The sequence below is a fragment of the Acetobacter cerevisiae genome (assembly GCF_001580535.1).
In the GTDB taxonomy this organism is placed as follows: Bacteria; Pseudomonadota; Alphaproteobacteria; order Acetobacterales; family Acetobacteraceae; genus Acetobacter; species Acetobacter cerevisiae.
This window is the reverse complement of record NZ_LHZA01000141.1, coordinates 1-51,728: the sequence shown is the minus strand read 5'-3', so window position 1 is coordinate 51,728 and position 51,728 is coordinate 1. Positions and strand designations below refer to the sequence as shown.

The window sequence follows — 51,728 nt, the reverse complement described above, 5'->3', positions numbered from 1 at the left end:
TCTCGTCCGGTGAAGCGGTTTCTAAGGGATTGAGCCGACCCTGTCAACACGCTTTGAAATTTTATTCAAAATGGCGGGAAACCGGGGCTGAATCGGTTTTTACCCCACCGGGAAGACCCCTTATGGGGCCCCTTTTAATCATTAAAGAAAATCCATCTTAAGGATTCAGGCGTTTATCGTGAGCTTCTCATAGGTGCGGAACCAGGAGACAAAGCGCTGCACGCCTTCTTCCAGCACGGTTGTAGGGTGCCAGCCGGTTAAAGACTGAATGGCATCAATGGACGCCCACGTCTTCTCCACATCTGCCTGCGGGCGCGGCAACAGGCGCAGGTTTGCTTTCCGGCCCAGTTCCGTTTCCAGCAGAGAGACAAGGTAGCGCACGGATTCCGGCCTGTGGTTGCCGATATTCAGCACCCGCGCCTCCCCTGCGGCTGGCGGTTTTTCAAACACCGCCAGAACGCCTGCCACCACGTCCGCTATATAAGTGAAGTCCCGCGCCAGCCCCTCACCCTCATAGAGCGTGACATCTTCCCCCCGCGCAATGGCACGGGCAAAGCTGTAATAGGCCATATCCGGACGCCCCCACGGCCCATAGACCGTAAAGAAGCGCAGTCCGGTTTGCGGCAGGCCATACAGATGACTGTAAGTGGAAGAGGCCAGCTCTCCAGCCCGTTTGGTCACAGCATAGAAGGAGCCGGGCTCATCCACCCGGTCTGTCTCCTTAAACGGCATACTGGTGTTTCGCCCATAGACGGATGACGACGATGCGTAGACCAGATGGTCCAGCCGCTTCAGTTTGCGGGCAAATTCCAGCACGGCCACATGGCCCAGCACATTACTGTCCGCAAACACATACGGGTCCCGCATGGAATAGCGCACGCCAGCCTGTGCCGCGAAATGGAAGATCCCCCGAATATCGGGCTCCTGCGCGGCCAGGGTATCCAGCGCGTCAGGCTGTGTCAGATCAAGCTGATGAAATACGAATCCCGGCGCCTGCCCAAGCCGCCCGAGACGAGCCTGCTTGAGAGCGGGGCTATAATATGAGTTGAGGTTATCGATGCCGATAACCCGCTCCCCTCTTTCCAGAAGCGCCTGGCTGACATGGTAGCCAACAAACCCGGCTGCTCCGGTTACTAAAAACGTCACGTTACTGCCCCGTTACACCCAAGCTGCCGGGGCTGTGCGCACCCCCCGGACAGAACGCTCTGCGTCAGGATTTTTTCTCCAGAGACGGTGCTTCCACCTTATCGCCCACAGTAATACCCAGTTTGGCGGTCACCCCGCCTGCCAGTTCCAGCGTTGCACCCACCGGACCGTGGCTGCTGATATGGGCCAGACTGCGCGGCACAGCATTTTCCGCAATGGCCTGAATCCGGTGGTCCGTCCCGATAAAGACGATATCCAGCGGGACCAGCGTATTTTCCATCCACATGTCGCTCTGCTGCGGGGTTGCCCACAGGAACAGCATGCCGTTATCCGCAGGCAGAGTGGTGCGGAACATTTCCCCCACCTGCTGCTGGCGCGGCGTTTTGGCCAGTTCTACCGAAAAGACGTGACGACCATTCGCCGAGGCGATTGTGAGGTTTTCTTTCGGCAGCGTTGCCTGAGCCTGGGTCGGCTCCCCCATATCTTCCGCCCTGACCGGACTGGCCCCTAAGAGCACACCCGCTGTCAGGCAGGCGGTCAGAATACCGCAAATACCCTGTTTCACTCACAAACTCCTGTTAGCCAGCACGGAGGAACGGATTGTTCACGCGTTCCTCTCCCAACGAGGTTGAGCCACCGTGCCCGGGCATAATGACGATATCGTCTCCAAGTGGAAGTAATTTCTCCTTTAGGTTGCATATTAAGAGGGAACTATTTCCATAAGGGAAGTCCGTGCGACCAATTGTACCACGAAACAAGGTATCTCCCGCAAAAGCAAAACGGGCTTTTTCATCAACAAACACCACATGGCCGGGGGTGTGACCGGGAATATGGCGGACTAAAAAAGTGCGACCCAGCAGCTCCAGACGGTCTCCGTCCTGCGTGTACTGGTCCACTGTTGCGTTTTCCAGACCGGGCAGGCCGAAATGGCGCGCCTGATCCACAATAGAAGACAACAGGAATTCATCCTGCTTGTCCGGCCCAATGACTGTTGGTGCTTTGCCCTGCTCTTTTGCCAAGGCGCGGCACAGGGGGGCGACACCACCCGCATGATCCAGATGGCCGTGGGTGATGAGAATCGCATCCACCGTCAGCCCCCGCTTGCGGATGACCTCCATCAGGAAGTCCGCATCCCCTCCGGGGTCCACCACCAGCGCGTGGCGGGTATTTTCGTCCCACAACAGAGAACAGTTCTGGCGGAATGGGGTGACAGGCAGAACCTGCAATTGCATGTCGGGATACACTAGATGCAAGACGTCAGGCTCCTTCCTGTAAATATGCGCCTACGCGGGGACCGTGACCGGTTTGCACGCAGCCTCTCCCCTTACTTTAAGATGGTTTTTCCATAAAAAAACTGCCGCATGCAGAGCATGGGCAGTTTTTTCAGACCTTAATCCTGACTTAAGAAATCAGGACGGCAGGACCCAACCCGTTGCCGGGATATCAAAATGCTTGCGCAGATCATGTGCCGGAATGTTGGTGAAGTCCTTATCAAAGGTCTTGATCAGCTTGGCTGCAGCGGGCTTGCTCAGATGCTGGCGGATTTCATGCAGCACCGGGGCCGGAGCGGCCAGCACGAAGCCATCAATTTTTTCACCGCTGTTGACCAGCGCGTTCAGACGGTCAGCCACAACGCGGGCAAAGCCGTCTTTGGCTGCATCTTTCGGCGTGGCACCCGTGGGCATTTTGCCCGGAGTGGCTTCATGCTTTTCGCTGTCGAAGTCCTGCACATCGTGCATTTTGCCTTCGCCATCATGCAGGAAACGGACTTTCCTGCCATCAGCCACAACGTAAATGACGCGTCCGTCTCTTGATTCAATCATGAAATCACTCCTCAGTCTCTTAATAGCACTCATGTTATGACATGGGCGTTCCTCATCTGCCTATCAAGACCCCGCCCCCACGGAAACCTGCCACAAAGACAGGCCTGACCCCACGTTCCTTCCGTGGGCACAGCCTGCAAGGGCTGGTATAGACTGGATTTTATGACTGTCCCTCTTTCCGCCCCCCAGCCACTCACCCCACTGGACCACGCTCTTTTATGGGCACGGGAAGGCCATGCTGTGGCCCTCGCCACCGTGGTGGGCACATGGGGCAGTTCCCCACGCCCGGCAGGCAGCCTGATGGCCATTAGTGACACAGGCCGGGTGGAAGGCTCCGTGAGCGGCGGCTGCGTGGAAACCGACGTAATTACAGCAGCACAGGCCATTATGACCGGGGCACCGCCGGAAGTTCTGTCCTACGGCGTAAGCAGTGACCGCGCGTGGGAGGTCGGGCTGGCCTGTGGCGGTAAGCTGGATGTGCTGGTGGAAGCTGTGCTCTCCCCCGCCTGTCCCTCCGGCACGCTGCCTGAAGCATTGCTGGCCGAAGCCTGTGCCAAACAGACCACCCGAACCGGTGCGCTGCTGACCCGCACGCTGGACGGTGTAAAACATCTTTTAATCTCTGATCTAACCACAGAATCCACGCCCCCCGGCTTTCCGGCGGAGCTGATTCCCGCTGCTCTGGCGTGTCTCAACTCTGGCCGGTGCAGAAATGAGCCGGATGCACAGGGGATGGACTGGTTTTTGCAACCGCTGACCCCGCCGCCGCGCCTGCTGATTGTGGGCGCTGTGCATATTGCCCAGCACCTCGCCCTTATGGCCCGGATGACAGGCTTTTCCCCCGTGGTCATTGACCCGCGCACAGCTCTGGCCACCCCGGAACGCTTCCCCGGCTTTATTCTGGGGGAAACGCTACTGACGGAATGGCCGGATGACGCGTTGGGAGAACTTGGCGTGGACAACATGACCGCCATTGTCACCCTGACGCATGACGCCAAGCTAGATGACCCAACGCTGGAAGTCGCTCTGCGGAGTCCTGCTTTTTATGTTGGAGCACTGGGTTCCCGCACGACACAGGCCAGCCGGGTTGAGCGTTTGCGAGAAATCGGGTTTTCCGAGCAGGAAATCAGCCGAATCCACGGCCCCGTCGGGCTGGCCATCGGCGCGATTGGGGCTGAGGAAATCGCGCTGTCCATTCTGGCCCAGATTGTCGCGGTGCGGCGCAAGGCTGCCCTTGCGAACAATCCGGGGTGGTAACGCCCTCTCCCGCCGCAGCGCTCGCCATTGTTCTGGCGGCGGGGCGCTCCTCCCGCACGGCACCCGATCATAAGCTGCTGGCCCGCGATGCGCAGGGCGTGCCGATGCTGGTGCGTACAACGGCCACAGTTCTGGCCAGTGCAGTGAGCAAGGTGGTGGTGATTCTCCCGCCAGACCGGCCCGACCTCTCTTCTCTTATAAGCAACGCCTTTCCCGATACGCCCCGGCTTGAAACGCGGATTGCGCAGGACGCACAGGATGGGCTCTCTGCCTCCCTGCGAGTCGGGGTGCAGGTCGCGCAGGCGGAGCATGCGCCTGCCCTGCTGGTGTGTCTGGGTGATATGCCGCTGGTTTCCGTCGCGTTGCTGAACGCACTGCTGCGGGACCATGCCCGGTTTAAACCTCCAGCCACAGCGCCAGACCGGGGGGATGGCAAACCCGGCAACCCGGTTGTGTGGGATGCCGCGCAATTTGCTGCCCTTGCCGCCGTGCAGGGCGACCATGGAGGCCGGGCGATTCTGCGCGCTCTTGGCCCTGCCGTGCAGCGCGTTCTGGCCCGCCCCGAGGAGCTTGTGGATTTTGACACCCCGGAACGACTGGCCGCCTATGCACGTTCTGCACAGGCCCCCGGTTGACCACATGGGCCCGTGCCCTGAAAACTGAGGGTCTGCCGGCACGGAGCCGGCCAGCGCATGCGCTGAAAACCTGAAGAGATCCTTATGAGCAAAATTCTGCGCACGAACCCCAGCCCGATTCTCTCTGCGGCGGTTGAGTATCACGGCTTTATTTTCACGCAGGGCGTTGTGGCCCGTAATCTGGATGCCGATGCGGAAGGCCAGACCCGTGACATTCTGGAACAGCTGGACACCCTGCTGGAACAGCATGGCACGGATAACACCCGCCTGCTGCAGGCCCAGATCTGGCTGAAAGACATCAACGACCGTGATGCCCTGAACAAGGTGTGGAGCGCATGGCTGCCGGAAAATGCTGCCCCGGCCCGCGCCTGCGTGCAGGCTGTGATGGCGAACCCGCGCATCCTGGTCGAAATCATGGTTGTGACGACCAAATAAGCCTGCCTTTTCCGGCTCCGTGGGGGACGGCCCGGCGTGGCATCTATGCCACAGCAGGGTCGAATCCATGGGGCTGGAACAGATCAGCAACTTTTCTTCACTCTGCCAGAAAATAAAGCAAATCAGGCAATGTCATGGCAGGGGATAGGATTTTATTCCTATTTTCCCGTTTTTAGACCCATGGATTCAGCAAACCCAACCTCATGCGAATTTGCCCCGCAATGAGCGCTTGCCTGACTTGCGCAGATGTTTATACCTGAAGTCCACATTGACTGAACCGTGATGCAGGGAAGGCACGCTGAAATGCGACAGAGACGGCCCGGAAAACTCAACCTCGCGATGGCCGTTGTTTCTCTTCTGTCGTTATCCGCCTTTATACAGCCTGCCTCTGCAAAGGCTCGTCATACTGTAAGCAACGGGCACCGAAATGGTTCCGTTCATAAAATCACCTTTTCCACTGCATCCTACCACGCGGCAGGCCGTTATGCCGGTGGCCGCTGGCACCCGGCAGCAGGCCGCCAGTTTGTGTCTCACCGCGGGTATGGTGGCGGTCACGTCATTCAGTGTGTTGCTTACGCCAAGTCCGCATCCGAAGTCGTGCTGCATGGCAATGCACGGGACTGGTGGCACAATGCCGCTGGCGTTTATGAACGCGGCAACGCACCGGAAGAAGGCAGCGTGCTGAACTTCCGTGGTATTCGCCGCATGCCGCTGGGCCATGTGGCTGTGGTGCGGAATGTTGTGAACAGCCGCACGATCATCATTGATCAGTCTCACTGGGCGCAGGCTGGCATCAGCCGCAACGTGCCGGTGATTGACGTCTCCCCGAACAATGACTGGTCTGCTGTGCGCGTTGCCCTGAACAACCGCTCCGGCACCTACGGGTCCATCTATCCGACCTACGGCTTTATTTATGCACGCTCCCCCGGTGAGCGCCGCAACAGCAACCCGCGCAACGATGTCATGACGGCATGGGCCAAGAAGACCCAGATGCAGGGCGGCGAAACCCAGCTTGCTCAGGCTCCGGAAAATGCGCACCCCATTACCAGCGGCGCGCAGGACAACTCCATTACGTTTGATGGCCAGCAGTAAGGCCTCTCCTTACCGCGCATCCTCTGAAACCGCCCCGGTTATCCGGCGGCGGTTTTTTTGTGCCTGCATAACACTTGCATAAGCGCACTTTGTACTGATAGGTAAACTCTTAACCAAACGGTACAGAGTCGCACACATGATCAAACCTCCCCTTCCCCCCTTCACCGAAGAGACCGCCCCCCAGAAAGTCCGCGCAGCGGAAGATGCCTGGAACAGTCAGGATCCCGTGCATGTTGCACAGGCCTATACGCCGGACTGTTTCTGGCGCAACCGGACGGACTTCATTCACGGACGCGAGGAGATTATCGCCTTCCTCACCCGCAAATGGCAGCAGGAACAGGACTACCGGCTGGTCAAAGAACTCTGGGGCTTCCGGTTGAACCGCATGGCCGTGCGCTTTTCCTATGAATGGCATGACGGCACAGGCCAGTGGTTCCGCTCCTATGGGAATGAGCTGTGGGAATTTGAGGAGAACGGCCTGATGCGCAGGCGCGTGGCTTCCATCAATGACCTGCCGATCCTTAAGACAGACCGCAAACTGCTCTGGACCGGCACGCGCCGCCCGGATGATTTCCCCTCCCTGACTGAACTGGGCCTTTAAGACCCATGGCGCGCACGGTTACGGAAAAAGCCGATATTCTTCCGCTTCTGGCGGAAGTCTTTCGGGAGCATGGTTATGAAGGAGCAAGCCTCAGCCTGATTTCTCAGGCGACCGGGCTGGGTAAAGGAAGCCTGTATCACTTCTTCCCCAAGGGCAAAGAGGAGATGATGACCGCCGTTCTGGCCAGTATTGACCACTGGTTTGAAACGGAGATTTTTCAGCCTCTGCTCACTTCCGCCGCCCCTGCAGCTGCGATTGAAGCCATGTTTGTGGCCGTGCGCGTCTATTTTGCCTCCGGCCAAAGAGTTTGTCTGGTCGGGCTGCTGGGGCTGAGTGACAGTCGGGACCGGTTTGCCGAGGCCATCCGGGACTACTTTGCCCGCTGGGTGCAGGCCCTGACCACGGCATTGCAGCGCACCCACCAGACGGAACAGGCGGCGCGGGAACAGGCCGAACAGATTGTCGCGGGTATTCAGGGCGCGATTGTGCTGGCCCGTGCGCTTGGGAGGCCGGATGTGTTTGATCGGGTTCTGGATGAGATGAAAGGCAGACAGCCGGGCAAAAGCGGAGGATAATCCCCTGCTCTGTTGCCACGCCTGTTAAGGACACCAATCGCCTTGCTGCTGACTGCCTCTTTGCCGTGCCTGATTGTGATCCTAAACTGGCTCTGGCCGCTCTCTCTGCCTCTGGCGCTCAAAATCCCTCTGGCACTCCTCATGCTGGGGGCATCCCAGTATCTCTACTGGAGCAAGCTTTCCTCCGGCTCCGTGTTTGTGCCGGAATTCCCGCGCCCGCTGATTATCCTGTTCAACTGGGCTTTTGGCGCCATCCTGTTTTTAGCACTTTTGCAAATTGTGCTGGATCTGGGCGCGCTGGTCGACGCCCTAGTGCGCTGGCACTTTGTCGCCATCCCCGATTCCGTGCGCCTTGCCTCAGCGGGTCTGGCTGCCGTGCTGGCAGCTATTGCAGTTGCCGGAGCGATTCGGGTGCCGCCGGTGCGTGATGTCACGGTTACCATTCCCGGCCTGCCGCCTGCTTTTGAAGGCTATCGCCTGCTCCAGCTGACTGATCTGCACATCAGCCGCCTCTTCCCGACGCGCTGGACGCAGGCTGTTGTGGACCGCGCCAATGCTGCCGGAGCCGACCTGATCCTTGTGACCGGGGATTTTATTGATGGCTCCGTGGCCATGCGCCGGGCTGATATTGCCCCGCTGAAAAACCTGCATGCGCCGGACGGTGTATTTGCGATTCCCGGCAACCACGAATATTTTTTCGACTATTCTGAATGGATGCAGCATCTCTCCGGCCTTGGGATGACCATGCTGCTCAATGCCCATACGGTTCTGACCCGCAACGGTACGCATCTGGTGCTTGCCGGTGTGACTGACCTCTCCGCCCGGGCCCATGGGCAGACCGGCCCGGATCTTGAAGCAGCCCTTGTCGGCCGTCCAACCAACGCGCCTGTCGTGCTGATGGATCATCAGCCCCGCACGGCACAAAATTCCGCTGACCGGGGAGTGGCTCTGCAACTGTCAGGCCATACGCATGGCGGCATGCTTCCGGGCCTCGCCCGCATGGTGGCGCGTGGCAATAACGGCTTTGTTTCTGGCCGCTATAACGTGGGCGGCATGACGCTCTATGTCAGCAACGGCACAGGCTTATGGCCCGGCTTTGCCCTGCGCCTTTTCTGCCCACCAGAAATTACGCGTTTCTGCCTGCGGGTAGGGCCAGCGCACTCCTGAAAACCGCTTTTGGTAAAGAAAGGTCTGTGCATAGCCGGGAGTAATGCACGGACTTCAATCTGCGCGAATTTCAGAACTATGCGGAAGACTTACAAAGAAATCTGGCCTTTCACGCAGGTCACAACATCCCCGCCGATCCAGACATCTTTGTCAGAGCGCGTTACGTAAACCTTGCCCGCGCGGCCCAGAACCGTGCCTTGCCTTGCCACATAGGCGGGGGCTGCAATGCCGGTGCTTGTTAACCACTGCGCAATACCGGCGTTCAGGCTGCCGGTAACGGGATCTTCAAATCCGGCAGCCGAGAAGGCGCGCACCTCAAAATCGGCTTCATCCTCCCCGGGTGTGGGGGCAACAACGCCTACCCGGATGCCTGCAATTTCTGCAAAATCAGGTTTTAGGACCAGAACGGCGTTGCGATCTTTCAGGAGCAGCGCCAACCAGCCGGGGCCATTATCAACCCATTCTGCGGCAACAACATCTTTTTCGGAAAGATTGAGGCCTTTTCTGATTTTAGCCAGAAGGTCCGGCTCCACAGCACCTTTCCGCAACAGGTCGGGGGCTGCAAGAGCCAGCCGATTGCCATCCCGACGGATCCTGACCAGCCCTGCCCCACACTCCTGCAGAATATCCCTGCCCTCTGGCAACACTCTGGAAGAAAGCCAGACATGGCAACTTCCAAGAGTCGGATGGCCCGCAAAGGGAAGTTCACTATACGGCGTAAAAATACGGACGCGGTAATCCGCATCGGTCTGGCTGGGGTTCAGGAGAAAGGTCGTCTCGCTCAGGTTGGTCCAGTGCGCAAGTGCCGCCATTTTGGCATCAGGCAGCGTATCCGCGTTTTCAACCACCGCCAGAGGGTTGCCGCGCAACGGAACAGCGGAAAACACATCCACCTGCTGGAAGCCGAAAGTTTGCACGGCCTGCGGAGCCTCGGGGGTCGTCATCATCACGTCTTAAGCCCTCTGTCTGCGAAGCAGCATCAGACAATGATTACGCCCAAAACTCAAAACGAATTCGTTATTATCGGCACGAAATCGCTATTACCCACATGGCATTAGTTCCATTTCTGGCCGCCGTGCTTCACAGCCCTGCATCATCGTAATTTCATGAAAATTTATGATCTGACCATTTTTTTCAGTCTTTCTCTCCCCATCTCCACCGCCATCCCCCTTCAGTTCGGGATTTACAGATCCAGAGGAAAAGAGCGACTGCAATCGCATTGATAAGAGTCACCCCAGACAAGAGCAGAAGCGGTTTGTCTGGCCGCAGAAAGAGCATCCCGAACGTCGTTCCAAGGGTGACGCTCAGAAACACGGCGAGCGCGACCCATCCTTGCCAGACAATGGGAAGCCCTGCCCCGTAACCATACCGTTTGGCAGCAAACCATTTTCCAGAACTGGTAACCTCCTTACGCGGGGGACCTGCCATTACACGTTACCTTATGAAGCCACTCATTTTTCTGATTTTGTCAGAATAGCAGATCATGCATCCGCCCCGAGACACAGATTTGTGACACTTAGTCCTCCGTTTTAGCGCTTACAATGGGAGGGATTTCTTGGTTTATTGAATGTATTTCTTCAGAAATTTATAGAAATAATCTTTAAATGACACAAAGAGAGGTCCGTATGACATCCCTTCATCTGGTTGACGCCGCGCAACGTGACAGAGTGGGGTCCTTTCCGGCGTTCGATCCGGACCATGACGACCTGATGGACTTTCGCCGCATGCTGGCGGAAGGCACGGCCAGCCTCCTGAACTCTGATGCGGTGTCTTATGAGGAACGCAAAATAGCAGGGCCGAAAGACGCTCCTGATGTGCGTGTTCTTCTGTTCCGCCATTCGGAAACTGACCTGCCAGTTCCGGCTATTCTCTATATTCATGGTGGCGGAATGATTGCTGGCACGCCAGAGATGCAGGCCGGAACGCTCAGCCGGCTGGCGCAGGAAACGGGTGCGCTGATTGTCTCTGTGGACTATCGGCTGGCCCCGGAAGTTCCCTTCCCCGGCGGGTTGGAAGACGTCTATGCAGCACTCGTTTGGTTGCATCAGCAGGCCAGCACACTAGGCGTGGACGCCTCCCGCATTATGGTCATGGGGGATAGTGGCGGCGGCTGCCTTGCTGCTGCAACGGCTCTGCTCGCGCGGGACCGTGGGGAAATCCCGCTCTGCGGCCAGTTTTTGATTTACCCCATGCTGGACTTGCGTACTGGCGGACCAGACGCCCCCGCTGATGATCCGACAACCGGAGATTTTGTCTGGACACGCGCGCAAAACCGGCATGCATGGGCTGCTGTGCGCGGAAACCTTGCTAATGATGACCCCATGTTTGGCTATTTATCCCCCGCCTTCATGCAGGATCTTTCCGGCCTGCCGCCCACTATCATCACAACAGGGTCGCTTGATCTTTTCCGGGATGAGGATGTCACGTTTGCGCATCGCCTGTGGCAAGCTGCTGTGCCAACGGACCTCATCGTCTATGCCCGCGCGGTGCATGGTTTCGACATGCTTACTTCCCCGCTGACAGACAGAGCGAAGCGGGACGTGACAGACGGTGTGCGACGGCTGCTGGCGAAAACCTGACACTCTGAGCCTGAGACGCGCGCATAAAAAAGGCGGCACCCCTATGGTGCCGCCTTTTTTAGAGCTGCTTTATGGATCAGGATTTATTCCATCCACTCTGCAATATCGGGGCAGGAGCAGATCAGGTTCTTGTCCCCGTGGACGTTATCAATACGGCCCACCGGCGGCCAGTATTTGGTCGCAGCCTTAACACCCGGCGGGAAGCAGGCATCCTGACGGGCATAGGCATGCGCCCAGGGTTCTGCTGTCACAACGCTGGCCGTGTGCGGCGCGTGACGCAGAGCGGACTCTTCCGCCGCGATCTTGCCGGCTTCAATCGCCCGGACTTCTTCACGGATCGCCAGCATGGCGTCACAGAAGCGGTCCAGTTCGGCTTTGCTTTCAGATTCCGTCGGCTCGATCATGAACGTGCCTGCCACCGGGAAGCTGACCGTGGGGGCATGGAAGCCGTAATCCACCAGACGCTTGGCCATGTCATCCACAGTAACGCCCGCTATATCTTTCAGAGGGCGCAGGTCCAGAATGCACTCATGCGCAACCCGGCCCTTGGCCCCACGATACAGCACCGGATAGGCCTCAACCAGACGGCTGACGATGTAGTTGGCGTTCAGGATAGCAAATTGCGTGGCGCGCTGGAGACCTTCATCCCCCATCAGGCGAATATAGGCCCATGAGATCGGCAGGATAGACGCGGACCCAAACGGAGCCGCACTCACGGCCAGTTCGGTATTCGCGTCCGCCGGGTTGCCGGGCAGGAACGGCGTCAGGTGCGCGCGCACACCAATCGGGCCCATGCCGGGGCCACCGCCGCCATGCGGAATGCAGAAGGTTTTGTGCAGGTTAAAGTGGCTGACATCGCCGCCGTAATCCGCCGGGCGCGCCAGACCGACCTGCGCGTTCATGTTTGCGCCATCCACGTAAACCTGACCACCGGCTTCATGCACCAGATCACAGATTTCGCGCATGCTTTCTTCAAACACGCCGTGTGTGGAAGGATAGGTGATCATCACCGCAGCCAGATCTGCTGCGTGCGCTTTCACCTTGGCCTGCATATCTTCAAGGTCGATATTGCCGCCAGCATCACACTTCACCACAACCACCTTCATGCCCGCCATCTGGGCGGACGCCGGGTTGGTGCCGTGAGCAGATGCCGGAATCAGGCAGACCGTGCGATGCGCATCCCCCTGAGCGCGGTGATAAGCGCTGATGGCCAGCAGACCGGCATATTCACCCTGCGCGCCGGAATTCGGCTGGAAAGACACAGCATCATACCCGCTAATGGCGCACAGCCATTTTTCCAGATCATCAAACAGGGTTTGATACCCCTCCGTCTGGTCTTTGGGTGCAAACGGATGAATGTCACAGAAGCCCGGCCATGTGATGGGGAGCATCTCCACCGTGGCGTTCAGCTTCATGGTGCAGGAGCCGAGTGGGATCATGGTGCGGTCCAGCGCCAGATCCTTATCAGACAGGCGGCGCAGATAGCGCAGCATATCCGTCTCGGAACTGCATGCACTGAAAATCGGCTGCGTTAGGAACGCGCTTTTGCGAACCAGCGCTTCCGGGATCACGCTGCCAGCCGGAGCCAGTGCCGCCATCATCTGGTCAACCCGGCCCTGTTCCGCACAGAAGGCGGACCAGACAGAGGCGACTGTCTGCGCAGAGCTGGTTTCATCCAGACTGATGCCAATCCGGCCATGGCCTGCATCCCGCAGGTTGATGCCAGCAGAGCGGGCACGGGCCAGAATGTCCTGCACGCCTGCACCGGCCTGCACCGTGATGGTATCAAAGAAGGCGTCGGTTTCCACAGTCACACCCAGCGCCCGCAGGCCAGCAGCCAGCGTGGCGGTCAGGCCGTTAATGCGGCGGGCAATGGCGCGCAGACCTTCCGGCCCGTGATAGACCGCATACATCCCGGCAATAACGGCCAGCAGAACCTGTGCGGTGCAGATATTGGAGGTCGCTTTTTCACGCCGGATATGCTGCTCACGCGTCTGGAGCGCCAGACGATAGGCCGGACGGCCCGCGCTATCGACGGACACACCCACCAGACGACCCGGCATGCTGCGCTTCCACGCATCGCGCACCGCCATGTAAGCCGCGTGCGGGCCACCAAAGCCCATGGGAATGCCGAAACGCTGGGTTGAACCAATGGCGATATCCGCCCCTAGTTCCCCCGGAGAGGTCAGCAGGGTCAGCGCCAGCGGGTCAGCCGCCATCACGGCAATGCCGGAGGCCGCATGCAGCGCTTCAATCACACTGCGCGGGTCCGCCACCGTGCCGGACGTGCCGGGATACTGGAACAGCGCACCGAACACCTCCCCGGGCACCAGATCCGTGAGCGGGTTGCCGTAAACCAGCGTAATGCCCATGGGCAGGGCACGGGTTTTCAGAACAGCAATGGTCTGCGGGTGGCAATCTGCATCTACAAAAAAGGCTGTGGCTTTGGATTTTGCAACACGCCGCGCCAGCGCCATGGCTTCCGCCGCTGCCGTGGCTTCATCCAGCAGTGAGGCGTTGGCAATATCCAGACCCGTCAGTTCCGTAATCATAGTCTGGAAGTTCAGCAGTGCTTCCAGACGGCCCTGACTGATTTCCGGCTGATACGGCGTATATGCCGTATACCATGCCGGGTTTTCCAGAATATTCCGCTGGATAACGGCGGGCAGGATGGTGCCGTAATAGCCCTGCCCGATGAGAGACGTCATGACCTGATTCTGCCCGGCCAGTTCCCGCAGGCGGGCCAGAACAGCGCTTTCGCTCCAGCCCGCGCCAATGCCCATGGGCTTTGTGGCGCGGATGGCGGAGGGAATGGTTTCCTCCGTCAGAGCCTCCAGAGAGGCTGCCCCCACGGTTTTGAGCATGACAGCCAGATCAGCCTCTGTGGGGCCAATATGGCGGCCAACGAAGGACCCTGCCTCCGGCTGAAGGCCCGCGAAGGCCGGCAGAGTGTCAACAGAAGGACCAGTCGCGCGGCCCGGACCGGAAGCAATGGAAAACATGCGGGGGTATCCTGAAAAAGCTAAGCAGTAGTAATGACGTTTCCCGAGGCCGCCTTATCAGGCGATAAAGGCGGCGTAGGCGTCTGCATCCATCAGGGACTCCAGCTGGTCCGGGTTGGACAGACGGAATTTGACAATCCAACCTTCCCCTTCCGGGTCGGAGCTGACGCGGGCCGGGTCATCAGACAGCTGCGGGTTGTTGTCCAGCACTTCGCCGTCCACCGGCGCGTAAATGTCAGACGCTGCCTTAACGGATTCCACCACAGCGATGGACTCACCAGCCTGCACCACCGTGCCGGCATCACGGGTTTCAACAAACACCAGCTCACCCAGCTCTTCAGCGGCATGTTTGGTGATGCCAACAATGGCGGTCTCACCCTCTACGCGGAGCCATTCATGTTCTTTGGTGAAATACAGGGTCATTGGGTCAGCACTCCATAAAAACGGATAAATTTAAAAACTTAGGGAAAAACGTTGCCCTTACCGTTTGAAACGGGCGGGAACAAACGGCAGGACGTGAACGGTAGCCGGCACAGCACGGCCACGCAGTTCCGCGACAATCGGCGTCTGCGGGGCTGCGTAATCCGTGGCGACATAGGCCATGGCAACAGGGGCTTCCACCGTGGGGCCAAAGGCGCCGGACGTGACTTTGCCAAGCGGTGTTGCAAATTCAACGTCAGCATAAAGCGGGGCACCGCCACGCACCGGGGCGCGGCCTTCCGGCAGCAGGCCAACGCGACGGCGGGAGACGCCCTCTTCCAGCTGCGCCAGAATCACAACAGCACCGGGGAAGCCCCCTTCCCGCGCGCCACCACGGCGGCGGCTTTTCTGAATGGACCATTCAAGGGCGGCTTCAACCGGGGTCGTCGTTTCATCAATATCGGAGCCATACAGGCACATCCCGGCTTCCAGACGCAGGCTGTCACGCGCGCCAAGGCCGATCAGTTTCACGGCAGGCTGTTCCAGCAGTTTGCGGGCCACGCGGGAGGCATCCATGGCGGGAAGTGAGATTTCAAACCCGTCTTCACCCGTATAGCCGGAGCGGGAGATGGTGCAGAGCGCGCCATCCACATCCACGTCGCGCACATCCATAAACTTCATGTCGCGCACGGCGGGAGCCAGTGCGGCCAGTGCGTCTTCGGCTTCCGGCCCCTGCAGGGCGAGGAGCGCGCGGTCTTCCAGCACTTCCACCAGACAATCGGCCAGCTCATCCTGCAGATGCGCGATATCGGCATCCTTACAGGCGGCGTTGACAACCAGCAGCAGGGAATCCCCCATGCGGGCGACCATCAGGTCATCCAGAATGCCGCCTTTTTCATTGGTGAACTGCGTATAACGCTGCCGCCCGGTTTTAAGGGCGACGATATCGGCGGGCACGAGGCGTTCCAGCGCGTGAGCTGCGGCCTCTCCATCACCCGAGCGGCCGCGCAGACGGACCTGCCCCATGTGGGAGACATCAAACAGGCCGGCATGCTCACGCACATGCCGATGCTCCGCCATAATGCCATCGGCATAATTCAGCGGCATGGCATAGCCGGCAAAGGGCACCATTTTGCCGCCAGCTTCTTCATGCAGAGTAAAGAGGGGAGTGTGAAGGAGAGTATCAGCGCTCATGGCCGCAGCCTTCTGTAAGAGGACCGGGCCGGTTTTCATACGCTGCAAAAAGACCAACGACGCAAGACAACATAAGGGCCCCGGACCAGGATAATCCGTCTGCCCCTTCTGTTTTTTTGCCTGAGATCGCTATCCCGTCGGCGGACGCACAGGCGCCTCTCTCCAGAAGTTAACCGCGCAGGGTCCTTTTGCCTGAGAGTTTCCGGGGCGGTTGCTCCTTCGGCGCCGGTGCAGGACCGGTCTCTCCCTCTGCGCGGTTAGAACCGTGACATCATTGCGTTAGCAAGTCAATCAAGGTTCCCGTGAGTCTCTGGTAATGTTTTACGCCTTATCCGCAGGCAGGTGCTTTGCGATATAGGGCGGCAGATTGAACGCACCGACGTGGATTTCCGGCGTCCAGTACTGGGTTTTTCCCAAAATACCGGCTGCTTCAGCACGGGCGCGCACCGCAGCCACATCCTGCCCTGCAGGGCTTTTGCCCTTGGAGGCGATGCCCAGCGTCATGAATCCGCCAACGTAGGTCGGCACAGCCGCCACATAAGCCGACACGTGCGGGAAGAATTTCGCGCGGCGCAGGCTGGTTTCATGCAGTTCATCCGCCTGCATGAAGGGCACGCCACACTGGTTGACGATCAGCCCTTCCGCCGTCAGCACACGGGCGCAATGTTCATAGAACGAGTCTGTAAACAGGACTTCGCCCACGCCAATCGGGTCGGTGCTATCAACGATAATGGCATCAAATGACGCATCCGCTGCACGGGTTACGTAGTCGATTCCATCGCCCACAATCACCTCAGCGCGCGGGTCATTCCACGCATCACCGGCAATATTGGGCAGGTATTTTTTGGAAAGTTCGATGACGGCGCCATCAATTTCCACCATCACGGCTTTTTCTACGCCCGGATGTTCCAGCACCCGGCGCAGCACGCCACCATCACCCGCGCCAATAATCAGCACATTGCGGGGTGCTGCATGCGTGAACAGCGGCACGTGAGTGAGCATTTCCTGATAAACGAATTCATCGCCTTCAGTAATCTGCACGACCCCATCCAGCAGCAGCACGCGCCCGTGCGACTCGCTTTCAAACACCACAATGTCCTGAAACGGGCTGGTGGTGCGGGCAAGTTCCTGTTTGACACGGAAGCGCTGGCCCCAGTTGTCATACAGGGTTTCTTCAATCCATTGATCGGCCATAATTTTTTTAAAGTCCTGATTCAGCGGTCAGGGGCCAGAACATCTGCTCTGGCCCCTGCCGGAAAAACACATCACACAGACAGGGCTGTGCCGTGTTTACAGGGCGACGCGTCCGCGACGCTGTTCATCCACTTCCAGACGCTTGGCCTGAAACAGGCGCTGCATCACGGGAATCGCCAGATTGGGGTCACAGGCCCCGCACATGAAGATATCCACGGCCGCGAAGTCACGCTCCGGCCATGTGTGGATGGAAATATGGCTTTCGGCCAGCACAACCACGCCAGACACGCCACCATTAGGCGTGAAGTGGTGAAAATGGCTGTGCAGAATGGTCGCACCTGCAGCAAGCGCTGCTTCACACAGGGTGCGGTCGATCTTTTCAGGATCGTCCAGATTTGTGGCATCCCACAAATCAACCAGCAGGTGTGTACCTGCAAACTTCTCGCCATCTTTTACGACGAAGTAATCCTTGCGATCATCGTCAGACGAGACCGGAACAGAAATTGCCTGGTTATTGCTCGGGTGTTCCGAGACCATCCCCAGTTGAGCAAGTGCGTTCATCGACGTACCCCCAAACCAGTAGATAGCCTGTTGGGCGGGATCGCCCCCTTGGGCCAAGAGCGCGAGTAACTAAGGACTCGTGCCCCCCATGACAAGCTTTATCTCGTTCACATCCTATTTTTTTCTAAAAACCGTCACAAAACGGCCCGAGCCCTTCTCAATGCGCAGGGCTATGGGGCTTGATGCTCCGTATCTGCATAGCAAACAAAGCATTCTGCTCCCGGCCCAGCGTGCGGCCTGCCAGCCAGCCCTTAAGGCGCAGAAGCGTTTCCGAATCCCCCGCCGCCGCGGCATCGGTCGCCAGACGCAGGGCCAGAGCGCGTTGCGGTTCCGTCAGAACGCCTTCTTCCGGCAAGCCGCGCGTGGCCAGACGGCCAATGACGAGCACCGCCTCCGGCCAGCGCTTTTCGGACTCATACAGTTTTCCGCGCAGATCCAGCCCGGCATCGGTTTCATCCTGCGCCAGCAGTGTCAGGGCTTTGGCAGTGTCTCCGCTTTCAGCCGCCAGACGGGCGGCGTCATAGGCGCGCTGTGTGGCTAGATCATCCGGCATGGCGGGGGCTGTGGCACGCTCAAGCGCCCTTTGCACAAGTGCGGGGCGGTGCGCCTGTAACCCGGCTTGCGCCACCAGATCTTCCGCCTCAGTCCGCGCGACCGGGTCCGCCAGCATGGCAGCAGCCTGAGCAAACGCGGTTGCCGCGGCATCAGGCTGCCCGGCCTCCAACAACTGGCGGCCATACCCAAGCAGCAGCTTCGCCTTTCCGGCCCCATCCTCCACAAACCGCAAATGAGACGCCACCAGCGCAAAACGGGCAGTCGCACTCAAAGGTGCGGAGTTTGCGGCTGGTGCGGTGACCGCCTTTGAGGCCGCCTCTGGAAAAATCATCGCCTTCAAGGCAGCCTGATACGCCGCAGCCAGCACATCCTGCGGGGCATCCGGCCCGGCGTGCACGCTATCCAACACTGCCAGCGCTGCCTGTGGCTGGCCAGCCAGCGTCAACGCATGGGCCTGCCCCAGCCTGATGGTGGCTTTGGGTCCGGCTGGGAGCGCTGCGGGCTGGCCATCATTATCCAGTAATTTCCCGTAGGCTTCCGCCGCCATAGTGGGGGCAATCATGTCCTTATCCAGCATCAATGCCACAAGTGCTGCACGGGCATAGGCGGTGGTCTGGATGGACGAGGAGGCTGTCAGATTTTCCAGCGCCACACGGGCGGTTTCCGTCTGCCCTGCCCGTGCCTCTAGCAACGCCCTTGCGAGATCATAGGCCGTATCATCCGGCAGTGTTCCCAGCAGATTGACGGCGGCCTCATCCCCAAACCGCACGACATAGGTGGCGACCTGCGGCAGAATCAGCGCACGCACCGGGGCCGGGTAAGCCTGTAACTGTGCAAATCCGGCTGAAAGCAGAATCGAGGTGTTCCGGCTGTTCTGGCCTGTTTGCATCAGATACAGGCCGCGCCAGACGCGCGTGGCCGGAGCATCCCCAAACTGAGCGCCATTCAGAGGCTGCGCCTGCCAGATGCGGCCCGTCAGCAGAGAGGCTGCCGCCTGTAGAAATGTTTGGGCTGTTTGTATCTTCTCATCCGCCGCAGCCTCACCTTGCGGGGCCGCTTCCTCCAGACTTTTCAAAGCCTGCCAGGGCTGGCCCGCAGCAAACGCGGCCTGTGCCGCCGCCAGACGTGTAGAGGGCTTAGAGCCATTTCCGGCATGAGAGAGACCAAGCCAGTCCCAATCCTGCCCGTGAGGATCTGTTTGTGCGGTATCAGGCGCTTGCCCCACAGGCAGCGGATGCAGAGCAACGGCATCCAGCACCGCTCCCTCCGCCGTGCTGCGCAACGTGATCTGTCTGGAATCGGCTGTAATCACCACGCCTTCCAGCGATGGCCGCACGCCATAGCCCACGCCCTGCCGCCCCTGCGCTACGCCACCACTCGCAACACGAGAGGGCGCAATCAGCAAGCGGCCACCGGATGCCGGATCAGGCAATGCAATAATCCGCCCCGGCTGCTTCTGCGGAAAAAGCACCGCGCCCGGCCTGAATACCTGAGCCACATGAGAGGTCATGCCGGACGAGGAGCCGGACCGGGCCGATGCATCGCCCTGCAAAACCCATCCATCAGACTGGTGCGACAGAGAAAGCTGCGGGTGGGAGGGCAAATGCAGGCGGATGAGGGTAGCCGTATCCAGCACCGTGACATCCAGACTGGAAAACAGGCCATTGCCGCCGGAAGCATGCGCCAAAGCGGGAACGGGACGGTCTGCCACCACCACAAAATCCGGCCCGGACCAGAACGCGGCAACACCAGTTTGCGCATCAAACGGCAAAAACAGACTGGCGTGAGAGGCATCACCCTCTTGCGCGGTCAGCCCGTCATGCAACACCGGCTGAACCGGAACAGCATGCAGACCATCTACCCCGCCGGGCGCAGCAAATACGGCGCGGGGCGCAAGAAGCCCTGCCTGCGGTGCAAGACCCTGCGTCAGTACAAGGCAGGCGGCAATCCTGCGCATCCTTCTGTTTCCCGGCACGCGCTTTTCAACACCCCCTGCATAATCCGCCAGCGAGGCGTGACATGGCTCTTTTTTTGCATCATTCCTTCAGCCTGACAAAGAGCAAAGAGGATCGTCCTGAAAAACAGGGACAATGCCGTACAGTTGCCTTTATTGGCTTTGACTATTTTTTGCAGGAGGCTTTCATGAAACGTATTTTTTCCGCACTTTGCCTTATTACCCCGCTGATGCTCACAAGCTGCGCGGGCGGGCATTACCACCATCACCACGACCACGGCCCGCGCCCGGACTGGGACCACCATGACCATGACCATCGGCCGCCGCCGCGCCCCATGCTGCGCTAACAGCATTTAACGGCGCAACAGCATCCGGGCGAGGGTCTCCTCCCTCGCCCGGGCTTGCGCCAAAGCATCAGCCGGGGAAAACTACCCCGACCACACGCCGCACCGGGTGGGAATGTGCTGACCTTTAGCCTGTGAGTTTTTATGCTGGACCGCATTACAAGCATGCAGGTTTTTGTAAAAGTTGTTGCAACCGGCAGCTTTACCGGAGCAGGCCGCGCCCTCTCCCTCTCCCAGACCATGGTGACCAAGCACATCAATGCGCTGGAAACGCGGCTGGGCAGCACGCTTTTTCATAGAAGTACGCGCAAGCTCTCCCTGACGGAAGCCGGACGCCTGTTTCTGGATGGCTGCCAGAAAATTCTGCCAGAACTGGAAGAGATCGAGCAAACCGTCACCGAGCAGCGGCGTGAACCACGTGGCCGCCTGCGGCTGAATGCGCCGGTTTCCTTCGCCATCCGCTATGTGGCCCCGCTCCTGCCGGAATTCAGCCGCCTGTATCCGCTGGTAACAGTTGAACTGGGCGTGAATGATCGCACGGTGGATCTGATTGAAGAAGGGTGGGACCTGACCCTGCGGATCCGCTCACTCACCCCCAGCAGCCTGCGCGTGCGTAAGCTGGCCGATATCCGCATGGTTGTCTGTGCCGCGCCGGCTTATCTGGAGCGGGCCGGAACGCCCGCCACACTTGCTGAACTGAACTAGCATGCCTGTCTGGGCTATACGCTGGGCGAGACCACAGCCAGCGCCTCACGCTGGAACTTTGGAGAGCATGGCGAACACGCCGTGACCATTTCCGGCCCGCTCTGCGCCAATAATGGGGATGTGCTGCGTGAGGCCGCCATTGCGGGCCAGGGGATCGTCTATCAGCCCACCTTTATTGTAGCCGATGCCCTGAAGACCGGAAGCCTGAAAACCCTGACACTGGACGTGCCCCCAACGCCGGGACCGCCGCTGCACGCGGTTTACGCGCCCGGCCTGACGACGCCGCTAAAAGTGCGGGCCATGATTGATTTTCTGGCAGCCCACTACGGCCCGGTGCCGCCGTGGGACAAGGAAATCCCCTGAGCCAATAAACACACTACGGCTAAAGCATGTTTTGCAACACTGCTTTATAGCATTCGGAAAATCAGGATTTTCTGGAAAGAAAAAGCAATGGTGAGCCGGGAGGGACTCGAACCCTCGACCATTCGATTAAAAGTCGAATGCTCTACCAACTGAGCTACCGGCTCACACCATTGGTTCACAAACTATCGCGGCAGCGTGAGCTGCGGGACGTGTTTGCTGGAGGCTGTCTAAACGGATCATTCCTATTGTGTCAAGCGATGAGACCCCATTCTGGCGAGAAAATAGGATTTTTCCTCTCATTTCCGCTCCGGAAGCCATGCTTTGGCCCTGTTGACCACCCTATGCAGCCATACATGCGCGGGCCATTTTGGCGGCTCCCCAACCTGAAACAACCCGCAAAAAGAGCCCTCTGAGTGCGGGCATCCGGCCACGCAAGAGCACATAAAAAAACGCGACCTCCGGAGAGGCCGCGCTTTTCAGACATCAGAAACAAGGTTCTGAAATCAGGCGTTTTCAGCAGAAGCCGGACGCATGCTTTTGATCCGGTCGGGATCTTTCACCATGCCGGAGCCACCGGAACCGCGCTTGATTTTGTCGATATGTTCCATGCCTTCAATCACATCGCCCACAATGGTGTACTGGCCATCCAGATGCGGGGAGGGTTCGAACATGATGAAGAACTGGCTGTTGGCGCTGTTCGGGTCAGACGTACGGGCCATCCCCAGCGTGCCGCGCTGGAATTTAGCCTCCCGCGTGAACTCAGCCTTCAGGTCCGGCAGTTCGCTGCCGCCCATGCCCGTGCCCGTCGGGTCACCAGCCTGTGCCATGAAACCGGAAATAACGCGGTGGAACGGCACGTTATCGTAAAAGCCCTGAGCAGACAGCGTACGGATACGCTCAGCCGCGAGAGGAGCAATGTCCGGACGCAGGCGGATGACCACGCGGCCTTCGGGGACATCCATATAAATCAGATCGTTTTTATCTGTGTCGGCAGTCATAAAACTTCTCCTTGAACACTTTGGTAACAGTGCCTGAGGCCCTGTTACCCCGCAGCCCGCGCCTTAAGCCGGGCGAGCAGGCGTTTTTGGGTGCCGGGGGTCACAAATTCGGAAATATCCCCGTGATACCCGGCAATTTCTTTCACAAGACGTGACGAAATAAACTGTGTTCGTTCAGACGCCATGAGAAAAACGGTTTCAATGCCCGGAGCCAGACGGCGGTTTACGCCGGACATCTGAATTTCATAGTCAAAATCCGTCAGCACCCGCAGGCCCCGGAAAATGAGGGACGCGCCATGCGCCTTCACTGCTTCCACCAGCAGGGAATCAAAGGAGACCACTTTCAGATCTCCCCCCACCCGTTCAGCAATAGCCGGCAGGGCTTCTTCTACACACGCCACCCGCTCTTCCAGCGGCATGAGCGGATTCTTGCCCGGATTTTTCGCAACGCCAATCACCAGACGATCAACCAGCCGGGCTGCACGCTCGATCACGTCCAGATGCCCGGTGGTCACGGGGTCAAACGTCCCCGCGTAAAAGCCTATGCGCCGAGGGGTGGCACATACGCCCTCACTCATGCGTCGTCACCGGATGGTGCGCTGCCTTCCCCTGCGGGGCCAGCCTGCGGCGCTTCACCAGCTGCCGGGGCGGAAGCGGTCCCCTCGACAACCTCAACATCGCCCTCTTCTTCATCATCCATCACCGGGAAGACGCTGGTAACGCGCTCATCCTCATTCAGGCGGAACAGCGTGACACCGCTCGCCTGACGGGACATGACACGCACCTGATCAACCGGCACACGGATCAGGCGGCCAGCATCCGTCACCAGCATGACGTCCGTGCCATCCAGCACCTGCAAGGTTGCCGCCACTTCCGTCCCGCGCTTGTTGGCAGAGAAGGTCATGTTGGTAATGCCCTGTCCGCCACGCCCGCTTACGCGGTAATCATACGCGGAAGACCGGCGACCAAACCCGCCATCGCTTACTACCAGCAGAATTTCTTCCGCAGATTCGAGCTGAGCGAAGCGTTCGGGCGTCAGCAGTTCCGTGCCGGATGCGACTTCATCCTCATCCGTCGCAACGACTGCATTTTCAGACTCATCCTCACCCTCGGCAGCACTTTCAGCGCGGCGTTTGGCGTTGGCCATCCGTAGGTAAGCCGAGCGTTCTTCCACCGTGGCCTCAACATGGTTGAGGACTGCGAGGCTGATCACTTCATCCCCTTCCGCCAGACGGATACCGCGCACGCCGGAAGACCCACGGCCCGCGAACACACGCAGCGTCTCGTCCGTAATCTGGAAGCGGATGCAGCGCGCCTTGCGGGTGGCCAGGAACACATCCTGCCCTTCCCGACAGGTGGCAACACCAATCAGACTATCGCCTTCATCCAGCTTCATGGCGATGAGGCCGGAAGAGCGGATGTTGCGGAAATCGCTCAGGCGGTTACGGCGCACGCCACCGCTTGCCGTTGCAAAGACGAGGTGCAGGGATTCCCACAGTTCCTCATCATGCGGCAGCGGCAGCACAGCCGTAATGCTGTCCGAACCGAGGTCCGGCAGCAGGTTGACCAGCGCACGGCCCTTGGCGGTCGGGCTGGCTTCCGGCAGACGCCAGACCTTTTCCCGATACGCCTTGCCGCCAGAGGAGAAGAACATCACCCACTGGTGCGTATGCGCATTGAAGGAGCGGACCAGAATATCATCACCGCGCGTCCCGGCCCCGGTGCGGCCACGGCCACCCCGGTTCTGGGCGCGATACACATCCAGCGGGGTACGCTTGATGAAGCCTTCCCGCGTGATGGTGACAACCATCTGGCCGGGTTCGATCAGGCTTTCATCATCCTGATCCCCGGCATAATCGGAAATTTCGGTCGCGCGCGGGGTGGCCAGCTCGGCACGAGCCGCCATCATTTCCTCACGCAGCACTTCCATACGGCGGATGTGGCTACCGATGATTTCCAGCAGTTCATTGATGCGGACAGCAACGTCAGACAGTTCGCCCTGAATCTTGTCACGCTCAAGCCCGGTCAGGCGCTGCAGGCGCAATTCCAGAATACCGCGGGCCTGCGCTTCCGTCAGGCGGACTTTACCATCAATAATCTGGTTGCCGTCATCATGAATCAGCGCGAGCAGCGGCGCGACATCGCCGGCATCCCAGCTTGCTGCCATTAGCGATTCACGCGCCGTGGCGGCATCCGGGGCAGCACGGATCAGTGCAATCACCGCATCAATATTGGCGACCGCAATCACCAGACCGACGAGGATATGCCCGCGATCCCGCGCCTTGTTCAGTTCAAAGCGGGAGCGGCGCAGAATGACTTCTTCACGGAAGGCGATAAACGCCTCAAGAACATCCTTCAGGCCCATCAGGCGCGGCTTGCCGCCATCCAGCGCCAGCATGTTCACACCAAAGGAGGTCTGGAGCTGGGTGAAGCGATAAAGCTGGTTCAGCACCACTTCCGGCGTGGCATCACGCTTGATTTCAATGACCACACGCATCCCGGAGCGGTCAGATTCATCGCGGATGTCGGAAATGCCTTCAATCTGCTTGTTGCGCACCAGATCGGCAATGCGCTCCTGCAGGGTGGCCTTGTTCACCTGATACGGGATTTCCGTCACCACAATGGCTTTGCGGTCCTTACGGATTTCCTCAACCTCGGCACGGGCGCGGATAATGACCGCACCACGGCCCGTGGCGAACGCGCTGCGAATCCCGGCGCGCCCCAGAATGATGCCGCCGGTCGGGAAGTCCGGTCCCGGCACGTGCTCCATCAGCTCTTCAAGCTCCATCTCGGGCTTTTCGATCAGCGCGAGCGTGGCATCAATCACTTCCGACGGGTTATGCGGCGGAATGTTGGTGGCCATACCCACGGCGATACCGGTGGCGCCGTTGATGAGCAGGTTAGGGAAAGCGGCGGGCAGAACCGTTGGCTCATGCTCGCTTTCATCATAGTTCGGCTGGAAATCGACCGTGTCACGGTCAATGTCATTCAGCAGGAAGGTCGCGGCCTTGGCCAGACGCGCTTCCGTATAACGCATGGCCGCCGGGCTGTCCCCGTCGACGGAGCCAAAGTTCCCCTGCCCGTCAATCAGCTTGACGCGCATGGACCAGGACTGCGCCATACGCACCATGGCGTCATAAATAGAGGCGTCACCATGCGGATGGTATTTACCCATCACTTCACCGACCGCACGGGCCGATTTGCGATAGGCTTTATCGTGCGTAAAGCCGCTTTCGTGCATGGCATACAAAATGCGCCGATGCACGGGTTTCAGACCATCACGCACATCCGGCAAGGCGCGGCTGACAATCACCGACATCGCATACGCGAGGTAGGAGGAACGCATTTCCTCCTCAATGGTGACGGGGAGAAGGTCAGAAGGTACCGGCGATCCCGGCTGGTCAGAAATCTCGGTCAAGGTCCATCCGTCTTGTCATGGCCGCGCACCCTGCCCAAACGCGGGGCACGCCTTAGAATTACTTGAGGGCAAACAGGCTGTTTCCCCTGTGTTTTTCTTCTAGCACACAAAGGCCGAGGCACCTAGGGCCGCGCTCCGGGCTTGTTTTCCGCCTGCGGCCCCGTCATCCTGCCTTTGACTGGCTTTTATACTGCCTACAGGAGATTTTTATGCGCCTTCTTCTTGCCCTGCTGCTGCCCTGGCTTCAGTTCTTCACCATCGGGCGGCCTTTTGCCGGCATCATCTGCCTGATCCTGCAGATTACGGTTATTGGCTGGATTCCAGCGGCCATCTGGTCCGTCTACGCGCTCAGCCAGTATAAGACCGACCAGAAGATTGCCCGGTCCCGCCGGTAACGCACGCCGCCTTCGGGCAAGCCGGATGCGAAAAAGGCCCGCCAGAGTGTGTCTCTGACGGGCCTTTTTGTAAGCACTCGGAACCGGGAAAACGGGATTTAACGCCCGCTCATAATCCGTTCGATGAGCTGTGCCACCGTTGGCACAAAGCCGTTGGCGTAGAACGGGTCTGTTGCAAAGCGCCACGCATTGGTGCCGCCAAACATCAGATTATGGTCCAGAACATCCGCCGCATCCGGCCCGCTGGCATGTGCCGCAGCCTGAAGCGTTTTCTGAATACAGAAGGACCGCGGATCCGCCTTGTGCCCGTTGCTGTAATCCGGCGCGCGCTGGCTCCAGTTGGAGAATTTGCACTCGGACAGACAGCCCATGCACGCAACCTGATCCGCGATGATTTCCCGCGCCCGGTCAGGCGTTACAAAAATCAGCGTGGAATCCGGGGTGCGCATGGCTTCCGTAAAGCCCTGAGCCTCCCAGCCGTGAATGCGCTGGAGATCTTCCTCCGTCACAAACACTTCGCGCTTACGCGCACCCACGCCATAAGACGCGGTATGAGCACCCAGCGCTTCCGGTGAGAACGCCACCTGCCGCTCTGAACGCCCGCGCAGTTCCTGCAGGAAGCTGTTGTTCACGGCAGAGGAGTAAAAGCCGGTCGGGGAGAAGCGGTTGAGATAGACGTCACCCTTTTTCAGGGTGAGCAGCCGGTCTTTCCACGCCTGCGGGATCGGGCTTTCCTGCGTCAGCAGCGGACGCGTGCCGAACTGGAACACAATCGGCCCCAGTTCCGGGTTCCCAATCCAGTCTTCCCATTCTTCCAGACACCAGACGCCACCCGCCATGATGATGGGGGTTTCATCCAGCCCGAAGCTGCGCATGAGTTTGCGCAGAGCCGCCACGCGGGGGTACGGGTCTTCCGGCTGTAGCGGATTTTCCGTGTTGGACAGACCGTTATGACCGCCAGCCCGCCAGGGATCTTCATAGACCACGCCGCCCAGCAGGTCGGACGTCTTGCTGTAGGCGCGCTTCCACAGAGCATTGAACGCCCGTGCGGAAGAGACGATGGGGTAATAGTAAACCCCATATTCCACAGCAATGTCAGAAAGCCGGTACGGCATACCCGCGCCACAGGTCACACCCTGGATCAGGCCTTTGGCCCCATCCAGAACACCTCTGATCACGCGTTCCGCAGACCCCATTTCCCACAGAATATTAGCGTGGATACGCCCACGGCCACCCGCGATGTCATGCGCAATCTGAGCCTGCGCAATGCCGCCACGAATGGCGTAGTCCACCAGCTCTTCATGCCGGTCCCGACGGGTCCGGCCGTGATAGATCTGCGGGACCGGGTTTCCGGCTGCATCGTAACTGTCCGCATTAACAATGGAGACCGTACCGGCCCCGCCCGCTGCAGCCCAAGCCCCGGCTGAAACGCCTGTTGAAACGGAAACCCCCTTGCCGCCTTCTACCAGCGGCAGGACGTCCACGCCCCCCATGCGAACTGCGTTGATCGCCTTCATATCTGTCCTATCGTGTTGTCTGGCAAGCGCCGATCTTATTCAGCATCCCGACGCGGAGCCCGCGCAGGCTTGGCGCCCACGGTTTCCGTGATGTCAGCACCGGTTTCCTGGTCAACAACGCGCATGGACAGCTTAACTTTGCCGCGGTCGTCAAACCCGATCACTTTCACCTTCACTTCGTCACCCTGCTTGACAACGTCAGTCGTCTTGCCAACGCGACCCTGCGTGAGTTCGGAAATGTGAACCAGACCGTCACGTGCGCCCATGAAGTTCACGAACGCGCCGAAGTCAGCCGTTTTAACAACCTTACCGTTGTAAACGCGGCCCAGTTCCGGCTCAGCCACAATGCCGTTGATGCGATCAATGGCTTTCTGAGCCTGATCGTCAGACATTGCAGCGATGGTGATGGTGCCATCATCTCCGATATCGACCTTCGCACCGGAGTATTCAACAATCTCACGAATAACTTTACCGCCAGAGCCGATCACATCGCGGATTTTTTCGCGCGGCACGGTCAGGGTGGTGATTTTCGGAGCTGTGGAGGACACGTCTGTGCGGCCTTCCGTCAGCGCCTTGCTCATTTCACCCAGAATGTGCAGGCGGCCATTGCGGGCCTGACCCAGAGCGATCTTCATGATTTCCGGCGTGATGGACGTAATCTTGATATCCATCTGCAGAGCGGTCACGCCCTGTTCGGTGCCAGCGACCTTGAAGTCCATGTCGCCGAGGTGATCTTCATCACCCAGAATGTCGGACAGAACGGCGAAGTCTTCGCCTTCCTTGATCAGACCCATGGCAATACCGGCCACCGGGCGCTTCAACGGCACACCAGCGTCCATCAGAGCCAGAGAGGACCCGCAGACGGTCGCCATGGAGGAAGAGCCGTTGCTTTCCGTGATTTCAGACACCACGCGCAGCGTATACGGGAATTCCTGACGGCTGGGCAGCAGCGGGTGGATAGCGCGCCATGCCAGCTTGCCATGCCCGATTTCACGACGGCCCGGGGAGCCAATACGACCGCACTCACCCACAGAGAAGGGAGGGAAGTTGTAGTGCAGCATGAAGTTGGTGCGATATTCGCCCTGCAGCGCATCAATCACCTGCTCATCCTGCCCGGTGCCCAGCGTGGTCACAACCAGCGCCTGCGTTTCACCACGCGTGAACAGGGAAGAGCCATGTGCACGCGGCAGAATGCCGACTTCAGACACAATCGGACGCACCGTGACCAGATCACGGCCGTCGATACGCATGCCGGTTTTCAGCACAGACGTACGAACCACGTCGGCTTCCAGATCCTTCAGCATCGGCTTGGCGGCATCCACGTCCAGCTCTTCTTCAGCCAGCTTGGCCAGAATCGCTTCCTTGGCGGCACCGATCTTTTCGTAACGTGCCGGCTTCTTCTTTTCCTTGTAAGCGTCAGCAATCAGCTTGCGGCCCACTTTGTCGATGCGGGTGCGGAGCTTCTGCGCTTCCTTGGAAACTTCCGGCAGGTCCCACGGTGCTTTTGCAGCGTGTTCAGCCAGAGAGATGATGGCTTCGATCACCGGCTGGAAGGCAGCATGACCAAAGGTCACGGCATCCAGCATCACGTCTTCAGACAGTTCAGACGCTTCGGATTCGACCATCAGCACGCCTTCTTCCGTGCCGGCGACGACCAGATCCAGATCCGCTTCAGCCATCTGCTCAAGGGTCGGGTTCAGGATGAACGCACCATCCTTAAAGCCAACGCGCGCAGCGCCAACCGGGCCGAAGAAGGGGATGCCGGACAGCGTCAGGGCTGCGGAACAGCCGATCAGAGCCGGGATGGACGGATCATTTTCCATATCGTGCGTCAGCACGGTGGCAATGACCTGCACCTCGTTGCGGAACCCTTCCGGGAACAGCGGGCGCAGCGGGCGGTCGATCAGACGAGATACGAGGGTTTCGTTCTCGGACGGACGCCCTTCACGCTTGAAGAAGCCACCGGGGATTTTACCCGCAGCGTAGGCTTTTTCCTGATAGTTGACGGTCAGCGGAAAGAAATCCTGACCCGGCTTGACTGATTTTGCACCGACAGCGGTACACAGCACAACGGTCTCACCATAGGTGACAACCACGGCGCCATCGGCCTGGCGAGCAATCTTGCCCGTTTCCAGCACCAGCGGACGACCGCCCCATTCGATTTCTTTACGGTAGTAATTGAACATACAGTTCTGCCTTACATTTTACTCAAGGCCACACGAACAGGCGGGGGGAGAACCGAAGGAGCGGACAGCGCCTCGGACGGCATGGTGACTGGTGGCAAAACCACCCAGGCGCCATGTGGTCGGAAACGCCGTGGCCCGCCGGGATCATGATCCCGCACTCAGACCTGTGGCCATTATTATTCAGACGCGAGGACCAGCATGGCCTCCGCGCGCAGGGCTATCATCACACAATAGCCCGAAAAAGGGAAAGGGTGCGGCTTGCGGCATCACCCGGCAACCGCACCCTTCACGCCTTCAACTCTGGTCTTAGCGACGCAGGCCGAGACGACCGATCAGCGTTTCGTAGCGGCTCTGGCTCTTACGACGCAGGTAGTCGAGCAGGCTGCGACGACGACCAACGAGGATCAGCAGACCACGGCGGGAATGGAAATCCTTCGCGTGGGTCTTCAGGTGCTCGGTCAGGTTAACAATGCGCTCGGTCAGAATTGCGACCTGAACTTCCGGTGACCCCGTGTCTGTGGGGGTCGTCTGGTATTCACTGATAACTGCCGTGCGGCGTTCTGCGGTAATCGACATCACTGTCTCCGTACAAAGAAGGTTCTAGAGAATCCGCACAGGACGCAGGAAGCCGTCTTCACGACGGCAAAGGCCCAGTACGCGCCCCCCTTCCATGGCCCGGATGGGTGCGTCCTCATTATCAATCTGAGGGAGACGATCCATCAGATCGACAAGGCTGAGCGCCTGTCCGTGCAACAAGGACACTGCTTCGTCTTTGGTCAGGGCCACCGCCGGGATGTCGGCCAGCGCGGTCGAGACCGGACGCAGCAGTTCCGGTGAGGCATGGGGGTTGTCGTCGTTTAGGACAATTTTGTCCAGAACAATCGCATCGGCCTCTGTAAAAGGCCCCACGCGCAGGCGGCGCAGCGCGGTTATATGGCCCACAGTGCCGCAGGCCAGCGCCACATCACGCGCCAGCGCGCGCATGTACACGCCCTTGCCGGATTCGACCTCAAAGATCGCAGTATCCGCATCGGGCCGTTCAATCAGCTCAAACCGGTCCACCCGTGCCGGGCGAGGCGGCAGTTCCGGCGCCCGACCTTCACGCGCCATGTCATAGGAGCGCTCCCCGGCCACCTTCAGTGCGGAGAACACGGGCGGGACCTGCATGATGTCCCCCGTCAGGGCCGGGAGAGCTGCACGCAGCTCATCATCCGTCGGGCGCACGTCAGACACTTCCGTCACGTTGCCATCGGCATCGTCACTGTCCCGCGCTTCCCCCAGCCTGAGCGTAAAGCGGTAGATTTTGGTGCCGTCCATAATGTACGGCACAGTTTTGGTGGCTGCACCAAAGGCCAGCGGCAGAAGGCCGGTCGCCAGCGGGTCCAGCGTGCCGCCGTGCCCGACTTTCTGCGCATCAAAAATCCGTTTGGCCCGACCCACCATCTGGGTGGATGTCACACCGGAAGGCTTGTCGATCACCAGCCAGCCATCCAGCGGGCGGCCGCGTCTGCGTCGCATGAAGAACTCCCGTCGTAAAATTCAGAAACCCGGCCAGAACACCGGTAAAGCATGGCTGCATCTAGCGGACCCGCTGCCCCGCCGCAATGGCTGGCCCGCTGCGCCCCGGGCCGCCTTATACCACACCCCTGTAAGCTCTTCCCTGAGAACATGGCCGCCACACCCCCGGGCAGGGCTGGTCAGCCCGGAGACCGTGCCCTAATGTCGCCACACATCATGACTGATCCTCACCCCCACGCAGCCCCTCCGCATCCAGCGCAAACGCCTGAAAAACCTGTCTGGACGCTGGAAGGGGACTCCTCTGCCCCTCGCCTAGTGCTGCGGGGCTCGTGGAGCGTGCAGGATGGCGGCATGGCCCCCTTCCCGCCTGACGGGCTGGCACAGGCGCAGAGCCACGGCACCCTGACGTTTGACAGTCAGGGCGTGAGCGGGTGGGATTCCGCCTTCATTGCCTTCCTGTGGGATGTGAAGCAAGCCGCAAGCCATGCCGGGTTGCAGTTTGACCCGCACGGCCTGCCCGCTTCCGCCCAGCGCCTGCTGGCCCTGCTGCCGGACGCCCCTGCCCCCAATAAGGCCGCAGACCGCAAGAAGCCTCCTCTGCTGGAGCGCGTGGGCGAGAAAAGCCTCAATGTGCTGAATGAAACCGGCACGGTGACGGAACTGGCGCTGGAAACGGCACAGGGTGCGTGCAAAACCCTGACGGGCAAAAGCGGGATGCGCCTGAAGGATCTGGCCACCGATATCTGGAATGCCGGCCCCTCCGCCCTGCTGATTGTGGGCGTGGTAAATTTTCTGGTTGGCGCCATTCTGGCGTTTGTCGGGCTGGTAGAACTGCGGCGTTTTGCAGCGGAAATCTACGTCGCCAATCTGGTGGGCATTGCCTGCGCGCGCGAAATTTCCGCCATCATGACCGCCATTGTCATGGCCGGCCGCACCGGCGGGGCCTATGCCGCGCGCATTTCGACCATGCTGGGGAATGAGGAAATTGACGCCCTGCAGGTGTTTGGCATTCCGGTGTCCAGCTACATCCTGCTGCCTTCCATTCTCTCCCTCGGGCTGATGATGCCGCTGCTGTATATCTACGGCACGCTCATTGCGATTTTCGGCGGGTTTGTCGTGTCCGTCAGCATGATGGACATCTCTCCCCTCGGCTATCTGAACACCACTTTTGAGGGTGTTTCCCTGACTGAGTTTGTGTTCGGCTTCGTCAAATCCTTCTTCTTCGCCAGCTTTATTGCGCTGGCTGCCTGCCGGGTGGGCCTGCGGGCCGGACGGAGTGCGGCGGATGTGGGGATTGCCGCAACGCGGGCCGTGGTGATTGGCATTGTGGGCGTCATCGCCATGGATGCCATCTTCGCCGTCATGGCCACCGTGCTGGGGATCTGAACATGAACGCAGCAGACACCATTATCTCAGTGCGGGATCTGGGCCTGTCCTTTGGCCCCAAGGTGATACAGCAGAATGTCTCCTTCGACCTTAAACGCGGTTCGATCTTTGCCGTCATGGGCGGTTCCGGCTGCGGGAAAAGCACCCTGCTGAAAAGCATGATCGGCCTTTTGCGCCCCACGGCCGGGCAGATTCTGGTCGGGCAGGAAGATTACTGGGCGCAGAACGACAAGCGCCGCACGGAAATCAACCATCGCTTTGGCGTGCTGTTCCAGAGTGCGGCCCTGTGGAGCTCCATGACGGTGGGCGAAAATGTCGCTCTGCCGATGGAAATGTTCACGCCCCTGCCGCCGGATGTCATCCGCCGTCTGGTGGAGCTCAAGCTGGGCTTTGTGGGCATGGAACAGGCGATTGACCTGATGCCCTCTGAAATTTCCGGCGGTATGCGCAAACGGGCCGGCCTTGCCCGCGCCATTGCTCTGGACCCGGATATTCTGTTTTTTGACGAACCCTCCGCCGGGCTCGACCCCATTACCTCCGCCCGGCTGGATGATCTGATCCTGACCCTGCGGGATGGGCTGGGGGCGACCATTGTGATTGTCAGCCACGAACTGCCAAGCCTGTTCGCCATTGCAGATGACGGCATTTTTCTGGATGCCAAAACCCACACACCCATTGCACGCGGGGCCCCCCGAGATTTGCGGGACCACTGCACCATTCCGGAAGTAATGGCTTTTATGAACCGTCAGGCGGAGATTTCCCCGACGGATGAGACGAAGGGCTGAACGTTCATGGCTGAAAGCACAAACCGTAAAACCCTGATCGGAGCATTTGTTCTGGGTGGTGGCGCGCTGGCGCTGGCCGTGATCATGCTGTTTGGGCACATGCGCTTCTTCGCGCCCTCGCGCGAGGCTGTGGTAGTGTTCCAGAACTCCATTACCGGTCTGGCTGTGGGGGCGCCTGTCAATTTCCGGGGTGTTAAGGTGGGGTCTGTCAAAAGCATTACCCTGCGTTTTGACCCGCTGGACCGCAAGGCCTACATCCCGGTTGAGCTCACGCTGGAGCCGGACCAGATCCATATCGTGCGCGACGTGCCGGGTGGCACCAAGGTCAGCATGCAGGAGATGATTGCCAACGGCCTGCGGGCGGAACTCAATCTGCAGAGCTTTGTGACCGGGCAGTCCAATATCGAGCTGGATTTTGACAAATCCACACCCGCCATTCTGCATCCGCGCATTACAGGTGAGCTGGAAATCCCCGCCCGCCTGTCCACCATGGAAAAGCTGAAAGATACGCTGAGCGACCTGCCGGTAAAGGATATTGCCAGCCACGCCGATGCGACGCTCCTGTCCATCCGGACACTGAGCGACAAGATGAACACGGACCTGCCGCCGCTGATTGCCAGTGTAAAAGTCACCACGGATCGCTCGCATGACACTGTGCAGGCCGCGACTGACGCCATTCGGGACCTTCAGGCCAAGCTGGATGTTACGCTGCTGAAAATGGACAAGCTGCTGCAAACCAGTACGGAGCAGCTGACCAACCGGGGTGCGGATGTGCATACCACTCTGGTCTCCGCCACCAAGACGCTGGATACGCTCCAGACCATTCTTTCCCCGCGTTCCATTGACCGTGCCAATCTGGACGCCGCCCTGCGCGATATTGCCGCGGCTGCGGCCTCTCTGCGCGGGTTCTCCAGCGATGTTGAACGCAACCCGCAACTCCTGCTGATGGGACGCCGTCCATGATGCTCACCCTGCGTCGCCTCTCCTGCGTGGCCCTGCTTTCCGGCTGCACGCTGCTGACCTCCTGCGCTTCCCCGCCGCTGCGGCTTTACACGCTGGGGATGCCGTCTGATCAGGACGCACGGCAGCCGCATCTGTCCGCCCGTGCCACCACGATTGAAATCAGCCGCACGGTCATTCCGGATTATCTGGATTCGCAGGATATCGTGCTGCGGAACGGGGAAGAAATTGTGCGCAGCCCCAAATCCCGCTGGGCTACGCGGCTGTCTCTGGGCATTACGGATCTGATTACCAACCAGATTGCCGTCTCTCACCCCAATGAGCTGATTACCGACCAGCCGCTGGCCGATGCCGCAACGCTGCGTGTGCAGGTGAATATTTCGCGTCTGGATGTGGATGCCAACGGCTCAGCCGTAATGGACGCCAACTGGGCTGTCCTGCCACAGGACCCGAACAAACCGCTGATCCGGGACCGAGTACATCTGTCTGAAACCGGGGATGTCAGCACTGACGCCGCCATTGCCGCGCTGATGCGCAAGATGATTATCGAGCTGGCCAACCATGTGAACCAGTCGGTCCCGCCTCACGCCTGAACAGGCTGAGGGGGAACGCGGCGGATCAGGACGAAACCAGATCCGCCTTTTTCTTGCGACCGCCCGTTCGCACTGCACGGGCAGGAGCTACTTTAGCGGCCTTTGGTGCACGCGTTTCTGTTGGGCTGACACGCTCAGCGGAACGCTTACTGACACGGCTCACCTTGGCCTGTGCAGGAACTGACTTTTTCGCATCAGCGTCTTTTGTGGAAGCCGCTTTGCGGGCCTCAGACTGCCGTGCTTTTACCGCAGACCGACCAGCCTTTTTAACCGGTGCAGACTCCACCACCTTAGCGGCGGCTACTTTGGCCTTACTGCTTGCCGTGCGGGAGGCAGCTTTGGCTTTGCGGGGCGGTTTACTCTGAACAGCCGCATCCTGCTGCACAGAGGCAGGTTTATGTGCCGCAATCAGCTCGGCGATCAGCGCTTCATACTGTGCCAGATAGACTTTCATGCACAGCGTCTGCTCGGCCTCAGCCCGTGCCGCCTGCCGCATCTTTTTCGCCGTGCGGGTATCGTTCAGCAGTTCCAGAACACCCTCAGCAATTCGGTCCGGCTCTGTAAACGGCACCAGACGCCCCGTCACGCCATCTTCAAGAAATTCTTCAACCGGTGCTGTAGAGCTGCCCACAATGGCGCACCCGGCCGCCATGGCTTCACGCAGAGACCAGGAGGCGACGAACGGATAGGTCAGATAGACATGCGTATCAGACCGCTGGAGCAACCGCAGAAAGTCCTCATAGGCAACCTTGCCCACAAAATGGACACGCGAAAGATCAAGCTGCCCGGCCAGTTCTGCCAGCATCTTCTCCCGCCATGTGCCAGACGGCAGGCGTGCGCCATAGCTAACGCCATCCCCCCCGACCATGATCACGCGGGCATCAGGCTGTTCCTTAAGGATGCGCGGCAAGGCCCGCATGAAGACATGGAAGCCGCGATACGGCTCCAGATCCCGCGAGACATAAGTAATCAGCTTCTCTTTAGGAGAAACATGCACGTCCTTGATGCTGAATTTCCGGCGATGCGCCGTGGGGTCCGGGCAGCACAGGTCCAGATCCACCCCTTCCCGCAGCACAGTAATTTTGTGCTGCGCCCAGTCCGGGTAAGCCCCCTTCTGGAATTCCGTGGGGGTTTGCCCGTAACCGGGTGACGTCAGCGCCTGCAGGTTGATGGCGTTTTTAGCCCGCACCAGCGGCATCATGGCAGGATTTACGGGAAATTCCGGGTCAAACCCGATATCGAAGCCCGGCCCTGTATGATAGTAGAATTCAAAATAGCCCAGCACCGGCACGCCGGGGAACACGTCCTGAATATTCAGGAGTTCACCCCAGCCATGATGGCCGATGATGATATCCGGCTCAAACCCAAGCGTTTTGAGCGTGGTGGCCGCTTTTGCCACAGCATCGGCCCGCACCAGCCCCAGGTCGAATTCCCGCGCGCCCGGATGGGTCTGCTCCGTGGCATGACGGGGCATCCAGAATCATCAACTTGGGATCAGTAATCACGTCACGCGCAATCGCCAGACGGTGACCACCAGAAGTATTAGCAGGTCCTTCTTCAATGAGGGTCTCATAGCCAGCGGGCATACCTTCAATGAATTCTTTGGCATAGCCAAACAGCAGCACGCCCGACGTCATCAATCGTATAACCGGGGCGGCCCGCCGTAATATTGTCACGAATGTTACCATGGAACAGGAAATTATCTTGCAGAACCACACCGCAAGAACGCCACAGATGCGTGAGGTTAATTTCCCGCAGGTCAATCCTGTCCAGCTTCAAGTAGCCGGTGTACGATCAAATAACCCTCTGAAGCAGTCGGGCGATGGTGGACTTCCCGGAACCACTTTGCCCAACCAGTTCAAGCATGTTCCCCGCAGGTACCTCACAATTCACACCATTCAGAGCTTTGGAAGTCGAACCCGGATAGATGAAATCCATCCCAAACGACAGAGTCCCTTTGATCTGAGGTCTCATACCGGTTGTTAATGCCTTGGTTTCTGTCGGCTAATTCAGCACAGAAGCAGCTTCACTCAAAGACGTCGTCACTTCATTAAAATCGTCCAGAAGCTTTGCAAAACCAACCGGTGGCGCTGCACCCCCAGCATCATGAACGCTACGAGGCCATCGACAGCCAATGGACTAACCAGCACCAGATAGGCCCCGATCAGAATAATACCGCCGTTAATAAACAGATCGAGAGGCATCACCAGAGTTTGTGACCAGTTAGACATCCTCCTGACCACCAGTTTCCAGCGAATCACAAGAGCAGTTGCTTCACCCCGGACCTGCTTACGCATATTTTCCAGCGCCAGCGTCTTCAAGGTCCGGATTCCAGCAACCGTCTCATATAAAATCGCCCCGCGCTCACGCTCGGCCTGCATCTGCACCCCCATGCCATGCGCAACTGGCCCCATGAAGATCATGACGGTCAGGCCAATACAGCCAGCGGCAGCAACTGTCATCCACGCGAGGGTCGAGCTAAGATAGAACAAGAACGGCAGGATGGCGACGAGCGTAAACAGATCCAGAAAGGTCGACATAAGTTTGCCGGTCAGAAAATCGCGGACTTTATAAATAGCCATTACGCGACCAAGGATATTACCCGCCTGCTGACGTTCAAAATACTCCAGTGGCAAAGAAACCAGACGGCTGAAAACATGTAGGGAAATACGGGAATCAACACGGGTTGTCAGCACCATGGAGAGTTCCCGCCGCGCGTAGGACAGGAGCGCCTCATAGACTGAAAAAACGACAATAATTCCACTGATCGAAATCAGCGTGGACATGGACTTGTAACTCACCACCCGGTCAATGACCTGCATGACAATGAGGGACGGGAAAATCTGCAGAATACTGAGCGTCATCTTTCAGCAGAGTACGCAGCCAGACGATACCTTTATCGAGCTCAGCGCCCCCCACGACGGCCGCTGAGCCATCACGAAACATCAGAACGATCGGAGGCGAATGATAGCTGGGCTCAGGCGGGAGGCACTCTCATGGCCTGGTTCAGAAGAAGGGCCAGAAACATCAGGCACATGATCAGTCTGGTTCACGAACAACCCTTTTGGCAAAACCTTAATACGCGGTCCGAACGCCTTAGATCGCCAGCTCCCGGACAAAAGCCCTTATGACAGGGTGTGGGGACGACCTCAAAGTGTTTCTCGGTCTTCATCCCGCCATCCTGTGTTATTTTTTCAACAAAGACAGGAAAAACGGCTGGAAACTGCCTCCAGCCCATAAAGAGAAAAAACCAAGGGGTCAGACTGGAGCGCCTGCATCAAACCCGCCCTGTCCTGCGGGAGACAAATCAGGCAAAGCGTCTGAAAAAAAACACATTTCCCGCGCGCCCGCTCCTGAATCAGGCTGATCAGAAAGCGTCCCAGCTGCCCGCCTCCCTGACAGCAGGCACAGCTGCCCCCATGGTCTGCACCGTGGGTCGGCAGGCTCCATGTCCGCACAGCACCCCATCCGGCCTGCTGCGCTGTGGAGGGCTGAACACCAAGAAAGACCGCCAGACTGCCGGACTGTGCCTGTCCCTCCACGTCCTCCACGGACACGAGTTGCAACCGTATGCGCCGGTCCTCCGGCCCTTTCCAGAGCAGAGGACTGGTAGACACAGATGCCGCTCTCTGGAATAACACTCTACCCTCCGGACCGGCGTCCGACCGAGGCTCTTCTTCCCGTTTTTTGTGATTTATGGGTGCCATGTCTTCTCGTCTTCCGCTTCTCGATGCTCTGCGCAATCAGGTCCTGCTGTGTGACGGAGGGATGGGTTCACGCATCCAGATGCTCGATCTGGATCTGAAACGGGATTACTGGGGGCAGGAAAACTGCACGGAAATCCTGACACTCTCGCGCCCTGAACTGATCCGGGAAATCCACCGTGGCTATTATGAAGCCGGGGCAGACATGGTGGAAACCAACACGTTTGGTGGCTCTCCGATCACTCTGAGCGAATTTGATCTGGCTGACAAGACACGTGAGATCAACCGCAACTCCGCCATTCTGGCGCGGGAAGCTGCGGAAAGCTTTGCCGATGGCCGCACCCGCTATGTGGTGGGCTCCGTCGGGCCGGGCACCAAGCTGCCGTCTCTGGGCAATGTGGATTATGACACGCTGGAAGCCGCTCTTGCCGAGCAGGGACGCGGGCTGATTGAAGGCGGCGTGGACGCCATCCTGATTGAAACTTGTCAGGACACGTTGCAGATCAAGGCAGCCGTCAACGGCATGAAAATCGCCCGCGCGGAAATGGGCACAACCACGCCAATTTTTGTGCAGGTGACGGTCGAGACCACCGGCACGCTGCTGGTCGGCCCGGATATTGCTGCTGCGGCCACCGTCATCCACAGCCTTGATGTGGACCTGATGGGCCTGAACTGCGCTACCGGCCCGCAGGAAATGGCGGAGCATGTTCGCTGGCTGTCTGAAAACTGGCCGCGCCTGATTTCCGTGCAGCCCAACGCGGGCCTGCCGGAACTGGTGGACGGACAGACCCGCTACCCCCTCTCCCCTGAAGACATGGCCACATGGGTCGAGCGCTTTATTGTGGAAGATGGGCTGAACATGGTGGGCGGCTGCTGTGGCACTTCCACCCCGCATATTGCAGCGCTCGACGCCATGCTGCGTCGCCGTGCGGAAGGCACCGGCCAGCATCGCCCGGCCCCTGTGCCCAAAAAATCCGTGTGGGTTCCGTCTGTTGCCAGCCTGTATTCTCAGGTGCCGCTGCGGCAGGAAAACGCCTATTTCTCTATTGGCGAACGCTGCAACGCCAACGGCTCCAAAAAATGGCGCGAACTGCAGGAAGCCCATGACTGGGATGGCTGCGTGGCCCTCGGCCGTGAGCAGGCCAAGGAAGGCTCCAACGCGCTGGACATCTGCACCGCCTTTGTCGGCCGGAACGAGCGGGCAGAGATGGATGAAGTCATCAAACGCTTCACCTCCTCCGTCAACGCACCGCTGGTGATTGATTCCACCGAAACCCCGGTGATTGAAGCAGCCCTGAAGCTGCATGGCGGCAAGCCCATCATCAACTCCATCAACTTTGAAGATGGCGAAGGCCCGGCCACGGACCGCATGCGTCTGGCCCGCAAGTTTGGCGCGGCCGTCGTGGCGCTGACGATTGATGAAGTCGGCATGGCCCGCCGTCCGGAAGACAAGCTGCGCATTGCCACGCGTCTGGTTGAGTTTGCCTGCGAGAAATACGGTCTGCCGCAGTCGGACCTGATGATTGACCCGCTGACCTTCACCATCGCCACGGGTGCTGAAGATGACCGCAAGCTGGGCCAGTGGACGCTGGAAGGCATCCGCATGATCCGCGAGGCCTTCCCGGATATTCAGATTGTGCTGGGTCTGTCCAACATCTCCTTCGGGCTGAACCCGGCGGCCCGTGCGGTGCTGAACTCGGTCTATCTCGACCATGCTGTAAAGGCTGGCATGACCGCCGCCATTGTGCATGTATCCAAAATCCGCCCGCTGCACATGATTGCCCCGGAAGAAGTGAAGGTTGCGGAAGACCTGATCTTTGACCGCCGGACGGAAGATTATGACCCGCTGCAAAAGCTGCTGGCCCTGTTTGCCGACCGTAAAGCGTCTGAAGCCGTTAAGCGCAAACGCGCAGAAACCGTGGAAGAACGCCTGCGCGACCGCATTGTAGACGGGGACCGCAAGGGGCTGGAAATCGATCTTGATGAAGCGATGGCCAAAATGCCGCCGCTCGAAATCATCAACACCGTTCTGCTGGATGGCATGAAGGTGGTGGGCGAGCTGTTTGGCTCCGGCAAAATGCAGCTCCCGTTCGTGCTGCAATCGGCTGAGACCATGAAAGCCGCCGTGGCCCATCTGGAGCCCCACATGGAGCGCACCGAAGGCCAGCATCGCGGCACCATGGTGCTCGCCACCGTCAAAGGGGACGTGCATGACATCGGCAAAAATCTGGTTGATATCATCCTGACCAACAACGGCTATCGCGTGATTAATCTCGGCATCAAGGTGCCGGTAGCGGACATGATTGAAGCCGCCCGCACGGAAAAGGCCGATGCCATTGGCATGTCCGGCCTGCTGGTGAAATCCACCGTCATCATGCGCGAAAATCTGGAAGAGATTTCCCGCGCCGGGCTGGATGTACCGGTGTTGCTGGGCGGTGCGGCCCTGACCCGCAATTACGTGGAAGAAGACTGCGTAGCCGCCTACGCTCCCACCGGGCGCGTGGCCTATGCGCGCGATGCGTTTGACGGCCTGACCCTCATGGATCAGATCGCGCAGAAAGGCTTTGACGATTATCTGGCCGCTGTCGGCAAAAAGCGCGAGGGCAAGGCTACGCGCCGTAACGCCCGTGCGCCGGAGCAGGCAGAAACACGCGGCTTTACGCCCATCGACCCCGCAGCCGCCCGCGCCCGGCGCGAACGGATAACGGCGGATGAACCCCGGCTGACCCCGCCTTTCTGGGGCCCGCGCGTGCTGACCGCCACGCCGGAAGCCATTCTGCCGTTCCTGAATGAGCGCGCGCTGTATCAGTTCCAGTGGGGCTTCCGGAAACAGGGCCGCTCGCTGGATGAGTTCCTGAAATGGGCCAAACAGGACCTGCGCCCCATTCTGCGCCGGATGCTGGACCTTTCCGCCAAGGAAAACATCCTGTCCCCGCAGGCCTCCTATGGATACTGGAAAGCCGCCGGTGACGGGAATGACCTCGTGCTGTTTGAAGAAGATGGCACGACGGAAGCCGCCCGCTTCACCCTGCCCCGCCAGCCGCGTGAAGATGGTGAGTGCATCGCCGACTTCGTGCGCGATATCAACGACGCTGAGCGTGATGTCGTCGGCTTGCAGGTGGTCACGGTAGGCCAGAAGGCGTCCGACATTGCGCGCGACTGGTTTGAAGAAAACCGCTATCAGGATTATCTCTACCTGCACGGCCTCTCGGTCGAGATGGCGGAAGCCATGGCGGAATACACCCACAAGCGCATTCGCTCGGAACTGGGTTTTGCAGCGGATGATGCGCGGGACATGGATACGCTACTCCAGCAGGGCTATCGCGGGTCTCGCTATTCCTTCGGCTATCCGGCCTGCCCCCGGCTGGAAGACCAGCACCCGATCCTGAAGTTACTGGATGCAGAGCGGATTGGAGTGTCGCTTACGGATGGGGATCAGCTCCACCCGGAACAATCCACCTCCGCTCTTGTTATCCTTAACAAACATGCGAAATACTTCACTATCTGAGACCTGCCCGGGTCTGTCACCCCTCTCTGGTCAGGGGTAAACCGGGCACCCCGGTCCTGACCTCTGCACCAGAAGGGAACTGCCACCTTGGAACTGCTGACACTTGTTGATCTTGCCGGAAGCGTCGCCCTGCTGCTGTGGGGCGTGCATATGGTGCAGACCGGTGTGCAGCGGGCCTGTGGCGCACGGCTGAACAGCCTGCTCTCCCGTATGCTGGGCAACCGGTTTCAGGCTTTCCTGACCGGCCTTGGCATTACCGCTGTCCTCCAGTCTTCCACCGCAACCGGGTTGATGATTACCGGTCTGGCCGCCCGTGGGCAGCTGGAACTGGCCCCGGCACTGGCTGTCATGCTGGGAGCCAATGTCGGCACTACGCTGATTGTTCAGCTGCTCTCTTTTGATGTCGCCGCGATTGCTCCTGTTTTTGTGCTGACCGGCGTCATGCTGTTCCGACGCGGGCAAGGCACATGGCGGGATTCCGGGCGCGTCTTCATCGGTCTGGGGCTGATCCTCATCTCCCTGCGGCAGTTCCTCGTGCTGCTTGGCCCCTATACACACAGGCCGGAACTGACAGCCGTGCTCGGCGCCATGAGCTCGCACGATCTGGCGGCCGTGCTGCTGGGCGCAGTGATTACATGGATCAGCCACTCCTCCGTGGCCACGGTCATGCTTATCACCACCTTTGCCACCAGCGGCACCATTCCGGTGGAAACTGCACTGGCACTGGTGCTGGGGGCCAATATCGGCACGTCCATCAACCCCGTGGTAGAAGGCAGCCGGACAGATCTGACCGCCCGCCGCATTTCCATGGGCAACCTGCTGGTGCGCGTGGTGGGGGCTGGCCTGCTGTTGCCTGGCCTGCCCTGGCTGAGTGCGATCGTCGCCCGGATAGAACCGGATGCTGCCCGTCAGGTGGCGGATTTCCATACGCTGTTCAACATCCTGCTGGCTCTGCTGATGATCCCGCTGCTCAACAGCTACGCCCGCCTGATGATGCGGCTGATCCCCACCCCACCGCAGACAGCCCAGCAAACGCCCGGCACCCCGCTCTATCTGGACCGGCTGCTGCTGGATAAAGCGCCTCAGCTTGCCGTGGGCAGCGCCACGCGGGAGGCCATGCGGCTGTGTGACCTGCTGGCCTCCATGCTCCATGCCATGCGGGATGGCCTGACCTCGTCCGACCCGGCCCGCGCCGGAGCCGCCCGCCCGCTGGGTAACGCCATGGAAGATCTGGGCAACGCCATCCGCTCCTATCTGGCCGGACTGGACCCGGAGACCGCCAACCAGCGGGAAATGGATCGGGCTGAGGATATTCTGGCGTTTACAACCCAGCTCCTGCACGCTGAGGATATTGTGGAGCGCAGCCTTGTGCCCATGGTGCAGAAAATGGCCCGCCAGCGCCTGCACCTTTCGCAGGACCTGCTGGCCCCGGTGCTGACTATGGCAACCCAGCTGACCACCAACCTGAATGTCTGCGCCACCGTGCTGCTGGGCACAGAGCGTGGCATGCCTAATCCGCTAAACGGGCAGAAGGACTTTTTCCGCACTCTGGAAATTGAAGCCACCACCGCCTATTTCGAGCGCCTGCGCAAACAGACCTCTGACGCCTCCTCCCCCACAGAGAGCCATGACATCTCGCTACAGGATGAAGAAGTGACGTATCAGCTCACCCTGCTGCGCGACCTGCGGCGCGTGAACACACATATTGTCGCGGCCTCCACCTACCCCATGACACCGGGCGAGGATGAGCTGTTTGTGCAAGGGCCGGCCGAGCAGCCAGCAACACAGGCGGCTTTGCCAGACCACGCCTCACCCAATCCCCCGCAGGACGGTTGACCAGCCTCCCCTGTCCCGCCCATCATTACAGAATGCCGCACGTGTCCGATCCTAAAGCTCGTCCCACCCTTGCGTCCGGGCAACCGTCTGCCCCGGCAGGACCCCGTGCGGCTACCGCAGAGACCGCCCCCGCGTCAGAGGACCGGACTGTCATCAAGCGGCTCGGTCAGACGATGGGGCAGCATGCCACGGCCTGCACGGCAGCTTTTATTGCCGAAAACCACTCTGATATTATCCGGGAAAGTGCTGCCTTCATGCGCAGTCTGGAAGCCATCTGGACGGAAGAAGGGGTTGACCCCACTGATGTGTGGACCGAACTGCTCCGCCGGATTGAGGTGGGCGACCTCTTCCTGCGCCTCAATCAACCGCCGCACCGCAAGAAACTGAACGGCAAAGCTGTCCGCCCCTGGCGGATTTCCACCAGCAAGCTCCCCTGAGAGACGTTTGCCCCCATGGCCGCCATCGACATTCTTTCTCTTGTAATTGTGGGGGTTTCCGCCCTGCATGGTCTGTGGCGCGGCTTTACGCGGCAGGCGCTGGGCCTTGGCGGCTGGATTCTGGCCATTCTGCTGGCCTGCCGTTTTTATCCAGTGCTGATTCCGTGGACGACCCCGTACCTGTCCAACCCTCTGGCCGCCCATGTCGCCGCGTTCGTCATCCTGCTCCTTGGGCTGCTGATTGCCGCAACCCTGTTCTCTGCCTTTGTCGTCCGGCTGGTGCATCTGACGGCGCTGGGCGGTCTGGACCGCACGCTGGGGTGTGGCTTTGGGGTCATACGTGGCGGGTTACTTGTTGTGCTGCTTTTTATGGCCGCCCAGTGGTTCATGATGCCCGAAGATATGGCCAGCCTTGAAGCAAATGGGAGACTGACCCCTTATATTCGTCTCGGCGCAGCCTATATCCAACCATTCCTGCCGGTTTTCAGTGCGAAAGGGGTTGCACCGAATCTCTCCACGGGTCATGACGCCACCTTGTGATCTCTTGCGGCCCTATGCCGGCTACTTGCGGAGGCCCTGCGCACCGATGCTCTCCCACCCGACACTTCCTGAAGCACCTGCGGGTGCCTCCTGCCATGATGACGACCATCCGCATGAAGAATGCGCCGTCTTTGGTATCTGGAACGCCAAAGATGCTGCCGCCCTGACAGCCCTTGGCCTGCACGCCCTCCAACACCGGGGGCAGGAAGCCGCCGGCATTGTCTCCTACGATGGCCGCTTCCATTCCCACCGCGGACTGGGACTGGTTGGCGATGTGTTTAATGACCCGCGCGTGATGGCGACCCTGAAAGGGGACCGCGCCATTGGCCATAACCGTTACGCCACGACGGGCGCGACGCTGCTGCGCAACGTGCAGCCGCTGTTTGCCGAGTTCGCCTTTGGCGGGCTGGCCGTGGCCCATAACGGTAACCTGACCAATTCTGATTCCCTGCGTCAGGAACTCATCCGCCGCGGCTGCCTCTTCCAGTCCACCATGGACACGGAAGTGTTTGTCCACCTGATTGCCATCTCCCTCTACGCGACTGTGGAAGACCGCCTGATTGACGCGCTCAAGCGCGTAACGGGTGCCTATTCTCTGGTGGTGCTCTCTCAGGATGCCCTCATGGGCGTGCGTGACCCCATGGGTGTGCGTCCGCTGGTGCTGGGCCGCCTGCCGGGTGAAGACGGCAAGGAAGGCAGCTGGGTTCTGGCGTCTGAAACCTGTGGCCTCGACATTATCGGCGCTGAGTTTGTGCGTGATGTGGAAGCGGGCGAGCTGGTCATTATCGACGATAACGGCATCCGCTCTCTGCGCCCGTTTGGCGATACCAAGCCGCATTTCTGCGTGTTTGAATATATCTACTTCGCCCGTCCGGACTCCGTGCTGGAAGGCCTGCCCGTTTATGCCGTGCGTAAGCAGATCGGTAAGGAACTGGCGCAGGAAAGCGGTGTGGACGCCGATGTGGTGGTGCCGGTGCCGGACTCCGGCGTGCCGTCTGCCATGGGGTATGCAGAAGCCAGCGGCATTCCGTTCGAGCTGGGCATTATCCGCAACCATTATGTGGGCCGTACCTTCATTGAACCCACGGACCAGATCCGTAATCTGGGCGTGAAGATGAAGCACTCCACCAACCGCCCGGCGCTGGATGGCAAACGGGTGATTCTGGTGGACGACTCCATTGTTCGTGGCACGACCTCCCGCAAGATTGTGGACATGGTGCGTGCTGCCGGGGCCAAGGAAGTGCATATGCGCATCTCCTCCCCGCCCACCAAGCATTCCTGCTTCTATGGCATCGACACGCCTGAGCGCAGCCACCTGCTGGCCGCCCAGCACGACCTTGCCACCATGGCGGAACTGATTGGTGTGGATAGTCTGGCCTTTATCTCGCTGGAAGGTCTCTACCGCGCCATGGGCCATGAAAGCCACGGTGCCTACCGTGAGCGCTATTGTGATGCCTGCTTTACCGGGGACTACCCCATTCCCCTGATCGACCATGATCGGGAATTCGGCCCCGATTCAGCCTGAGGCTGAACTGAGACCAAAAAAGGCGGCCCGGAATGGGGCCGCCTTTTTTATTGTCCGGAGTTTGCGGAAAAGACCCAGTTTTTATTTCCGATGATGAGACGCAGAACCGGAAGCCCCGGCGTCCGTCATCTGGGCGTCCGGCACCGGCGGCATCATCCGCAGTTGCGCTGCGGCCTGATCGGCCAGCTGGCCAAGAAGCTGACTAAGGGCCTGCACCATCGCCATCGTGCCGGAGGAGACCGCAGGCGCCTGCACCAACACCCGCTGCATATAGAACTGCCCGCTGGTATCCGGGGCACCCGCCTGCGCGGCCTTGACGGACAGCGCCGCCTCAATCTGCACCGCACCGGACGGACCGGTAGAGAACCGCGTTACAGAGAGCTCCACATAGGCCTGTGGCTCAGTGGAGACCGCATCATTTTCCGCAAACACGCTGGTGCCCGGCAGGCGCTGTGCCAGATCCCCCGCAAGGGCGCGGCTAATCTGCCCGGCCAGCGAGTCACCCCATGCATCATTGGCAGCAACCGTCAGCTTGTAGCCGGTGTCTGCCGTGACAATACGGTCCCGATCCAGCCCGGAAGCAATGGTGGGCTGACGCACCTCCACAAAGCGCGGACCACCCGGCGCAGGCTGCCCCGGCACGACAGAGAGCGTGTAGAGCGTCGGCCCCGCCCCGCTGGAGCAGGCCGTGAGCGTCGTTGCCATCACACCCAGTCCGGCAGCCCCCAGCAGCAGGCTACGACGGGGGAGAGGAGCCTGAAGGCGGCGTGAGGAAGAAGAGTGCGTCATGCTTTACCGTCCCGATATCAGCGCAGTGGGGTGGTTGGTCAGGAATTCAGACAGGAACCGCAGAGACCGCGCGGCCTGCCCAAGCTGGATGACCATGGCCTGAAGATTGCGATGGAAATCACTGTTCCCGCCATAGCCCGCCAGCAGATGGTTGGCATTCTGCAGGGTCTGATCAAGCTGGTTGGTCATTTCCGGCAGACGTTGCATCAGCGGACCCATCCCACTCCGCAGCTGGGTGCTCATGACCTGAAGATTCTTCAGAGACTCTTTCAGGCTGGAGAGCGACTGCTTCACATCCGGGCTGGTCAACGTCTTGTCCGCATTGGCCAGCAGGTTGTTGGCGTTCACCCCAATCTGTTCAAACGGCATATCGGCCAGACGGGCTGCGACGGTTGAGAGGGAATCCATAATCCCGCTCATGCCCCCCGCCTGACTGGGGATAACCAGCGTCGGCCCTTCCATAGTTGTGGTGGCGGGCGGCGGGTTCTTCACAAAGTTCAGCGAGATCATGGTCTCGCCCGTCAGCAGACTGGCGCTGTCGGTCGAGGCGCGCAGACCGTTAGCCACCAGCGTCTTGAACATGTCTGTCAGCGCACCGTGGCGAATTTCATTTGCAGCCAGCACGCGCTCCGGCTGGATCTGCATGCCAATGCGCACGCGCGGATGCCCGGCTTTCTGGTCCAGATCCAGCTTCACGCTGGTCACGCTGCCAATCTGAATCCCGAACATGGTGACCTGACTGCCCGGAGCCAGACCCTTGACGGAAGACGTCACATACGTCGCCAGCGGCACGCGCTCGTGATAGCCAGCGCTCTCGGCGTCTGCCTGACTGTCATACAGTTTGAAGACGGTATCCGCCGGGGCTTCATCGTGCGGCGTTCTGTCCTTATCCCGCGGCAGGCCAAAGGCCACGCCACCGGAGAACAGGGCCTGCAGAGACTGCATCTGCACCTTCAGCCCACCGGCCCCAAACCCAACCTGCACGCCGGAGACGTTCCAGAACCGGGTATCCGGATACAGGTAATGGTCATACGGCTCCCGCACAAAAAGCTGGATGAGGATCGGCCCGCGACCGCCCGGCGGCATGGTGTAACCCAGCACTTCCCCCACATCCACATCTCGGAAGAAGACGGGCGCGCCCTGCCCGATAGAACCGATGGTGGGCGTAATAAGGGTATAAGTCCGTCCCGGCTGGTCAGACCGGACACCCGGAGGGGCTTCCAGACCACGGAATTCAGTCTTGCGCTGGGCTGTGGTCGGGTCACTCCCTTCCAGACCGGGGTCAAACGCAATATATGCGCCGGACATCAGGGTTTCGAGCCCGGTGATGCTGGCGCCGTTAATGCGCGGACGCACCACCCAGAAGCGGGCTTTATCCGTCAGCATGGGGCCGGACCCGGCATTCATGCGAATGCGCACGTTCACATGCCGCAGGTCATCCGTCAGAGAAATGCCTTCCACCGTGCCCAGCACCACGGCCTTGTTCTTCACCTGCGTCTGGCCACTTGTCAGGCCATCGGCGGTGTCAAACACCACGGTGATTTCCGGCCCGTTATTGGCAAAGCTCTTCCAGATCAGAAAACCCGCAATCAGCACTGAGAGGACGGGAATAATCCAGATGATGGAAAACCGGATACGACGCACGACAGCATCTGGCATTGTGCTGTCATTTTCGTCGGGTGACTGATAATGATTCTGTCCGTTCACGCCCTGTCCGGCTCCATGTTATCCTGATACGCACTGGCCTGCACGGCCGTGTGACCACGCCGCCGACCCCTGCCAGCGGTGCGGGCATAAGCCGCATCACCATTTTTACCTGCGGCATCCCACATCAGACGCGGGTCAAATGTGTGGACCGCAAAAATTGTCAGCACCACAACAGCGGCAAAACACACCATACCACCGTTGGCTGTAATACTTGCCATATGGTTGAAACGCACCATTGCGACAAGAATAGAGACCATAAATACGTCAATCATCGACCACCGGCCAATAATATCAATAATACGATACACTTTGGACCTGAACGGCAGATGCCTGTGCGACTTCCGCCGCGTGGTCTCTACCATGTAAGACAGGCCAATTACCTTAAGCACCGGCACCGTCACACTGGCAAAGATGACAAGCAGGGAAAGCGGGATCATCCCATCCACCCACAGCTCTATTGCGCCTTCCACAATGGTATGGCCAGTCCCGGCCCCCATGCGGATCACGGTCATAACCGGGTAAATATTGGCCGGCAGATAAAATACAATAGCCGAAACCAGCAGAGCCACGGTGCGGCTCATGCTGTTAGCCTTGCGATGCCGCACCACGTGCCCACAACGCGGGCAATAGCCGGAGGGCTCCGTGGGGCGGACCGGGTGATCAAACTCCAGCACCAGCCCGCAGGACAGGCAGGAGACACGGTTGGCAGAAGGCAGCAGCGGATCATCCTCGCCCACAGCCACAAAAGTAAGGGGCACGCGGGGGCCACGCATGGGGCGCATGAAAGAATCAATCTTGCGGTGCCGCCAGATAATTTCCGTATCCAGCGTGGCGTCTGTCGCAGCCATGGAGACCATCAGCCCGGCCACCAGATAAACGGCGGCTCCTACCTCCACAAACGCCAGATCCACCAGCTTGGTGTAGGCCACAAACACGCCCAGAATATACACTTCCACCATGGACCAGGGGCGCAGCGCCTCATACCACTTCATCAGATGCGGCACCCAGGCGGGCAGGCTGGGGCGGAGGGCCGCGGTCAGGATCATGCCCATCATGGCAATGACGATACCGGGGGCCAGAATGGTCGCAATAGCCACCAGCACACCCACTTCACCCCAGCCTTCATGCAGGAGTTCAATCGGCCCCGTTAGAATATCCACCGTGCGCTGCCGCCCATACAGATCGAGCATCATGAGGGTGGAAAACAGCATGGCCACATACAGGGCCGCCGAGGTGATGCAGAACGCCAGAGGTGTTGCAATCGGCGCAGTCTTGTTCCGCCGGTCGAGCGACTGGTTACAGCGCGGGCAACGCGCCTGCGTCCCGGGCTTTAGCTCGGGGAGTTTCTGGACAAGCCCGCAACACGGACACTCCATAACACCTTCAAGAACCTGAACGTGCCGGGTGTTATCCACCGATGTATCCTGAACAGGCATCACGGCTTCACGCATCAGGGCGGTAAATTGCGACACGCTCATAAGAGTGATCTTAGAACGAAAAAATCCTGAGCGTAATAGTCATGTCATAAGATTGCAGCCATGCGGGGGTGGCACGGACCATGCCAGCGTGCAAAATATCTTCTGATTTCCGCATCTTCCCCCGTTGCGTTTCCTGAAGTGCTATGATACTCAGCCCCTCGAAAGTGAGTATGCCCGCTTAGCTCAGTTGGTAGAGCACGTCATTCGTAATGATGGGGCCGGTGGTTCGAATCCTCCAGCGGGCACCACTTTCGGTTTTCCCTTTCAAAATTTACAGTCCTAAGTGCCCTGTGCAACGTTGCGCAGGAAAGTAAAGCGGCTGCGTTGCGCACGTCACACTGTCAGCGTCAGCGTCAGCGTCAAAAAACTACGCTTTAAGGCGACGTCGTATCCAGTTTTCCAGCCGGAAACCGCACAACGGCGGTATGGTCCGGCATCAGTTGAATGTCCGTCCAAGGTAAGGACGCTACTGCCTCACAAACTGCATCTGGTCCCGGCTGCACGTTAATCTCATACTGTTTCCACATCGCTAACCGCAATGCGCGATAGGATCTGTCTTTCAAAGCAGGAACAGTCTGGTTATCCCCGCACGCATACACAGTGGCTGCGCCCGTCGCTTCGATACGATTTTTAAGGTAATATTCGTACTCGGAAACTTTTGTGGAGTGCTGGATGGTTTCCGACCATATCAACACCCCGCTGCCAATAATGGGCACGGCCCCCAAAAAGGCGACTGACCTTTTCATTCTGGTATCAGGTCCCTCTGCCCTGATGAACACAGAAAACGCCCCGATAAAAAAGCACCAGATCCAATACGTTGAGAGCCCTTTTGGAAATTCACGGATG

42 protein-coding genes, 2 tRNA genes, 2 pseudogenes and 1 riboswitch are annotated in these 51,728 nt (G+C 59.5%); of the genes and pseudogenes, 21 read left to right on the top strand and 25 right to left on the bottom strand.

Annotated elements, in window-relative coordinates; genetic code table 11:
• Nucleotides 1-165 precede the first annotated feature (165 nt).
• The 4 genes from AD928_RS07260 to AD928_RS07245 all read right to left on the bottom strand — a co-directional run bounded on the left by AD928_RS07260 (nt 166) and on the right by AD928_RS07245 (nt 2,969).
• Complete coding sequence (locus AD928_RS07260) at nt 166-1,146, bottom strand: NAD-dependent epimerase/dehydratase family protein (protein WP_043549284.1); 981 nt, start codon at nt 1,144-1,146, stop codon at nt 166-168.
• Between the two features lie 64 nt (nt 1,147-1,210).
• The gene (locus tag AD928_RS07255; protein ID WP_373320557.1) at nt 1,211-1,699 is read right to left on the bottom strand and encodes a DUF192 domain-containing protein; all 489 of its coding nucleotides are present in this window, start codon (nt 1,697-1,699) and stop codon (nt 1,211-1,213) included.
• A gap of 25 nt (nt 1,700-1,724) precedes the next feature.
• Complete coding sequence (locus AD928_RS07250; RefSeq protein WP_082779800.1) at nt 1,725-2,399, bottom strand: MBL fold metallo-hydrolase; 675 nt, start codon at nt 2,397-2,399, stop codon at nt 1,725-1,727.
• A gap of 156 nt (nt 2,400-2,555) precedes the next feature.
• Nucleotides 2,556-2,969, bottom strand: coding sequence for a host attachment protein (locus tag AD928_RS07245; RefSeq protein WP_062249444.1), 414 nt, complete (start codon nt 2,967-2,969; stop codon nt 2,556-2,558).
• Nucleotides 2,970-3,131: 162 nt separating this feature from the next.
• Here AD928_RS07245 and AD928_RS07240 point away from each other — a divergent pair, with 162 nt between their 5' ends.
• The 7 genes from AD928_RS07240 (at nt 3,132) to AD928_RS07210 (ending at nt 8,731) form a co-directional block, all read left to right on the top strand.
• A complete protein-coding gene (locus AD928_RS07240; RefSeq protein WP_062249452.1) occupies nt 3,132-4,226 on the top strand; it encodes an XdhC family protein in 1,095 nt (364 codons plus the stop codon).
• Nucleotides 4,220-4,861 (top strand): nucleotidyltransferase family protein, encoded by a 642-nt coding sequence (locus tag AD928_RS07235; RefSeq protein WP_062249443.1) that lies wholly within the window; start codon nt 4,220-4,222, stop codon nt 4,859-4,861. Before AD928_RS07240 ends, AD928_RS07235 begins: the two co-directional genes overlap by 7 nt.
• Nucleotides 4,862-4,945: 84 nt before the next feature.
• The gene (locus AD928_RS07230) at nt 4,946-5,296 is read left to right on the top strand and encodes a RidA family protein (RefSeq protein WP_043549291.1); all 351 of its coding nucleotides are present in this window, start codon (nt 4,946-4,948) and stop codon (nt 5,294-5,296) included.
• A 303-nt stretch (nt 5,297-5,599) separates the two neighbouring features.
• Complete coding sequence (locus AD928_RS07225) at nt 5,600-6,388, top strand: CHAP domain-containing protein (protein ID WP_043549293.1); 789 nt, start codon at nt 5,600-5,602, stop codon at nt 6,386-6,388.
• Between the two features lie 136 nt (nt 6,389-6,524).
• Nucleotides 6,525-6,989, top strand: a complete 465-nt coding sequence (locus AD928_RS07220; RefSeq protein WP_062249441.1) for a nuclear transport factor 2 family protein — start codon at nt 6,525-6,527, stop codon at nt 6,987-6,989.
• A gap of 5 nt (nt 6,990-6,994) precedes the next feature.
• Nucleotides 6,995-7,564, top strand: a complete 570-nt coding sequence (locus AD928_RS07215; protein ID WP_061505680.1) for a TetR/AcrR family transcriptional regulator — start codon at nt 6,995-6,997, stop codon at nt 7,562-7,564.
• 42 nt (nt 7,565-7,606) lie between these two features.
• Nucleotides 7,607-8,731 carry a metallophosphoesterase gene (locus AD928_RS07210; protein ID WP_062249439.1) on the top strand — a complete coding sequence of 375 codons (1,125 nt, stop codon included), beginning with the start codon at nt 7,607-7,609 and terminating at the stop codon, nt 8,729-8,731.
• Nucleotides 8,732-8,820: 89 nt separating this feature from the next.
• On the opposite strand, the gene AD928_RS07205 is transcribed toward AD928_RS07210, so the two are convergent.
• Nucleotides 8,821-9,675 carry a PhzF family phenazine biosynthesis protein gene (locus AD928_RS07205; protein WP_062249451.1) on the bottom strand — a complete coding sequence of 285 codons (855 nt, stop codon included), beginning with the start codon at nt 9,673-9,675 and terminating at the stop codon, nt 8,821-8,823.
• Between the two features lie 681 nt (nt 9,676-10,356).
• Here AD928_RS07205 and AD928_RS07195 point away from each other — a divergent pair.
• On the top strand, nt 10,357-11,310 hold the full coding sequence (locus AD928_RS07195) for an alpha/beta hydrolase (RefSeq protein WP_062249435.1): 954 nt from the start codon (nt 10,357-10,359) through the stop codon (nt 11,308-11,310).
• Between the two features lie 83 nt (nt 11,311-11,393).
• Here AD928_RS07195 and gcvP read toward each other — a convergent pair whose 3' ends face one another.
• The 6 genes from gcvP to AD928_RS07165 form a co-directional block, all read right to left on the bottom strand.
• The gene (gene gcvP, locus AD928_RS07190; RefSeq protein ID WP_082779799.1) at nt 11,394-14,312 is read right to left on the bottom strand and encodes an aminomethyl-transferring glycine dehydrogenase; all 2,919 of its coding nucleotides are present in this window, start codon (nt 14,310-14,312) and stop codon (nt 11,394-11,396) included.
• A 57-nt stretch (nt 14,313-14,369) separates the two neighbouring features.
• A complete protein-coding gene (gene gcvH / locus AD928_RS07185) occupies nt 14,370-14,735 on the bottom strand; it encodes a glycine cleavage system protein GcvH (RefSeq protein ID WP_043549298.1) in 366 nt (121 codons plus the stop codon).
• 57 nt (nt 14,736-14,792) lie between these two features.
• Complete coding sequence (gcvT, locus tag AD928_RS07180; RefSeq protein ID WP_062249427.1) at nt 14,793-15,926, bottom strand: glycine cleavage system aminomethyltransferase GcvT; 1,134 nt, start codon at nt 15,924-15,926, stop codon at nt 14,793-14,795.
• A gap of 170 nt (nt 15,927-16,096) precedes the next feature.
• Nucleotides 16,097-16,186: riboswitch (glycine riboswitch) on the bottom strand.
• Between the two features lie 61 nt (nt 16,187-16,247).
• On the bottom strand, nt 16,248-17,120 hold the full coding sequence (speE, locus tag AD928_RS07175) for a polyamine aminopropyltransferase (RefSeq protein ID WP_061491712.1): 873 nt from the start codon (nt 17,118-17,120) through the stop codon (nt 16,248-16,250).
• Nucleotides 17,121-17,216: 96 nt separating this feature from the next.
• Nucleotides 17,217-17,681 carry an adenosylmethionine decarboxylase gene (gene speD / locus AD928_RS07170; RefSeq protein ID WP_025825026.1) on the bottom strand — a complete coding sequence of 155 codons (465 nt, stop codon included), beginning with the start codon at nt 17,679-17,681 and terminating at the stop codon, nt 17,217-17,219.
• Between the two features lie 157 nt (nt 17,682-17,838).
• Nucleotides 17,839-20,193: a hypothetical protein gene (locus AD928_RS07165; RefSeq protein WP_062249425.1), complete on the bottom strand. Its 2,355-nt coding sequence runs from the start codon at nt 20,191-20,193 to the stop codon at nt 17,839-17,841.
• 185 nt (nt 20,194-20,378) lie between these two features.
• Here AD928_RS07165 and AD928_RS14770 point away from each other — a divergent pair, with 185 nt between their 5' ends.
• Together AD928_RS14770 and AD928_RS07155 are read left to right on the top strand one after the other, a co-directional pair.
• Nucleotides 20,379-20,537 carry a hypothetical protein gene (locus tag AD928_RS14770; RefSeq protein WP_156470136.1) on the top strand — a complete coding sequence of 53 codons (159 nt, stop codon included), beginning with the start codon at nt 20,379-20,381 and terminating at the stop codon, nt 20,535-20,537.
• A 141-nt stretch (nt 20,538-20,678) separates the two neighbouring features.
• A pseudogene (locus tag AD928_RS07155) lies at nt 20,679-21,602 on the top strand (LysR substrate-binding domain-containing protein).
• Nucleotides 21,603-21,690: 88 nt separating this feature from the next.
• Here AD928_RS07155 and AD928_RS07150 read toward each other — a convergent pair.
• The 4 genes from AD928_RS07150 to gyrA all read right to left on the bottom strand — a co-directional run bounded on the left by AD928_RS07150 (nt 21,691) and on the right by gyrA (nt 26,018).
• Nucleotides 21,691-21,766: transfer RNA gene (locus tag AD928_RS07150), tRNA-Lys, on the bottom strand.
• A gap of 339 nt (nt 21,767-22,105) precedes the next feature.
• Nucleotides 22,106-22,600: a peptidylprolyl isomerase gene (locus tag AD928_RS07145; RefSeq protein ID WP_043549305.1), complete on the bottom strand. Its 495-nt coding sequence runs from the start codon at nt 22,598-22,600 to the stop codon at nt 22,106-22,108.
• Nucleotides 22,601-22,644: 44 nt separating this feature from the next.
• Nucleotides 22,645-23,178 carry a pantetheine-phosphate adenylyltransferase gene (gene coaD / locus AD928_RS07140; RefSeq protein ID WP_062249422.1) on the bottom strand — a complete coding sequence of 178 codons (534 nt, stop codon included), beginning with the start codon at nt 23,176-23,178 and terminating at the stop codon, nt 22,645-22,647.
• Entirely contained in the window at nt 23,175-26,018 is a 2,844-nt protein-coding gene (gene gyrA, locus AD928_RS07135) for a DNA gyrase subunit A (RefSeq protein ID WP_062249420.1), read from the bottom strand. Before gyrA ends, coaD begins: the two co-directional genes overlap by 4 nt.
• Nucleotides 26,019-26,227: 209 nt before the next feature.
• Here gyrA and AD928_RS07130 point away from each other — a divergent pair, with 209 nt between their 5' ends.
• Nucleotides 26,228-26,413: a YqaE/Pmp3 family membrane protein gene (locus AD928_RS07130; RefSeq protein ID WP_043549307.1), complete on the top strand. Its 186-nt coding sequence runs from the start codon at nt 26,228-26,230 to the stop codon at nt 26,411-26,413.
• A gap of 98 nt (nt 26,414-26,511) precedes the next feature.
• On the opposite strand, the gene AD928_RS07125 is transcribed toward AD928_RS07130, so the two are convergent.
• The 4 genes from AD928_RS07125 to truB form a co-directional block, all read right to left on the bottom strand.
• Complete coding sequence (locus AD928_RS07125) at nt 26,512-27,930, bottom strand: NAD(P)H-dependent flavin oxidoreductase (RefSeq protein ID WP_043549308.1); 1,419 nt, start codon at nt 27,928-27,930, stop codon at nt 26,512-26,514.
• A gap of 35 nt (nt 27,931-27,965) precedes the next feature.
• Nucleotides 27,966-30,116: a polyribonucleotide nucleotidyltransferase gene (pnp, locus tag AD928_RS07120; RefSeq protein WP_062249418.1), complete on the bottom strand. Its 2,151-nt coding sequence runs from the start codon at nt 30,114-30,116 to the stop codon at nt 27,966-27,968.
• A 306-nt stretch (nt 30,117-30,422) separates the two neighbouring features.
• On the bottom strand, nt 30,423-30,692 hold the full coding sequence (gene rpsO / locus AD928_RS07115; RefSeq protein ID WP_043549310.1) for a 30S ribosomal protein S15: 270 nt from the start codon (nt 30,690-30,692) through the stop codon (nt 30,423-30,425).
• A 24-nt stretch (nt 30,693-30,716) separates the two neighbouring features.
• The gene (truB, locus tag AD928_RS07110) at nt 30,717-31,634 is read right to left on the bottom strand and encodes a tRNA pseudouridine(55) synthase TruB (protein ID WP_061502677.1); all 918 of its coding nucleotides are present in this window, start codon (nt 31,632-31,634) and stop codon (nt 30,717-30,719) included.
• 216 nt (nt 31,635-31,850) lie between these two features.
• On the opposite strand from truB, the gene AD928_RS07100 reads away from it, so the two are divergent.
• The 4 genes from AD928_RS07100 to AD928_RS07085 are packed head-to-tail and all read left to right on the top strand — an operon-like array spanning nt 31,851 to nt 35,358.
• Nucleotides 31,851-33,020 (top strand): ABC transporter permease, encoded by a 1,170-nt coding sequence (locus AD928_RS07100; protein WP_061502722.1) that lies wholly within the window; start codon nt 31,851-31,853, stop codon nt 33,018-33,020.
• 2 nt (nt 33,021-33,022) lie between these two features.
• A complete protein-coding gene (locus tag AD928_RS07095; protein ID WP_061490434.1) occupies nt 33,023-33,805 on the top strand; it encodes an ABC transporter ATP-binding protein in 783 nt (260 codons plus the stop codon).
• A gap of 6 nt (nt 33,806-33,811) precedes the next feature.
• Nucleotides 33,812-34,768 carry an MlaD family protein gene (locus tag AD928_RS07090; RefSeq protein ID WP_062249414.1) on the top strand — a complete coding sequence of 319 codons (957 nt, stop codon included), beginning with the start codon at nt 33,812-33,814 and terminating at the stop codon, nt 34,766-34,768.
• Nucleotides 34,765-35,358, top strand: coding sequence for a PqiC family protein (locus AD928_RS07085; RefSeq protein ID WP_062249413.1), 594 nt, complete (start codon nt 34,765-34,767; stop codon nt 35,356-35,358). The genes AD928_RS07090 and AD928_RS07085 overlap by 4 nt, the downstream gene beginning before the upstream one ends.
• Nucleotides 35,359-35,383: 25 nt before the next feature.
• On the opposite strand, the gene AD928_RS07080 is transcribed toward AD928_RS07085, so the two are convergent.
• Nucleotides 35,384-36,832 carry a glycosyltransferase gene (locus AD928_RS07080; protein WP_082779798.1) on the bottom strand — a complete coding sequence of 483 codons (1,449 nt, stop codon included), beginning with the start codon at nt 36,830-36,832 and terminating at the stop codon, nt 35,384-35,386.
• A pseudogene (locus tag AD928_RS14465) lies at nt 36,792-38,325 on the bottom strand (peptidase domain-containing ABC transporter); the annotation flags it as partial. The pseudogene AD928_RS14465 and the gene AD928_RS07080, both read right to left, overlap by 41 nt.
• Nucleotides 38,326-39,063: 738 nt before the next feature.
• Here AD928_RS14465 and metH point away from each other — a divergent pair.
• The 5 genes from metH to purF all read left to right on the top strand — a co-directional run bounded on the left by metH (nt 39,064) and on the right by purF (nt 46,908).
• The gene (gene metH, locus AD928_RS07055; protein ID WP_062249448.1) at nt 39,064-42,570 is read left to right on the top strand and encodes a methionine synthase; all 3,507 of its coding nucleotides are present in this window, start codon (nt 39,064-39,066) and stop codon (nt 42,568-42,570) included.
• Nucleotides 42,571-42,657: 87 nt separating this feature from the next.
• Complete coding sequence (locus AD928_RS07050) at nt 42,658-44,406, top strand: Na/Pi cotransporter family protein (RefSeq protein WP_052403636.1); 1,749 nt, start codon at nt 42,658-42,660, stop codon at nt 44,404-44,406.
• Between the two features lie 32 nt (nt 44,407-44,438).
• Nucleotides 44,439-44,843 carry a hypothetical protein gene (locus AD928_RS14765; RefSeq protein WP_082779797.1) on the top strand — a complete coding sequence of 135 codons (405 nt, stop codon included), beginning with the start codon at nt 44,439-44,441 and terminating at the stop codon, nt 44,841-44,843.
• A gap of 15 nt (nt 44,844-44,858) precedes the next feature.
• Nucleotides 44,859-45,383 (top strand): CvpA family protein, encoded by a 525-nt coding sequence (locus tag AD928_RS07040; protein WP_062249407.1) that lies wholly within the window; start codon nt 44,859-44,861, stop codon nt 45,381-45,383.
• A 46-nt stretch (nt 45,384-45,429) separates the two neighbouring features.
• Complete coding sequence (purF, locus tag AD928_RS07035) at nt 45,430-46,908, top strand: amidophosphoribosyltransferase (protein ID WP_062249405.1); 1,479 nt, start codon at nt 45,430-45,432, stop codon at nt 46,906-46,908.
• 81 nt (nt 46,909-46,989) lie between these two features.
• Here purF and AD928_RS07030 read toward each other — a convergent pair whose 3' ends face one another.
• The 3 genes from AD928_RS07030 to AD928_RS07020 are packed head-to-tail and all read right to left on the bottom strand — an operon-like array spanning nt 46,990 to nt 50,882.
• The gene (locus AD928_RS07030; RefSeq protein ID WP_062249403.1) at nt 46,990-47,697 is read right to left on the bottom strand and encodes a PqiC family protein; all 708 of its coding nucleotides are present in this window, start codon (nt 47,695-47,697) and stop codon (nt 46,990-46,992) included.
• Nucleotides 47,698-47,700: 3 nt separating this feature from the next.
• Entirely contained in the window at nt 47,701-49,404 is a 1,704-nt protein-coding gene (locus AD928_RS07025) for a PqiB family protein (RefSeq protein ID WP_197459237.1), read from the bottom strand.
• The gene (locus AD928_RS07020; protein WP_062249401.1) at nt 49,401-50,882 is read right to left on the bottom strand and encodes a paraquat-inducible protein A; all 1,482 of its coding nucleotides are present in this window, start codon (nt 50,880-50,882) and stop codon (nt 49,401-49,403) included. Before AD928_RS07020 ends, AD928_RS07025 begins: the two co-directional genes overlap by 4 nt.
• Before the next feature lie 172 nt (nt 50,883-51,054).
• Here AD928_RS07020 and AD928_RS07015 point away from each other — a divergent pair.
• Nucleotides 51,055-51,130, top strand: a tRNA-Thr gene (locus AD928_RS07015).
• Between the two features lie 126 nt (nt 51,131-51,256).
• On the opposite strand, the gene AD928_RS07010 is transcribed toward AD928_RS07015, so the two are convergent.
• Nucleotides 51,257-51,628 carry a hypothetical protein gene (locus AD928_RS07010; RefSeq protein WP_156470135.1) on the bottom strand — a complete coding sequence of 124 codons (372 nt, stop codon included), beginning with the start codon at nt 51,626-51,628 and terminating at the stop codon, nt 51,257-51,259.
• Between the last annotated feature and the right edge of the window lie 100 nt (nt 51,629-51,728).

What these genes read in the sequence shown, in the direction of transcription:
- AD928_RS07245 (WP_062249444.1), bottom strand. Translation starts at nt 2,969, where the DNA reads ATGATTGAATCAAGAGACGGACGCGTCATTTACGTTGTGGCTGATGGC.
- AD928_RS07240 (WP_062249452.1), top strand. Translation starts at nt 3,132, where the DNA reads ATGACTGTCCCTCTTTCCGCCCCCCAGCCACTCACCCCACTGGACCAC.
- AD928_RS07230 (WP_043549291.1), top strand. Translation starts at nt 4,946, where the DNA reads ATGAGCAAAATTCTGCGCACGAACCCCAGCCCGATTCTCTCTGCGGCG.
- AD928_RS07225 (WP_043549293.1), top strand. Translation starts at nt 5,600, where the DNA reads ATGCGACAGAGACGGCCCGGAAAACTCAACCTCGCGATGGCCGTTGTT.
- AD928_RS07220 (WP_062249441.1), top strand. Translation starts at nt 6,525, where the DNA reads ATGATCAAACCTCCCCTTCCCCCCTTCACCGAAGAGACCGCCCCCCAG.
- AD928_RS07215 (WP_061505680.1), top strand. Translation starts at nt 6,995, where the DNA reads ATGGCGCGCACGGTTACGGAAAAAGCCGATATTCTTCCGCTTCTGGCG.
- AD928_RS07205 (WP_062249451.1), bottom strand. Translation starts at nt 9,675, where the DNA reads ATGACGACCCCCGAGGCTCCGCAGGCCGTGCAAACTTTCGGCTTCCAG.
- AD928_RS07195 (WP_062249435.1), top strand. Translation starts at nt 10,357, where the DNA reads ATGACATCCCTTCATCTGGTTGACGCCGCGCAACGTGACAGAGTGGGG.
- gcvP (WP_082779799.1), bottom strand. Translation starts at nt 14,312, where the DNA reads ATGTTTTCCATTGCTTCCGGTCCGGGCCGCGCGACTGGTCCTTCTGTT.
- gcvH (WP_043549298.1), bottom strand. Translation starts at nt 14,735, where the DNA reads ATGACCCTGTATTTCACCAAAGAACATGAATGGCTCCGCGTAGAGGGT.
- gcvT (WP_062249427.1), bottom strand. Translation starts at nt 15,926, where the DNA reads ATGAGCGCTGATACTCTCCTTCACACTCCCCTCTTTACTCTGCATGAA.
- speE (WP_061491712.1), bottom strand. Translation starts at nt 17,120, where the DNA reads ATGGCCGATCAATGGATTGAAGAAACCCTGTATGACAACTGGGGCCAG.
- speD (WP_025825026.1), bottom strand. Translation starts at nt 17,681, where the DNA reads ATGAACGCACTTGCTCAACTGGGGATGGTCTCGGAACACCCGAGCAAT.
- AD928_RS07165 (WP_062249425.1), bottom strand. Translation starts at nt 20,193, where the DNA reads ATGCGCAGGATTGCCGCCTGCCTTGTACTGACGCAGGGTCTTGCACCG.
- AD928_RS14770 (WP_156470136.1), top strand. Translation starts at nt 20,379, where the DNA reads ATGAAACGTATTTTTTCCGCACTTTGCCTTATTACCCCGCTGATGCTC.
- AD928_RS07145 (WP_043549305.1), bottom strand. Translation starts at nt 22,600, where the DNA reads ATGACTGCCGACACAGATAAAAACGATCTGATTTATATGGATGTCCCC.
- coaD (WP_062249422.1), bottom strand. Translation starts at nt 23,178, where the DNA reads ATGAGTGAGGGCGTATGTGCCACCCCTCGGCGCATAGGCTTTTACGCG.
- AD928_RS07130 (WP_043549307.1), top strand. Translation starts at nt 26,228, where the DNA reads ATGCGCCTTCTTCTTGCCCTGCTGCTGCCCTGGCTTCAGTTCTTCACC.
- AD928_RS07125 (WP_043549308.1), bottom strand. Translation starts at nt 27,930, where the DNA reads ATGAAGGCGATCAACGCAGTTCGCATGGGGGGCGTGGACGTCCTGCCG.
- pnp (WP_062249418.1), bottom strand. Translation starts at nt 30,116, where the DNA reads ATGTTCAATTACTACCGTAAAGAAATCGAATGGGGCGGTCGTCCGCTG.
- rpsO (WP_043549310.1), bottom strand. Translation starts at nt 30,692, where the DNA reads ATGTCGATTACCGCAGAACGCCGCACGGCAGTTATCAGTGAATACCAG.
- truB (WP_061502677.1), bottom strand. Translation starts at nt 31,634, where the DNA reads ATGCGACGCAGACGCGGCCGCCCGCTGGATGGCTGGCTGGTGATCGAC.
- AD928_RS07100 (WP_061502722.1), top strand. Translation starts at nt 31,851, where the DNA reads ATGACTGATCCTCACCCCCACGCAGCCCCTCCGCATCCAGCGCAAACG.
- AD928_RS07095 (WP_061490434.1), top strand. Translation starts at nt 33,023, where the DNA reads ATGAACGCAGCAGACACCATTATCTCAGTGCGGGATCTGGGCCTGTCC.
- AD928_RS07090 (WP_062249414.1), top strand. Translation starts at nt 33,812, where the DNA reads ATGGCTGAAAGCACAAACCGTAAAACCCTGATCGGAGCATTTGTTCTG.
- AD928_RS07085 (WP_062249413.1), top strand. Translation starts at nt 34,765, where the DNA reads ATGATGCTCACCCTGCGTCGCCTCTCCTGCGTGGCCCTGCTTTCCGGC.
- AD928_RS07080 (WP_082779798.1), bottom strand. Translation starts at nt 36,832, where the DNA reads ATGCCCCGTCATGCCACGGAGCAGACCCATCCGGGCGCGCGGGAATTC.
- metH (WP_062249448.1), top strand. Translation starts at nt 39,064, where the DNA reads ATGTCTTCTCGTCTTCCGCTTCTCGATGCTCTGCGCAATCAGGTCCTG.
- AD928_RS14765 (WP_082779797.1), top strand. Translation starts at nt 44,439, where the DNA reads ATGCCGCACGTGTCCGATCCTAAAGCTCGTCCCACCCTTGCGTCCGGG.
- AD928_RS07040 (WP_062249407.1), top strand. Translation starts at nt 44,859, where the DNA reads ATGGCCGCCATCGACATTCTTTCTCTTGTAATTGTGGGGGTTTCCGCC.
- purF (WP_062249405.1), top strand. Translation starts at nt 45,430, where the DNA reads ATGCTCTCCCACCCGACACTTCCTGAAGCACCTGCGGGTGCCTCCTGC.
- AD928_RS07030 (WP_062249403.1), bottom strand. Translation starts at nt 47,697, where the DNA reads ATGACGCACTCTTCTTCCTCACGCCGCCTTCAGGCTCCTCTCCCCCGT.
- AD928_RS07020 (WP_062249401.1), bottom strand. Translation starts at nt 50,882, where the DNA reads ATGAGCGTGTCGCAATTTACCGCCCTGATGCGTGAAGCCGTGATGCCT.
- AD928_RS07010 (WP_156470135.1), bottom strand. Translation starts at nt 51,628, where the DNA reads ATGAAAAGGTCAGTCGCCTTTTTGGGGGCCGTGCCCATTATTGGCAGC.